Genomic DNA, 55,412 nt, shown 5'->3' on the forward strand with positions numbered 1-55,412 from the left:
AAGATTAAGGGCGGCGCGGGACGGTGCCGCTCACGGTGCGCGTCGCACCCTGCGGGCCGGTGACCGTGCTCGAGTAGCTCGCGGTGCCGTCGCCATTGTTGGTAGCGCTGGTCGTCCGGCCGAAGCTGTTGCCATTGTTCAGCGTGGTGGTGCGGCTGCCGTTGAAGCTGCCGTCGCCCCAGTTCGCGTCGCGCGACGTGGTCGCGCCGCGGCCGTTGTTGAACTGTGTGCTGCGGTCCGCCGAATAATGGCCCGGGCCATAGTCGCGGCTGCGCTCGTGGCGGTAGCCGCGGCCGTCCGACGTCTGCAGGCCGCGGCGGATCGTCGCCGATCCTGGCTGGCGCGATGCCGAGCGCCACTGCGCGAAACCATGGCCGGCCGCGCCGCGGCCTACCACGACATGGCCGCGGCGCACCTGGGCGTCGGCCGGAGCCGCCGCCACCACAAGGCCGGCGGCGAGTGCGGCGAGGCTCAGAACTTGCTTGTACATCTTTTCACTCCTTGCACTGGCGACGGTCCGCCGCCGCTGACCGTGCTTATGCCCGCGAGGTGTAATCCGGATGCGACCGCGCGGTGACGAAGGGTAACAGAGTGTAACGCAAGCCCGCGCCGCGTTCACGCCGGTGCGAAGCGACGCTATCTGTACGGCATGGAGACCAGCTGCATCGCCGTGGTGGAAGACGATCGCGAAATCCGCGCGCTCGTCGTCGACCTGCTCAACCGCGAAGGCTTCGAAGCCATCGGTTGCCGGACCACGGTCGAGTTCGACCAGCTCAACGAGCGCCGGCGCATCGACCTGGCGGTGCTCGACGTGATGCTTCCCGGCGAGGACGGCTTTTCACTCTGCCGGCGCCTGCGCGCGTCGGGGGATATCCCGGTGCTGATGGTCACCGCCAAGGGGGACGATATCGACCGGATCGTCGGGCTCGAGATCGGCGCGGACGATTATCTGCCCAAGCCGTTCAATCCGCGCGAGTTGGTGGCGCGGGTGCGCGCGATCCTGCGCCGGACGCGCGGCCAGCACCGGGTAGGTCCGCCGGTCGCCAATGAGCGTCACGGCTTCGGCGGGTGGACGCTCGACGCCGGCGCGCGCGCGGTCGTGGCGCCGGATGGTGGCGCAGTCGAGCTGACCGCCGGCGAGTTCGACCTGCTGCACTGCTTCGTCACCCATCCGCAGCGCGTGCTGAACCGCGACCAATTGCTCGACTGGACACGCGGCCGCAGCGCCGGGCCGTTCGACCGGGCGATCGACGTCCAGCTCAGTCGACTCCGCCGCAAGCTGGCGCAATCGCCCGATGGCGACACGATCATCAAGACGGTGCGCGGCGGCGGCTATCAGTTCACCCTGCCGGTGGAGCGCGCATGACCATCGGCTCCAACCTCTCGCTGCGCCTCGCGGCAATCCTGCTTGTCGGCTTCATCTTGCTCCAGTTGCTGATCGCAGCAGTCGCGCTGCCGGCGTCCGGCGAGTCGGGCCGGTCCTATGGCCTTCCCAGGCCGGACGAGGCTGCGGCGATCGCCGATGCGCTCGACCGCGCGCCACCCGCCCAGCGCAAGGCACTGGTCGGGGCATTCGACGGCGGGCTCTATTCGCTGAGGCTGGCAAGGGCGCTTCCCGCCCGCTGGCGCTCCTCCGACGAACTCAAGGATCTCGCCCAGCGCTATCGGACCGTTGCGCAAGGGCGCGCAATCAGCGTCGACGGTCAGCGACCCCGGCTGAGCCGATGGATCGGCGACGCCGCGCGCCCGGCGCGCTTCCTTGCCCCGATCCGAGTGGCGATCGGCCTCAGGGACGGCGAGATCCTGCTCCTCACCAGTCAGCCATCGGACGACCTGCGCGCCTATCTCCAGGGGCGCGCGGTGATCGGTGCGCTGGGCGCAATCGCTCTGCTCGGCGTGCTGATGCTGGCGGTTCGGCAGACCACACGCCCGCTCGGCGCGCTTTCGCGCGGCGTCCGCCGCTTTGCCGGCGATCTCGACTCGCCCGACCTGCCGGTGAAGGGGCCGCGGGAGATCCGCGAACTCGCGATGGCATTCAACGACATGAAGGCGCAGATTCGCGCGCTGATCGCCGAGCGCACGCGCGTCCTCGGTGCGATCGCGCACGATCTTCGCACCTATCTGACGCGCCTCAGGCTGCGGGCCGAGTTCATCGACGATGACGGGCACCGCGACCGCGCGGTGCGCGATCTCGACGAGATGACCGCGCTGGTCAACGACACGCTTTTCCTGGCCGATCGCGACAGTGCGCCGCCGGCCCGGCCCGAACGCGTGCTGCTCGGCCCGGCCCTCGGCGATATCGTCGGCGCCCATGTCGAGTTCGGGGATTTGGTGACCTTGGTTCCGGTGCCCGAGGATCTCGCGATCGCGGCGACACCGCTGGCGCTGCGGCGCGTGCTCGACAATCTGATCGCGAACGGGCTGCGCCATGGAACCTGCGTGACCGTCGAGGCACACGCGCAAGGCGCCACCGTCAATATTGTTGTCGAGGACGACGGTCCGGGGGTTCCGGCCGACGCGCTGTCGTGGCTCGGGGTGCCCTTCCAACGCTTCGACCCTTCGCGCAGCCGCGAGACCGGGGGCGCGGGCCTGGGTCTCGCAATCGTGCGTGCGCTTGCCGGGCGCGACCGTGCGGAGGTGATCTTCGAGCAGAGGGCACCGAACGGGCTGCGCGTCATCTTGCGCTATCCGCGCCAAAAGGATGATCCATGACGGGAGGCCAAGGTTCATAAGCACAGGAGTGGTGGCTTACGGTCACCATTTTTGCGCTGCACGCCTCGCGGGCGGCCGCTTTCGGGATCGGCTGTAATAGTCGTGAACGGCTGGATTTAGGGCGCGAAGCAGTCGATAGCCGTTGATCGACCGTATGTCCGCTTTTCGGCTTGCCTTCCGAACGCCGGCCGGCGAGATTCACCAATCTCGGGCGTTCCAATTTTTGGCTTCACGCCCCAGCCCGCGCCTGAAGCTACAGGCTTTCGCCACCACCCAAGCCTGTGTATCGCGCCCACAACAAACGCATCCGAACGATGCATTGCTCCAGGCCGCGATAGCGCGGCCGCTGCTTTTATGAGGGAACGATCAGTTGGAAGAGAATAATTCCGAGTTATTGTCGTCGGTTACGATCCGCCTGGAGGGCAAGGACGACGCCGAGGCGATTTGCAATATGCTGCGTGGCCTGTTGCTCGCCACCCGGGCCGTCGAACTCAAGGGCATCACGAACAGCCGCCTGCTTCGCGGGCACATGGTCTCATTCGGTGACGCCGCCATCGCGCAGAAATTCGTCACCGATGTCGGGGGGCTGTTCAGCAAGAAGGTGCGGGACCGGCTCGAGATCGCCTTGCACGAATAGAGTCGCTCGACTTCCATCGCGGTTTCGTCGAAACTCGGGAGCGACCATTTCGACGCATCTTCGATGGGAGGGACGTATCGAAACGCGAACGACCGAGATCGCGCCGGGCATCCACCGCCTGTCGACGCACCTGACCGAAATCGCGCCGCCCGAGGGCTTTACCTTCAATCAGTTCCTGATCGTCGCCGACGAGCCCCTGCTGTTTCATTGCGGGCCGCGTTCGCTGTTCCCGCTGGTGTCGGCGGCGGTCGCGACCATCATTCCGCTCGATCGTCTCCGCTGGATCAGTTTCGGCCATATCGAGGCCGACGAATGCGGTGCGATGAACCTGTGGCTGGCGGCGGCACCCAATACGCAGATCGTCTATAGTCCGCTCGGCTGCAACATTTCGGTCAACGATCTTGCGGACCGTCCGCCCAGGGCGCTGGCCGAGGATGAAGCGATCGATCTTGGCGGCAAGACCGTCCGGCTGATCGCCACACCGCATGTCCCGCACGGATGGGAAGCGCAGGTGCTCTATGAGGAGACGACGAACACGCTGTTCTGCGGCGACCTGTTCACGCATGTCGGTGACGGCGAGGCGGTGACCGGGGACGACATCATTCCCGCAGCGATCGCCGCGGAGGATATGTTCGGGGCGACCAGCCTGACGCCGCTGACCGCGCCGACGCTGCGCCGACTGGCCGAACTGGCGCCGGACCTGTTGGCGATCATGCATGGATCCTCCTACCGCGGCGACGGCGCGCAAGCGCTGCAACGGCTGGCCGACCAGTATGAGCGGCGTTTGAATGCGGCGGCCGGCTGAAGACCCTATGCCGGCGGATGCCGGACCGGAAACCGCCGATCTTCACCCAGAAGCCCGGGCCTGACGGGGCTCATATGCCCGTTTTTCCGACGCCTTATACGAAGGCGCAGGGATGCTGACGCATCCGCATCTTGAAACGCTCAAGCTCCGCGCAGGCTAGATCAATCTGCGTGATTTGGGAATCACACAGATTGATCCAGGCATTTGTTTTACCGCGATTTTCGAGTCGTTCGATGGTTCCATCGAACTGCAAATCGCTCTAATATCAAGGCTCGATGAGTCATGCTCATCGAGCCTTGATATTGCGGCGCCGGAAAGCCCAAATCGCCGCGCGGGGTTCAGGGTGTGATACGCTTGGCTTCTTGCGGCTGACCGGCCTGGACGAGCGTCACGCCCGTCACCTTCCCGTCCGCACCCGCGGTGAAGCGCAGTTGCACGTCCGCCACGCGCAGGAAGAAGTTGAGCGGTGCCTCTGCAAAGATCGGCAAGGGTGGCTGCCCGGTCAACTGCGCCTTCAGTCCTGCGCCGTCACGCTCGACGTTGAGCGCAATGCCGGGTGCGAATTCGTAGCGGCCGACCACGCGGTCCAGCTCGGCGGGCGGCAGCGTCACCTCCGTACGCGCGACCTGTGGCGGCGGCGCGGGCGGGACAGGAACGAGGGGCTGGATCGGCGTTCCGAGCAGGATGTGCGAGGCGAGATCGTCGCTCGAGGGTTCGACCGACGCATTGGTCAGGACGACGACGGCATTTCCTTTTGCGGGCTCCAGCAGCATCGCCGCGCGGAATCCGCCGGTGCCGCCATTGTGGAACAACGTCTCCCGGCCCTTTTCCGGTTCGCTGATGATCCAACCGAGCCCGATGGCCCTGCCGGGTGCTCCGAGCGGCCGCCGCTCAGCAGTCGCGAGTTTCATCGCCGGCCCGATCGGCGATTTCGGATCCAGCGCGGCGCCCACGAAGATCAGCATATCGCTGATGGTCGACCGGAGCGCGCCGGCGCCCGCCAGCGTGGGCAGGCTCCAGGGACCGGTGGGCCGCATATATTGATCATGCCCCTGGGCAAAGCGCGCCTTCTGGTCGGCAGAAAGCGTGATCGCGGTATCGCGCATGCCGAGCGGGCCGGTGATCCGCCGCGCGATCATGGTCTCATAATCGCTGCGCCCCGCACGGCCGAGCAGATAGCCGAGCAGGCCGACACCCAGATTCGAATATTCGAACTGGCTGCCGATATCGCGCGTCAGCTGATACCCGCCGAGAAAGTCGAGCATCATCTTTTCGGTGTAATCGCTATAGGGATCTTCGGGATTGCCGAAGGGCATGTTGCTCGGCAGCCGCGGCAGGCCCGAATGCTGGTTTGACAGATCGCGCAGCGTGATCTTGCGGCCGTTGCGCTCGGGCATCTTCGCGCCGGCGGGCAGATATTTCTCGGCGGGATCGTCGAGCGACACCTCCCCCTTCACGGCCATGTCGGCCAGCAACAGCGCGGTGAATATCTTGGACATCGAACCGATCTCCAGGACGGTGCGATCATTGAACGGGGCCGCGCCGCCGCCGGGCCCGCGCGCGACGATCCGCCGGCCCGACCGGTCGAGCACGCCGATCACGATCCCCTCGCCGCGCCGCTGGGCGATGCGGGCGTCGATCAGTTCCGCGATCTTCGCATCCGAAGGCAGCGTCCAATTGGCCGGCAATTGCGGCCGCGCCGGTGCGGGCGTCGCCGCCGGCCTGGCGTCGTTCTGCGCATGGGCGGCCCCGGGAAGCGCGATGAAGGTGAGCATCGTCAACACTGGTCCTGCAAGCTTTCTCATCTCTTCCCTCTCATCAATGCGTCGATATCGTCGATCCGCGTCCGGAACGGCGCCGCGGCGCGGCGCGGCACCGGCGCAACCCGATGCCGGTGCGGGCGGCATCGGCGCAGCGTGCATTCCAATGCTGATTGCCATGCCCCCGCGCCATCCGATCCCTCCGTTCGGCTGTGATAGTCGCACGAGGCCGGGAGATCTTACATGCGGCGAGCGGAAAAAATCGAGGTGGCGGGAAGCGCGGGGGCTGCGCCATTTGTGGGGGCATGCCGAGGCGGCCGAAGGTCGGAATTGCGCCGGAGGAAAAGCGAGTCGGCGGGGAAATATACCAGTTATAGTCGTACCCGAGATCGCATTTCGATCCCCATAGCGGTCGTTCTTTCGACCCGTTATGCTTAATACATGAGTATCAATCTCACTGAAATCGAAGAAGCGCGGTCAGCGATCACGGCTTTGGCAAAACAGATGCTGGACGGTGAACTCTCCTATATCGAAGGCAGCCGTGTCGTGCTCGCAAAGCTATCTGCCGCTCGCATAGATAATATGGACGAGTTCATGACGTTCTTCGGGATCAATAGCGAAACTGACCGCTTCCCGATGGGAGCAGATCGCAACCTATGGCAGCCGGACGCCTTGCAGGCGATGCAGCCTGAGCTTGATAAAGCGGAGGCTTGGGCAAAGTCGTATGGTGAGGCAGCTTGCATGAAGGTGATCGACCGGTTCAAGGAACGACCCTCCGGCGATTTTTGAACGCCAGCCATACGGCATCCTTCGCCGAAAACGATCAGACCGCCTTCCACCCACTTACGGACCTTCCGCACAACGGTGACGTGCCCCGAGCACCGAAACTGCCGGTCGGCTGCCAGGAGGGAAAGCGGCCCGCCGGCAAGCGCCCCACTTGCAGACATCCCCGCTGAAAGCCATGGTCGCCGAATGCTCGGCAAATGCGCACTCGCTGTTGGTCTGGCGCTCATCACTGTTGGCGAGTTGGACCCAATGGCGCAAAGAGGAACGGGAAGATTGCAGCCAGAAACCCACGATGTTGAGCGAGCGAGCGAACCTCAACTCATGTTCATCTTTCCTGACGGTGTTCGTGGCGGTCGTGGAAGGATTCAAGGCGTGGGACCATGGCCGCCCCGACCAGGGCCAGGGACGAATGGCATCGTTCCCGACTTTATGGAGACGCTTTTGCAAATAGTCCGGGACTGTGGCGCCGTCGACCCGGTTCGGAATAATAGCCAGCTAAGCCATCAGTTTTTCATCCTCAGCCGCAGCACGCCGCGCGACCGGGAGGTTGTTCGCTGCCTGATGGAGAAGATCGGAATGCATTTCAACGCCGGGATTACTATCGGCGAACCTCGCTGGTTCCCTCGCATTGACAGCAACCCCTTCCTCGAATTTGAGACCATGAGCGATCATTCTTCTCGGCGGCGGCGCCTTGGGCGGACCATCGCGTGAGCGAGCAAATGTCCGCTGACCACCCACTCACGGACATTCCGCACAACGATGACGTGTCCCGAACACCGAAAACTGCCGGTCGGCTGCCAGGAGGGAAAGCGGCCGGCCGGCAAGCGCCCCACTTGCGGCCGTTCCGAACTGGCGGTTACAAGATGCCATGGGCGTTCAGGGAAGCTGTCACTGCGGCAATGTGCGGATAGAATTGCCGGGCAAGCCCACATGGGTTGCGGACTGTAACTGCTCGCTGTGTCGGCGGCTCGCATGGCGTGTGGCTTATTTCCCGCCGGACCAGGTGCATGTTTCAGGCGAGACCAAGGCCTATGTCTGGGGCGATCGAATGATCGGCATTCACCATTGCCCGATCTGCGGCTGCGGGACCCACTGGGAGTCTCTTGGTGAGGACTTCGGCAAGATGGGCGTCAATGCGCGCTTGCTCGATGATTTCGATGAAAGCACGGTCGAGGTCAGAAAATTCGACAATGCGGATCAGGCTTAGCGCCAATGTCTGTTTTCCAGCCGCTTCCAGCCGTTCACGGCCGGCCGCGCATGAAACCGAAGAGCCGAAAGCAGACCGTCTGCATCCGCGGGAAAAGCGCTCGGACGGGAAGCGCTCCCCTTCAAGTCATCCGAGGCGACCGTCGGCGTTCCAGTTAACGATCATGGCGAACCCTGCTACAATTGGGGAATGACGGATCGAGAGGCTTTCCATGCTCTGATGCATGAGGTTTGTGTAGAACGCGGCTGGTGTGGATCGGTCGTTGACGACCGTCCGATGCATGTCACCCATTTCTTGCCTGCGAGTGGGACTGTGACAGCCGACCAGTTCGCCGGCTGGCTATTTGAAGCCGATGGTGTCGATCCGAACGAAGACATCGCGAAATGGCAAAAGCACATCGACGGATTACGCGACGCATTCGTTCGACATATGGGCGGCACCTCCGTCGATGTTGCTCGGCTGGCATGGTTCGACGACGGCTAGCGCCCCAATCGCGGTCGCTCAAATCAGCTGGCAGGCTGCTTAAAAAGATGCCGTTGGGTTCCGAAGCCGAACCGCTCTTCGGGGACCGGGAGCGGGTTACCGACCGTCTGTGGTTAGGTGACCTCTTTCACGCAACCTCGCCGGCAGAATGTAAGCATTCTCCGATGAGACCTGTCGTGCGCACCAGACGATAGCAGCGTGCAGCCCAGCATTGTCGACCTTGTAGCGTGTTTTTTGCCAGCCCGTCGGAAGCTGGTTTTCTACGTTTTTCTTATCGACGACGGCCCAATCTCTCGATTTGAAGCTCCATTCGATCTGCTTTGCGGTGATCAGACGATGGTAGATCAGCTTGAGATTGATCCAAGGCTGGTCATCGGCCCTTCTGACAGCCTGGTGCCCACGCCAGACCGGCAGAAGCATGTCGCTCTCAGGTGGGGGGTACGGAATGTTGGAGAACTCAATCGAACGCGCCGGGATATTTGCGTATTCCCACTTCTCCCCATCGACATAGAGCCAAAGGTGATCCCCAAGAGCGTGATCTCATCTCGCTCGCCATCTTCGTCGGCCTTGCCCAAGAGCCTAGCACGTAGCGAACTGACTTCGCCTGAGCTGTCCATGCTAAAGTGGAATTGCCGGCTTTCGCCGATGCATTCGACGCTGGCAACGGTTGGGTATCTCACGGCCGGAGAATCGCCCCAGTTCACGTGGGTTGTAGCCGTAAGGACCCACGCCGGTGTCCGCATGACGGCAAAATCGAAGCTATCCTCATCATCCGCCTGCATCATAGCTTTCGCAGGTGGAGATATGACGACGATGCTGGTGACCAAGAGAGCGACTATCCTGTTCATCACTCTTGTTCCTGGCGATAGTGGAGGCACAGATATCTCGGTTACCAGTTAACACGTCGCGAACGTCCGCTGTTGTAGCATTCCGGTGACAAACCGCAGGTCCATCGCTAAGATTGATGGACTGACCCCGGCATCCAAGCCGCGCGGACATACAAAGCGAGCGCCGCATGAGCAGCCTATGGTGGATCATCCCGTTTGGCGCCTTCATGCTCTGGTGCCTTGTCCAATTTCTCAGAGGTGGCGGGCCGCCATCCGACAGGGATGAGAGCAGCACATCAATGTATGACTGGAGTGGTCGCGATTATTCGGACTGAGCCGTTTCGAACCACGACAACGTCCGCTAACACCAGTTGCGGCCTTGCGATAAGCCAGTGCCACTTTCCGGACCGGTCGATGATGCGCGGCGAGTTCCATTCAGGACTCCCTTCGCTACGCTAGAGCAGGCCGTGATCCGACGGAAGCGGATCACCTGCTCTAGATGTTTGTTTTAACGCGATTTTCGAGTCATTCGATGATTCCATCGAACTACAAATCGCTCTAAGAGCGACCGCCATATCATTCAGGGGGCAATATGCCGGGGTACGAGATCGTCGACTATGCCGGAGGACGCGATCCCGAGGTTGCGGCGCTCATCCTCACCATTCAACGCGAGGATGTCGGCCTTTATGTCCCGATCGAGGAGCAGCCGGAACTCCTCGATATCGCCGGTGCATATCGCGACGGCGCTTTCTGGGTGGCGATGGCGGGCGATGACATCGTCGGCACGATCGGGATGATGCGCTATGGCAAGAGCGGCGTATTGAAGAAATTGTTCGTTCGGCACGATTATCGCGGTCCGGACGGGGCGTCTCATGGCCTGCACGACAAGGCGCTGGAATGGGCCGTGGCGCGGGGCCTTACCGCCGTCTTTCTTGACACGCCATCAGTCGCGACGCGGTCCCACGCTTTCTATCAGCGCCGGGGCTATCGCATGGTGAGCCGTACCGAACTGCCGGAGAGCTATGACTTTCCCGATCGTGACAGCCTGATCTTCAGGCTGGATATGCCCGCAGCGCGTAGCGCACCGGGTGAAGAACAATCGTCTTAGAACAACGGTCCAAAAGAGCTGAACTACCCTTCATTCGGCAGTTCCCCCGCCTCAACCTTCGAGGCTGATCGCCACCCTGACGGTGCTGCCCTTGCGCACCATCGTCCCCGGCGCGGGCTCTATCCATACCACCTGTTCGTGCGAATAGCCCGGTTCACGCTGGAGGATGACATAATCGACGAGCAGTTCGCGCTCGGCGGCGCTGGGACGTTCCAGCCCCATGTCGTCGCCATTCTCCACCTCCGTCCGCGTCTGCCAATCGGGGATGACCGAGCCGAGCATGGCGGCAATCTGCGCCACCTGCGCGGCGACCGTATCGATGCGCGCCTGCAGCGTATTCATCCTTTGATCGACCTGCACCGCCAGCGCACCGACGCTTTGCCGGATCACGTCCTGGCCTTCGACGAGGCGATCGGCCTTGTCGTCGGCGAAGGCGAGATAGGCGTGTACCGTGTAAAGGTCCTTCAGCGCGCCCTTGACGTGCTCGACGGCAACCCAGGTCCTGAGGTCGCCATCCTCCTCGTGCAGCACGCCCACCGACTGTCCGCTGGCCTTGAAGCCCGCACCGATCGCCTGCATTTTTTGCGTCGTGAAACGCGGATCGACGTCGAGCGGATAATTGGGCGGACGCGGTGGCGGCATGGGCGTTCTCCCCTCTTCAAGGCCGCAAGCCTAGCACGCCGCAAATGCGGTGCAAGAGTGGAGGATTGATGGCTTTCGGGGATTCCAGTGACAGTGAATTCAACCCCTTCGGGCACAATGAACCGCTACCCACTCAGCGGCGATTGAGTGCACTGTCAGCGAAATCTGGCCGGTGCTCTGGCCGATACTCTGGATTGCCTGGCGGTCTGGTCCAAGGCAGGAAAAATCAGACCACCAGGCAATCTGAGTGGACCGGACCTCCGACAGAAGAGGACGCTTTTGCCGGATACGATCCACTGGCCGGTGTCGTCAGTGTCAGCGGAACCACCGCAGCCATGTCCACACCATGCTCCCGATGGATATGGCGATCGCCATCGCATGTTTGTCGTTCACGGGGCCGAGGATTCCGGATTGGCTGAGGATCCCCCAGGGAATCACGACGACGAAAAATGCGAGGAAGGCCATGGCAAAGGCCCATAGATTGACCATCCGGTCATGCTCGTCGGTGCGCGTGAAGTGATAATATGTGATCGCGACAAATCCGATCGTCCCCACGGACGCCATCATTATGCCGAAGACCGGATCATATATTCTCTCACCGGGAACAGTCGACTTGTTTCCGATGCTCGTCAGCGTCTTCATGACAATTATGAGCAGCAAATAGCCCAGCATCGAATGGAGATAGACATGGCGCGCCGATCCCGCCGATAACGACTTAGCTCTCTCCATCATCGAATATCTCCTCGATCTTCATGTCGAATATCCGTGCCAGTTTAAAAGCAAGCGGCAGGGAAGGATCATATTTACCCGTCTCTATGGCGTTCACGGCCTGTCGCGAGACATCCAGCCTCTGCCCCAGATCAGCCTGGGTCCAGTTGCGTTCCGCCCTCAGAACTTTCAATCTGTTTTTCACGGTCGATTCGCAATGCAATTTGTATTGTGACACTGACAATATGTCAGGTTTCCATGACACAGTCAAGCGCGCCCGGGCGCGTTCGATATGTGAGGAGAATGTGGATGAAGCGCGGGCGCGGCGCGGATGGCCGTTCTCGGCCCGCCCGGCGCCGAATGCCGGCAGGCGGCTGGAAGGGTTTTCGATGCGAGCGAACCGGGTCGCCCGTTTCAACCCTTCATTTCAACGCGATTTCTCTTCGCCGGCGAAGACGCCATATTGCTCTCGCCATGCGGCCACTTCGTCGCTGAGATGCGCGGGCGCGGGCTCTCCCGAAATGACGAGGCCGGCGACCTCGTCCGCGGGATGCATCAACATCTTCCTCGATCCGTCGCTGAACCACACGGCCACCAGCCGATCGCAAAGCGCATCGAGGATCGTGCCGGCCATGCCATTCCCGATCGCCTGGCTGCCGGGAAGCAGGCGGACCATGATCGAGACGCCTTCGAAGCAGTTGCGCGGCTCTCGCACGAAATCGAGCGAGACCAGGATGCCGGACCGGTCCGGCCGGGCGTCATCGGGCAGCCCCGCGATCCTGCGCCAGGCGCAGAACCATGTCCGGCAGATATGCGGGCGCACCGCATGGATGCCGCACCCATGCGAGGTCAGGTGGGTACAGGGCGTTCCCGCCGGCTTGCTGAAATCGGGCGTGTCCACGGTGAGCGTGGTGCAGCACGCCGTGCAATCGCCGCAGGCGCGATCGGCGAGGACCGGCCCCAGCAAAGTGGTTTCCAGATCTGTCCCGGTGTGCATCCGCGCAGGGGGTGCCCCGCCCCCGGCGGGAATGCAAGAGTCCGGACGGGGATGATGCCGGGACGCGGGCCATGGCGCCCGGCGCGTTCGCCGATCCGGCTTTCCCATCGCCGCAGCTTTCGGTCTATGATGTGCGCAAGCATGATCGGGTCGGGGTGCCCGGCGCCGATATCGATCGCCAGTTCCGAGCGGCGTGCACGTCGCTTCCTTGAAGATGTCTGCTCAATTCGCATGAGGTGAGTCCATGACCGGGTCAAACGAACGGGCGAGAGGAAATCGCAGCTGTCGGGCCGGCGTTGCCGCCGCCGTCCTGGCATCGATCCTGACGGTGTGGACCACGGTGGTTCGCGACGACGGCAATGGCATCGGCTTTTTCATGCTGATCATGGCCGCGGGCGTCGGCGGCTTTTCCGCCTGGTTTCGGCCCGCGGGCATGGCGCGGACCATGCTCGGCGTCGCGATCATGCAAATACTGCTCGGCCTGCTCATTGCGACCGACCCGTCGACCGCGAGCCTGCCGGACGGCGGGTCCAGGATCCTGCTGTTCAGCGGCCTCTTCACGACGCTGTGGCTGATATCGGCTTCTTTCTTTCGTGCCGCCGCCCGGGCCGAACATGAGGCGATGGCGGCGCGCTGACGCCCTTCCCGTCCACGCACCTCAATCCGGCCGAAGCCATTGCGCGCCGCGCCGACCCCATGGATTGTCGCCGGCGAACGCGGGCAAGGCATAAAGCGCGTCGCAGGACGTCGCGACGAGCGCGCCGACCGACATTTGCAGCGTCACCGCCACGGCCGCGCCGCATGGGCCGTCGGCGAGGACCTGATCGACCGTGCCCGTGATCGTGACGGCGTCGCCGGCGAAAATCGACGAGACCATCCTGAACGTCATGCGCGCGAGCCGGCCGGACGGGCCGGACCAGTCGTTCAGGAAACGCTCGAACAAGGCCGCCTGGAATTGCGTGTTGGCGAAGATATCCCGCTGTCCGACGATGTCGGCGACATAGCGGCCGTCATGATGGAGCGGCGAATAGTCGCGGCTCGCCAGCGCGCCGGCGATCAGCCGCGTCGCGGTGACGTCGAATGCGAGCGCCGGGATGGTGGTGCCGGGCGCGATGTCGCCGATCAGGCGCTGTGTCATGCCTCCCCCCGCTCGAAGCCGAAGAATTCATAGCGTTCGACGCCGATGAGGTTCGCCTCCGCATCGAGATATTGCATGTCGATCGTCCAGAACCGCCCCAGGCCGAGCCTGGTCCGTTTGAGATCGCCGACCTGGCGCAGAACCTGCTGCGTCTTCAGCCGGTCGCCGATCCGGACGGGCGCATAGAATGTTATGGTGTTGGAGACCGCGATCGACGCCGAATAGCCGAGCAGCGCCTTGAGATCGAAATGCGCCTGCAGCGCCTTGAGCGGTTCGCCCTGCCCCGGCTGCCACAAGTCGGGCCGGCCCCAGGCGGCGAGCATCGTCGCCGGGCACCAGGGGGCGCCGAGCAGTTCGATCGCGACAGGCTCGCTCCAATGCGCCGGATTGCCGTTCTCGACCGCCGCGCACATCGCATGGACGTTGATGTGGTTCGCCGCGATGCCCGCGTCGGTCACATATTGGGGCGTGCCGATCAGGCGGAGGACGCGATCGTCCAATGCATCGGGCGCGGCGGTCATGCGAAGACATGATCGGCGATGTGCGCCTTCAGATCGGCGGCGGCGCCGTACATGAGTTCGTGGAATTTCGAGCGGCGGTAGAAGAGCTGGGGGCCGCCCTCGGTCGAATAGCCGATGCCGCCATGCACCTGCACGCTGACGGTGGCGAGGCGCCGGAACAGCGACGTCGCCTGGAGTTTGGCCATCTGTGCGAGATGGCGACAGGGCATCTGCCCGTCGCTGGCCCAGGCGGCCTGGTAGACGAGATGGCGGACGCCCTCCAGCTCGGTCGCGCAATCGGCCAGCGGATGCGACACCGCCTGGAAAGCGGCGATCGGCCGGCCGAACTGATTGCGCTGATTGGCATAGTCGGCGGTCAGCGCCAGCAGCCGGTCCGACGCGCCGACCGCTTCGGCCGCGACCGCGATCAGCACGTCGCAGAATGCCTCCGCGCCGACATCCAGGGGATCCGGGTCGGACAGGATCTGCGCGCGATCGATCGCCACATCGTCGAGGCGGACCGCGAACAGCGCCTGCGACGCATAATTGGGCTGTGCGGCGATCGAGACGCCCTTGGCATCGGCGGGCACCAGCGCCCAGCCGGCGCCGTCCAGGCCACTGCCATGAACAAGGAACAGGTCCGCGACGCTGGCGAAGGGCACGAGCAATTTCTCGCCGTTGACGACCCCGCGCGCAGCATTGATCACCGTCCCCTGCCCGCCGCCGGACAGGTCGTCTTCCTGCCAGGCGGGGATGACCACCGCCTCGCCGCTCGCGATCCGGGGCAGCCAATGGTCCTTCACTGCATCGGAACCGAGCGATGCCAGGATCTTCGCCGAGAGCACGCAGCTCGACAGGAAGGGCGACGATGCCAGCGCGCGGCCGAATTCCTCGAAGACCAAAGCGAGGTCGAGCGCGCCCATGCCGGCACCGCCATGGCCTTCATCGATGCGTAGCGCGCACAGGCCATTGGCGCCAAGCGCATCCCAGAAATCGCGGTTGAGCTTGTCCGGCTCGCCTTCGAGCGCGCGCACCCTTTGCGTGTCGAACAGCGTCTCGCAGATCCGGCGGACAGTGTCGCGCAGCAGCTGCTGTTCTTCGTTGAGGTCGAGATCCATGTCTATGCTCCGACCATCAGGCCAAGCCCGCGCCGGGCGACGATATTCTTCTGCACTTCGGACGATCCGCCGCCGATCGTGTCGACGACCGTCGCCCGGTCCGACATCTCCCATTTGCCGCCGAAGGGCGCGTGCGGCGCCTCGGATCGCAGCAGGCCCAGCGGCCCGAGACAGTCGATCGCATAGTTGGCGATGCGGCGGCCGAGCTGGGTGCTGTAGAATTTGTACATCGCGGCTTCGACGCTCGGCACTTCGTCCTTGATCGCCTTTGCGATCACGCGCCGCTGCAGCATCTTCGCGGTTTCGACCTCGCAGGCGAGTTCGGCGACACGCGCGCGGATCACCGGATCGGCGGCCAGCGGCGCGCCGTCGCGCCTGGTCAATTTCAGCAGCTCGACCAGCGACTGGAATTTCAGCAGCAGCGGCCCGACCGTGTAGAGCGCGAACCGCTCATAATCGAGCGCTTCGCAGACGTAGCGCCAGCCGGCATTCTCCTGCCCCACCAGATAGTCGCCGGGCACCTCGACATCGTCGAAAAACACCTGGTTGGTGCGGTGATCGCCCATCGTCGTGATTTCGGTGATCGTGAGGCCGGGATGATCCATCGGCACGAGGAAGACGCTGATCCCCTTATGCTTGGCCGCGTCCGGATCGGTGCGCGCGGCGACCCAGTACCAGTCGGCGAAATGGGCGGATGTGGTCCACATCTTCTGGCCGTTCAGCACCCAGGCATCGCCCTTGCGCTCGGCGCGCAGCTTCAGCGACGCCAGGTCCGATCCTGCGCCGGGTTCCGAATAGCCCAGCGCGAATTCGATATCGGCCGCCAGGATCCGGGGCAGGAATTCCCGTTTCAGCCGGTCCGATCCGTGGGCGATGATCGTCTTGCCGATACAGCCGACGCCCTTGCCGATGATCGGCGCGCCCTGGCTCGAAAGCTCTTCGTTGAGCAGATAATCGTAGATGCCCGGCATCTCGCGCCCGCCATAGTCGCGCGCCCAGGACATGCCGATATAGCCCGCCTCGGCCAGCCGCTTCATGAAGCCGCGCCGTTCGGGGGAATCGACCAGCCAGGAATCGGTCTCCCGCTGCGGGGCGAAGATGATCGCGGCGTCGGGCCGCTGTTTCTCGCGGTCGAGGAAATCCTGGAAATGCTTCAGGAAATCCATCTCCTCATCGGAAAATGAAAAGTTCACGACGCATTGTCCTCCATCAGCTCGACGGTGTTGCCATCGGCATCCTCGACCAGCGCGACCTGTACGCCGGGGCGCAATGTCCGGATCGGCACGGCGACGGCGAAGCCCGCCGCCGCGACGCGATCGACGGTCTCGGCAAGATTGGCGATCTTCAGCGCGAGATAGCGGATGCCGATCGTGCCGGAGAAACCGCCATCGGCGTGCGACCGCGCCGGCGCCGCGGTCGGCACGAGTATGCGCAGGATGCTGTTGCCGACCTGGAAGCGCGTGACCTGTCCGACGCCCGGAATGTCGACGCTGCCCGCCAGCGGGAAGCCCAGCACGTCATGGTAGAAGCGGGTCGGCCCGGCGATGTCGGCCGAGACCAGCCCGATATCGAGCTGCGGAGCGGTGAGAATTGCGACCATGGCCCTATCCTCTCGGCGCCGAAGCGAGGTTCTTCTCGATCGTCGCCGGATCGAGGCCGCGATGACCCCAGATATCGCCCTCGACGAATTCGTTCGCGGTCCAGCTCTCGTCGATGATCCGCCCGCCGAAGCCGATCTCGACCTCGAAGCCAAAGGGGGAGCGCATGTAGAAGGACAGCATGTCGTCATTGACGTGCCGGCCGATCGTGGAGGTGATGTGGATGCCCGCGTCCTGAACGCGCTGAAGGCATTGCAGCACCATGTCGACCTGCGTCACTTCCAGCATCATGTGGTGGATGCCGACGACGTTGCCGACCTTGAGCAGGCCGATCGAATGGTGCCGGGGATTGCAGCCATAGAAATTGGCCGAATTGCCACCACCGAACCGGATATAGTCGGTCAGGCCGAAGCCCAGGATGCGCGTGTAGAAATGCTGCGCAGCCTCGAGCTTGTCGGAGGTGATCAGGTTGATATGGCCCAGCCCCAGATGGCCGGCGAGGAACTCCATGCCCAGAGGCGACTGGAATTTCCGGTCGATCGTCGGGCCGACGAACAGCTCGATCGCATTGCCGCACGGATCGGTCGTATGGGCGATCGCGGTCACCGCGCGCTGCCGCGCCTGTGCGGTCGTGCCCATTTCGGCGGGGAAGCCCGCGTCCCTCAGCCGATCGACAAACGCCTCCAGATCGGCGTGATCCTCGACCTCCAGGCCGATATACCGGATCCCGCGATTGGTCTCGTCCGGGTGCACGGCAATACGCCACTGCCACTCGTCCATCTTCAGATAGATGCTGCCATCCTCCGCGATGCCGCTGCCCGCGCTTTTCGGGCCGGAGCCCGGGATCGCGGGAATACCCCAATCCTCGCCCGCACAAGCGCGCGCGGGCATCAGCCCCAGGATATTGGTGGCATAGTCCAGCCAGACCGCCGGATCCGGCGCGCCGAACCCGACATAGCCGAGGCTTCGAATTGACATGGTAACGCTCCTGAATTGGTGAGAGGCGGCAGCGCTAGGCGCCAAGCTCGACGGGGACATGATCGAAGCCGGAGAGGAATTCGCTGTAGGCGCGCGTACAGCGATCGGTGTCGACGCGGTAACGGCCGGCGACCTTGAAGAACTCGTCGAGCGCGATCGTGCCCGCCATGGTGGCGAGGTGCATGCCCAGGCATTTATGCCCGCCGATCCCGTAGGTCAGGTCGCGCGGATAGCTGCGATGGATGTCGAAGACGTCGGCGCGCTCGAACTCGGCTTCGTCGCGATTGGCCGATGCATAGACCATCAGCAGATTCTGGCCGGCCCTGATCTGCTTTCCGCCGACCGTGAAGTCCTTCACCGCGCGGCGGCACAATATGTTGGTCGGCTGGTCGTATCGCGCCGCTTCGAAGAATGCCTTGGGCGTCAGCGACAGATCCGCGAGCACCGCATCCTGCTGATCCGGGTGCTGCGCCAGATGATAGACGGCGCCCGCGCAGACATTGGGGGTGGTGCCCGAACCGACGGTCAGGAAGATGATGATGATGCTGACGATGTCCTGATTGTCCAGGCGTCGGCCATCCACCTCGGCCTCGAGATATTTCCGGCAATGGCCGCCGGCGAGTTCGGGATCGTCGCGGATCTTCTGCACATAGGCATGCAGCTGCTCGAACAGCGCCGTGCCGGCCGCCTGGTTGCGCGCCGACGAGGTGCCGACCTGCCCTTTTTCGCGGTGCATGGTCTCGTCGATCAGCCGCCGCCATTCGATCGAATCCTCGCGCGACAGGCCGAGATTATGGCCGGCGTTGATGACGAAAAGCCGGTTCACATAATCGGCGAAGAAGTCGAAGCGCTTCCGCTCGATCAGCGGCGCCAGCAGCTCGCGCGCCAGATCGGTGATCCGTTCGCGATCGCCCTCGACATTGGATTTGGTATAATCGGCATGGACGATGCGGCGCCATTTGCGATGCTCGGCCATGTCCATGCTGGGAAAGGCGTGCGGAACCGGCTCGTTCAGCAGGACATTGGTCAGCGGCTGCCCCGCGGTGAAGGTGATGTCCGCTTCATGCTCGACGCTGACGGTCCAGATATCGTCGAAATGGACCATCGCCCAGGCATTGTATTTTTCGATGAAATACGGGCCCGCTTGTTTTCTCAATTCTCGATAGATTGCGTGCGGATCGCGCATCGCCTCATCGGAAAACGGATCGTAATTCATCATCTACAACCTCTGCCTGGCACCGTCGTTCTGTGTTTTTCACTGTGTGAATCCGCGTCGCGGCGCTCGAACCCGGTCCCTGAACTGGCACTCAGCTTATTCGGCAGGACAACTCACAATAAACTCGTGTTCGCCCCTGCCCGGCCCGGGAATGCGAGTTTCATCTAAGCGGGACCGGCCCCTAGCGTGGCTCCATAGGGTGCAGATGGAGCCGAATATGCAGGACCCCATTGTCGACGGAGACGCGAACGACCTCGTGGTCACGGTCCTGGACCATGTCATGACGATCCGGTTGAACCGCGAAGGCAAGCGGAACTCGATCACCTACGCCATGTACCGTGCGCTGGTGGAGCTGATCGCATCCGCGGAGCGCGACGACGCCGTGCGCTGCCTGATCCTCGCATCGACCGGCTCGATCTTCACCGCCGGCCATGACGTCGGCGGTTTCACGCAAGGCATGGATCTCGCCTATGACGAGAAGCCATCCTTCCTGTTCATGAACGCCCTGTCGAATTTTCCCAAGCCGGTCATCGCCGCGCTCAATGGCGATGCGGTCGGCATCGGCGCCACGATGCTGTTCCATTGCGACCTGGTCTATGCCGTGCAGGATTGCCGCCTGGTCTTCCCCTTTGCGGAGATGGGCCTGATCCCCGAATTCGCATCCAGCTATTTCCTGCCGCAGTTGATGGGGCACAAACGCGCGATGGCCCTGCTGCTGAAGGAACGCCGCTGTGGGATCGACGAGGCGGTGCGGCTGGGGATCGTCAACGAGACGGTGTCACCGGAGGATCTAGTCGACCATGTCGCGGCGGTGGCGGCGGGCATCGCCGCACTGTCGCCGGACGCGGTCGCGATGACCAAAAAGCTGTTGAAAGCCGATGGCCGCCAGGCGGTGCAGGCCGCGATCCGGGAGGAAGCCGAGAGTTTCCACGAACTGCTGCAATCGCCCTTCGTCCGGGAACGGCTCGCGGCGATCCGGCAGAGGATTTCGGGGGGTTAGTACGCGATCCTTCATCGCTCGGATGGCGCAGATTGGACAGCGTCACCTCCCTCGCCCCCTTTAGGGGGAGAGGGTGGCCGAGCGCAGCGAGGTCGGGAGAGGGGGACGTCGGGAGTGGCCTTGGCGCCAACGCTCGATCCTGCCCCGACTGCCCCCTCTCCCCAGCCAGCGAAGCGCGATACCGAGGTGCGAAATGCCCCCGGCATTTCGCAGATCGTGCCGGGGGCACGATCGACCGCGGCACCGCGTTTCGCTCCCCCTAAAGGGGGCGAGGGAGCAGCCCCCCTATTTCGTCAGATAATTGACCGCCATCCGCGTCAACTCGTCGATCAACTGTTCCTCGGTGATGTTCGTCGGATTCTCGGCGAGGAAATATTCGATGTTGTGGATCGTCGCGCGCTCGATGATCAGCAAAGCGGTCCGCAGATCCGACACTTTCAGATCATCCTGATGCTGTTCGAGAAATGCCAGGTTCGTCGAATGGGTATAAGTCTCGATCGCCAGGCTCTTGGTGTATTTCTTCAGCTCGGGCACCTGATCCGATATCCGGAACAGGATGAAGTGATTTTCCTTATAAATGTCGACGAGCAGCGTCATGATCTGGCGGAGCGCGGGCTCGAAGGGCTCGTCCATCAGGTTGCGCAGGGTTTCCCGCACTTTCGCCGCGGTCTTGGACACCGTCTCCTCGATGAGCGCCCTGACGATCGCCTGCTTGTTCGGAAAATACTGATAGAGCGATCCGACGCTCACCCCGGCAACCTCGGCGATCCTGTTCGTCGTCGCGTTCTTGAAGCCCTCGCGGATGATGATCCGCTCGGTCGCCTGGGTGATCGCAGCCGCGGTGATCACCGCGCGCTGCTGCTTGGGATCCTTGCGCCGGCCGATATCGCCGTCCGGGTGACTGTCGCCCGTGTTTTCCGATTGCGAGGGGTGAGGCGGCATCGACAGTCCAGCTCCTGATATTTTTCTTATTCGATCAATAGATTACAGCATCGTTCCGGCGAACCGCCATATGCGAGCCGATGCCGTGATATCTTGTAGCAAGCGGCAACCCCGCCGCAATCGGGGATTGATGCGCGCCCGCGATAGGTGAGTTCATTGTGAGCCGATGCGCCGATATGGTTTGCCCGAAGGAAAGGTGGACCATGCCCGCATATATAACCGGAAAGCTGATCGTCGATGACTGGGACTGGTATCGCGAATACCGGTCGGTGACCGAGCCGCTCGTCGAAAAGCATGGCGGCCGCTACCTGATCAAAGGCGGCCGGAGCGAAAAGCTCGAGGGCAACGAACCGCTCGGCCATGCGCTGGTGCTGATCGAATTTCCCGATCGCGACGCCGCGGAGCGCTGGTATCGCGACCCCGGCTATGCCCGGATGATCCAGCTGCGCAAGGACAGCGGCGTCACCACCGAACTCGTCCTGGTCGACGGCGTCCCTCAGGCGGATTGATCCATCACCCCTGCTGCTTGGGCAAGCGGACGACCAGGCCGTCCATATCCTGCGTGACCGTGATCTGGCAGGACAGGCGCGAATTCCCTTCGGGTTCGAAGACGAATTCGAGCATCGCCTGCTCCATGTCGTCGGGCACACCGGTGCGCGCGATCCAGGCGGGATCGACATAGACATGGCAGGTCGCGCAGGCGCAGGCGCCGCCGCAATCGGCGTCGATGCCCGGCACCATATTGTTGATCGCGACCTTCATGACCGAAAGGCTCGGTTCGGCCTCGACCACATGTTCGGCGCCGTCATGCGCGATGAAGCTGATCTTCGGCATTACCCGCCTGCCCTCACCTTTGATAAAATTTGCATTTCCGTCACTTCTTCAATTTCAGCATGTTGCAGATATTGTTCTTCTGGATCGCCGAAGAGCCGCCAAGAATGGGCATGATCAGGATGTCGCGGACATGGCGCTCCATGTCGAATTCCCTGATATAGCCATAAGCCCCCATGATCTGCTGGCAGGTGAGCACGATCTCCTGCGCGGCCTGGCAGACGAACAGCTTGGCCATCGCGGTTTCCAGCGGCGCCTTGCCCTCGCGATCGAGCGTCTCGGCGGTCTGATATGTGAGCACGCGGCAGGCGTGCAGCTTGGTCTTCACCTCGGCCAGCATGTGCCGGACCGACTGAAAGGCAGAGATCGGCTTTCCGAACTGGCAGCGATCCTGCGCATAGGCCCAGGCCTCGTCGACGGCAGCAGCGGCAATGCCCAGCGCCATCGCGGCGACTTCGATCTTCTCGATATCGAGGCCGGGGCCCACCAGCATCGACCAGGCATTGTTCCAGCCGGCCTCTTCCCCGACGATGTTCCGGAGCGGAACGGAAACGTCGGAGAAAGTGACGTCATAGGTGCCGGTGCCCTTCAGCCCCAAAGCGTCCTGTGCCTCGAAGGTGATGCCTTCGGCGAGCGACGGGATGAGAACGAGGGAGAGGTTCCTGTATTTCTCGTCCTTCGGCCCGGTGCGGACGAGCGTGTAGATATAGTCGGCGATCTTCGCGCCGGAGCAGAAGCGCTTCGATCCGTTGACGATCAGGCGATCGCCGTCGATCCGGCCCGTCGTGCGCACCGCCGCGACATCGGCGCCGACGTCGGGCTCGCTGATGCCATAGGCGAAGATCATGCCTTCATCGACGACCCGGGGAAGCAGCTCGCGCTTCTGCCGCTCGCTGCCGACCTCCGCGATATTGAGCCCGGCATAGCAGGCCGACTGGATATAGGGGCCGCCGACCGCCATGCTGCGTCCGCAAAGCAATTCGATCGCGACGATCGTCGCGCGAACGTCGCGCCCGCCGCCGCCATATTCCTCGGGCACGGTGAGCCCCATCAGCCCGAGTTCGGCCAGCTTGGCGTGAACGTCGTGCGGGAAGACATTGTCGCGATCCCACTGTCTCACCAGATCCAGCGGCATTTCCTTTTCGATGAAACGCAAAAGCGTTTCCCGCAGCATCTGGATGTGATCGGACTCCGGAAAATGATCCATCTTCTTCCCATGAATACGCGCCGACCTTGTGCGTCGGACCGCGCGTATTTCTTTATGAACGAGCTAAATTCAGCCTCGACGTAAGGCCAAAGCCATTCACCTTGAACTCGCATAAATGTGCGCCGGACGGCCGATCAGGCACTACAATCGGCAGAGGAAAACGAGTTTAAGGTGAGCCCTATGCGAGGCTAGTCCGAGCTCCGACACAGGGCGAACCGGCATTCGGACGCTCATCGCGACTCCGGATCATCGGCAAGACAATCAGCGTGAAAAGCCTCGATTCCCCTCTCTCCGAATGGACTGCGCCGCAGGACGCCGGGCAAGCCCGTTCAGGCAGCCTCGCATTGGGCGCCGCCCTGTCCGACGCCGCGCGCAAATGGGGCGACAAGCAGGCCGTCGTCTACCGGCATCAACCCGCGATCGCCGATGCGATATGGTCCTATGCCGCACTGAACGACAATGCGGAGCGCCTGGCGGGGGCATTGCTTGACCTGGGATATCGGCCGGGGGAACGGGTCGCCATCTGGGGCCCCAATCATCCCGAATGGGTGCTGCTCGAATATGCGTTCGCAAAGGCGGGGCTGGTGCTGGTCGCGCTGAACCCGCTGTACAAACTGGGCGAGCTGCAATTCGCGCTGCGGGATTCGAACGCCGCGGGCATTTTCCACGCCGATCTGATCGGCGGCGCATCGCCCGTCGACGTCATCGCCGAAGCGCGCAGGGACACGCCCGGTCTTCGCCACGTCCACTGCTTTTCGAGCATCTGGATCGGGCTGATGCGCGCATCGCCCTATGCGCGCGCGCATATCGACGTCGATCCGGACAGCGTCTTCATGATCCAGTACACGTCGGGGACGACCGGCGTGCCAAAGGCGGTGCGGCTTTCGCACCGGGCGATCAACACCACCGCCCAAAATTCCTATCGGATATGGGGGCTGGACGAGACCAGCCGCGTCTGCCCCGGCTTTCCCCTGTTCCATGTCGGCGGATCGGGCAATTCCATTCCCGGCGCCGCGCTGGTCGGCGCGACCACGCTGCCGCTCCATATCTTCAAGCCCGCGATCACGCTCGACATTCTCGAACGGGAGGAATGCACGGCATTCATCGGCGTGCCGACCATGTTGATCGCGATGCTCGACGATCCCTCGATCGCCGGCCGCCGGTTCGACAGTCTGAAGACGATCATCGTCGGCGGCGCGCCGGTGACCATGGATCTTCTCGAACGCTGCCAGCAGGTTTTCGGCGCCGATGTCATCAATTGCTATGGACAGACCGAAACCTGCGGCGTGACGACGACGACCATCCCGGCCGACAGCGCCGAAAAGAAGACGCGGACGAGCGGCGCAGCGCTTACCGGCGTCAGCGTCGCGATCCGGGACGATCAGGGCCGATCGGTGCCCCGCAACGAAATCGGCGAACTCTTCTACAGCGGCCCCGGCGCCATGCAGGGCTATGGCAGCATGGCGGGCGACCCGGACCGATCCGGGGGCACGGCATGGATCGCGTCGGGCGACCTGGCGCGGATGGACGATGACGGCTTCGTAGCGATCGTCGGCCGCAAGAAGGAGATGATCATCCGCGGCGGCGAGAATCTGTCTCCCGTCGAGATCGAAACCTACATGAAGGCGCATGAGGCGATCGGCGATGTCGCGGTCATCGGCGTGCCCGATACGAAATATGGCGAAGTGGCCTGCGCCGTGGTGCGCCTCCGCGACGGGGCGGACATCACCGGCGAAGAGATCAGGCAATGGTGCTTCGCGCGGATCTCACGCTGGAAAGTGCCGGACTATGTGGAATTCGTCGACGCGTTCCCGCTGACGCCGTCCGGCAAGATCCAGAAATTCATACTCCAAAGACAGATATCCGAGCGGCTGGGCCTCATCGAAGGCCAGCCGTCCGAATCCGTTTCATCAATCGAGGGAAACAGGCATGCGCTATGATCGCTACAAGGAACTTCGCGTCGAACAGGACGGCACTATCCTGACGATCACCGTCAACCGTCCCGAGACCAAAAATGCGATCAACCAGGCCCTGCACGAAGAATTCTCGATGATCTTCGACGAGGTCGATCGCGACAACGGCGTCGATGTCGTCATTCTTGCCGGCTCGGGCGGTTCCTTCTGCGCCGGCGGCGACCTGAAATGGCTGTTGTCGCTGCATGGCGACGCCGCGGCGACCAGCATCGGCATCCGCCGCGACCGCAAGATCCAGAATTCGATGCTCGACCTGGAGAAGCCGATCATCGCCAAGGTCGACGGCCCCGCGATCGGGCTGGGCTGCTCGCTCGCCCTCTATTGCGACTTCGTCTACGCATCGGACCATTCGGTGTTCGCCGATCCGCACGTCTCGGTCGGCCTCGTCGCCGGCGATGGCGGCGCGGTCATGTGGCCGCAGCTGATCGGCTATGCGCGGGCGCGCCGCTATCTGCTGACGGGCGATCCCATCTCCGCCCCCGAAGCCGCCGCCATCGGCCTGATCACCGAATCCGTATCCGCAGATGCGCTCGACGAGACCGTGGCGAAGATGGCGAGACGGCTGGCCCGGGGCGCCACCCATTCGATCAAATGGACCAAGGCATCGATCAATGCGGGCCTGAAAGTGACCGCCAATGCCGTCATCGACCGCGCAGCCGCCTATGAGAATGTGACCCAGCTGCTCGACGATCACCGCATCGCGCTGGAAGCGTTCCAGAACAAGGAAAAGCCGCAATTCACGGGGCGATAACGCCCCGACCTTCCGCGAGACGGATCGGGGGCGGACATGCCCGCCCCTTTCCGTTCATTTTGCGGTCAGGCTTTTTCGGTCCATAAGGCGCAATGACCCAATCGATGCCATCGAACTTCCGTGCCCTCCCGATCGCCCTCGCCCTGGCGGCGGGAACTTGTGGCTGGTCGACGACCGTATTTGCGCAACCGGCAGCGGCGCCGGCGACGGCACAGCCCGCATCGCCCGCCTCCACCGATGCCGATCCGATTCGCCTGACGGACGAGCAGCGGGACGCGATCCTGGACGCGAACACCGAGGAACGCGCCGCTGCGGCGCGCCGCGAGCCGACGGAATCGGAAGGTTTCGGACGGGGCATCCATGGCGAGATGGGCTTCATGATCGGAACGAATGGCACGCGCGGCGCCTATGGCACCGCTGACATTCCGCTCGGCGACAATGCCGGAGCCACGATATCGTTCGAAAGCAGCCGCTTCGGCTATCGGCGTTCGCGTTCGATCCCGCGGTGATTGCGCCATCGCCGGCCGTTCCGGCCATGACGTGGAAAACGGCAGCTTTGTCGGGTTTGTCCTGCACCAACGCATAAGCGGCCATATAATGCGCGCACCATTTGCCTGTCGGGAGAGGTAAGCTGTGCGTGTGTTCGTGACCGGTCCCACGGGCAGCGGCAAATCGACCGGGAAAGGCGCCAGTGTGCAATCAGGTGCCGTCCGATCGTCAATCTACTTCCGGAGCCGGGGCGGAAGCGGCCCCGCAATTCTCCTACCCAACAGTGGACGCTAATGGCGAAGTTTGGGTGGTTAGCTGCCGTTCCGGTTCGTTAGGTATTTTTGCTGCGCGGCCTCTTCCTCGTCGGTGAAAGGTCGCTCGGCCCAATGGGGCTCTGGTCGCCAAATACCCCATCCATTCCAATCGTAGTTTTTCTGAAACGCATCAAAATCGGACGTGGCGGTGAAGGTGTGCGCGAGTCTGGCATTAGGCATCGTCGCTAGACGAAGCTTGTCAGCCTGCTCGCTCGCCTGTGACATGGATTGCTCGCCTCCCGAGACGTCGCACCAGATTTCATGGATCAATTCTGCCATAGGTCCAGCATACCACATCAGACTGGACGGCCGCTATTGGGGCGTGAGCGGCCTGACCGGTCCTAGAGCGGCTTCGTCACTGCTGGACGGCGCATAATGGGTGGAAATCAGCCGTTGTCGCAGGCACATATCTCTCTAAACTCGATGGAATGGACCTGAGCGTGGAGGCTGCCCAACTTATTAGAGCGATGATTCAATCCTCTAGGTTCGCGGATCTGAGGGACATGATCGAAGGAGCTTCGAAGTATACAAATCGCTCACTGGGCGCGCCGGACGATCCGGGCGACCGGAAAGCATGGGTCATGGCTATATATCACATAAGGTTCCTTTCCGAATTTGGACCGGTTTCAGGCGCTGAAAAGGATGGGCGCTATATGACGCCCTATCCAGACGAATTTGAGGGCTGGCTTAAGCTGGGGGCGCCGGGAATAGACGAAGCCGATTTAGCGGACTACCTCGCCCAAAATCCCCTTTAGGAACGCACGGCAGCATCTGGGGCGCTAGCTGACCGGCAGGATCGGGAGCGTCCGCAGCGTGCGCAACGGCCGACTAGGGTGGTTAGTTGCCGTTCACATTATGCAGAATCTAGAAGAGCTTTACCCGCTTCAGTCCACGTGCCGCCCCTGCCAGATGGCACGACCAATCCGTACTTGACGAGCAGGTGCACTGCATCTTCTCCGGCGCCCATGCACATATGGTCGAGCCAATCGGCCTTGCCAGTGCCGATGTACTGCTCGCACATCCACGCTAGCGCGATCAGCAACTCTCGTTCTTCCTCTGCCATAGTCACATGCTGGACCGCTTGGTGGTCAGAGGCAAGGTCCGCTATTGGGGCGTCAACGGACAGTCCAGTTTATGAGCCTGCGCCCTAATCGCCCTCAAGCTCCAGCGACATCTCATAAGGCGGCCTCTTGTGGATCGGGATGTGCTTCCCGTCCGTCGTGGCATGGAACTCCCCCGCCCGCTCGCGCGGGTTGTAGAATTGCCTGTACCAGTTCCGCCCGAGCCGGAAATTGCGTTCGGTCGGCAGGCTCATGATCTGCAACGCGGGCACCTTGTTGCGCCAGATATCGAAATCCTGCTTGAACGCCGACAGCACTTCGTTCTGGAGGAAGGCTGCCTTGGCACGCTCTTCGTCGCCCGGTGCGTCACTCGACGCTTTCAGCAGATTGTTGTGCCAGACCTGGGTCACACCGTCGTCGACGGGGGTGTGGAAGATGAATTCGATCGAGCGGATATCGCCGATCGCCTGTTTCGAGAGAAGCAGGCCTGGCCCGGTATACCAGGTATAGGTCATCAGATAGGCGTCATATTCGCGGCGAAATCCGCCCTGCCGCTGATAATAGAGATGGCCGTCGAACTCATTCTCGAAATATTCGCAGGGCGCACCGTGCGTCGGGCCGAGATGGTTGGAATCCGCCATATTGTCGAGGATCTCCTGCGGGTGGATCTCCAGCCGCCCGAGATGATCATAAGCGCCGTTGATCCAGTCGCGCCGATCCCATTCGGGCAATGATGGGGGATCGAAATCGGGCTCTCCGCCTTCGGGATCGTGCCACATCATGATCGCGCCCATCACCTGCGTGACGCGATAGGATCCCAGCTTCGCCGCCTTGGGGCACGGCCCGTCGAACCCCGGAATGTCGTCGGCATAGCCCTCATGATTGAACCGCCAGCCATGATAGGGGCAGCGGATCGCGTCACCCTCGATCTGTTCGCCATGGATGACGATCGAGGCGCTGGTCGATGCGGCGAGATGCGCGCCCATATGGGCGCAATGCGCATCGAGCAGCACCAGCCGCCCGCTCTCGCCGCGGAACAGCGCGAAATCCTTTCCGAAGAAGCGCAAGGGCAGCGGCGCCTTGCCGAGTTCGGATGCCTCGGCGATCATGAACCACCCGCGCGGAAAGTCGAACTCGCCCAGTTTATAGTCTCTGGATTTGGCCACGACCAACGTCCCCATATTGTCTTGATGTGTACGAAGAATGCGGCCGTATCCGGCCGGATGCTCAGATCTGGTTGGCGCCCATGATTTTCGCCGCGGCGCGATAGGCGATGGTCAGCGCCGGCCCCAAAGTGCAGCCGGCGCCGGGATATTTGTCGCCCATGATCGACGATGTGCTGTTGCCCGCGGCATAGAGCCCTTCGATCGGTGCGCCCGCCTCATCGAGCACGCGGCCATCGTCGTCGATAACGAGGCCGCCCTTGGTGCCGATATCGCCGGCGAACAGCAGCGTGCCGTAGAACGGCCCCTTGTCGATCGGCCCCAGACATGGATTGGGAGAGACGCGTTCGTCGCCATACATGCGGTCGTGTTCGTCGGCGCCACGCCCGAATTTCTCGTCGACGCCGGTCGCGGCGAAGCGGCCCATTTCGGCCGCCGTCGCTTCCAGCCCGGCCGGATCGATGCCGAGCTTCGCGGCCAGCTCGCCCAGGGTCGATGCCCTGGTCAGCATCCCGTTCTTGCCGAACGCACCGGGGTTCATCCAGTCCGGAGACATGCCCGACTGCAACAAGCCGCCGAACATGTATCTCGCGCGATATCGGCTGTCGAAGATCACATAGGCGGGCACCCGATCCTTCAGATCGTAATTCTCGCCATACATGCATTTGCCGTAGGAATTGTAGGTGATCGATTCATTCATGAAGCGCCGGCCGGTGCGATCGACGATCATCAGCCCCGGTTTTGATTTCTCGAAGAACAGGATGATCGTCCGGCCGCCCCAGCGAACCGAGGGCGCCCACCAGGCTTCGTTCATCAGCCCGGTCGCGGCGCCGATCTTGCGGCCGGCCGCGATCAGGTCCCCCGTGTTGCCGGGGCTGCCGGCCGACCAGTCGGGCGAGGTGGGGTTGGCGAGATGCTGCAGCCGCATCGCCTTGCTCTTCTCGAACCCGCCCGCCGCGACGATCACGCCCTTGCGAGCGGTCAGGAGGCGCGTCTTCCCGCCCTTGTCCTGGGTGATGACGCCGCAGACCCGGCCAGCCTCATAGGCAAGCCCGGACACGGGCGTGTTCGTCCTGAATTCGATCTTCCGCGCCTGAACCGCCAGGAACAGCCGGCCGACCAGCGCCTCGCCCATGCACAGGCGACGGTCGCGTCCGCCGCGCAATCGGGCACCGATATCCAGAGCGTAGCGCACCACCGATCCCGCCGCGATCTTCTGCCAGCCCTTGGCGACCGCCTGCAGCTTAGACGCCTCGGTGATCGACAGGTTGATCCTGCCGAATGCCTTCGAGGCCGGCGGCATCTCGCGGAGCTGCTGCAGATGGCCGCCAAGCGCCCGACCGTCGAGCGGCGCGCAATCCATGGTGCGCCCACCCGGCTTCCAGCCGGGCATGCTGGGATAATAGTCGGGATATTTCTCGACCGGGCTATAGGGCACGCCGATCTGGCCGAGATAATCGATCATCGCCGGCGCCGTGCGGATATACATGCGGATCGTATCGTCGCCGATCTGCTCCGCCGGGATGACGGAGCGCAGATAGGCGAAGGCATCCTCCGCGCTGTCCGATATGCCGGCCGATCCGATCTTCGAGTTGTTGGGTACCCAGATGCCCCCGCCGGACATCGCCGAATTCCCGCCGAACTTGCCCTCCTTCTCAAGGACGAGAACGCGCGCACCCAGGTCCGTCGCACGCACCGCGGACAGCAGCGCGGCCGCGCCGGAGCCGACCACGATGACGTCGAAATCCTGCGCTGCCGAACCGTTGACGGCGACTGGCTTCATGTCGCGCGCCTGTTGCGCCGGTGCGTGAACCCGCTGGGCCGTGCCGCCGGATTCCAATCCGCTGGTGCCAATCGCATATATCCCCGCCCGATCATGACTGACTAGAGAAGACCTCGAAGGACACTCAAGTGAAACTCGCTTTAACTCACTAAAGCCGGCGATGCCCAAAGTCCGCCAATGCGAGTTTATCCTGAACGCTATCCATAACATAAATTGACGGAAGGCCGCAGTCCGGAGTGGCCATCCACGGACGCGATCCCAATCGAATGCAGCGCCTTCGCGCATCCGTCGCCGGGTGCGTTCCCCGTGGCATGGCCGCGGACCCGTCACGCGAACATCAAGGAAAACAGCGATTTATGGAAGGGGATCGGAAAATTCAGTTCGAAACTCTCACCTATGACGTCAGCGATGGCGTTGCGCTGATCACGCTCGATCGGCCGCAGCGGCTGAATGCCGTCAACAGTGTGATGAGCCGGGAATTGCCCGAGGCATGGCGACTGTTCGACGCCGATCCTTCGGCGATCGTCGCGATCGTGACCGGCGCGGGCGACAAGGCGTTCTGCACGGGCGCGGACCTGGCCGACCTGCCCGCCATGATCGTCGACGGGAATGGCGTGCCCGACATCGCGTCGATCCGATGGACCCCGCTCCAGAACCATGTCTGGAAACCCGTGATCTGCGCGATCAACGGCGCGGTGATCGGCGGCGGCCTGCATTTCGTCGCCGAGTGCGACATCGTGCTCAGCTGCGACCATGCCGAATTCTCCGATAGCCATGTCAGCGTCGGCCTGGTCTCCGCGCTGGAGACGATCGCGCTCGCCCGGCGCATGCCGATGGGCGCGGTGCTCCAGATGGCACTGGGCGGCCGGGGCGAGACAATCACCGCACAGGACGCCTTCAGGCTGGGCATGGTCAACGAGATCCATGCCGCCGGCGACCTGCTCGATCGCGCACGCACGCTGGCGGCACGTATCGCACGCAATTCGCCGGGCGCCATGGCGCGGACCAAGCGCGCGATCTGGGGTGCGAAGGAAACGGGCCTGCACGACGCGTCGATCAATGGATGGAATGCGATCGTCGCGCACAACCAGTCACATGATTTCGTCGAAGGGATCCGCGCGTTTTCGGAGAAGCGAACACCGCGCTGGGCGCCCTATTCCGGGCAGGACGGCAAATGATCGACGATATCCCCCTGCCCTCGACCGACGATCCGCTCGACCGCGTGTTCTGGGAGAATGCACGGCAGCATCGGCTGGTCGTCCAGGCCTGCGCTTCATGCGGCGAAATGCGCTTTCCGCCGCGTCCGATGTGCCCGCATTGCCAGTCGGAAGACCTGGTCTGGGAGCAGGTCTCGGGCGAAGGCGTGGTCTGGTCCTTTGCCAGTCCTCGCTCGCCCCTGCTGCCCGCGTTCGAGGCACTGGCGCCCTATGTCACGATCATCGGCGCGCTGAAGGAGAATCCGCAGATCAGGATGGCCGGCATGGCGATCAGGGACGAGCGCGGCGAGGTGACGGGCGTGACCGCGGACGATGTGACGATCGGCCAGCCCATCCGCATCCAGTTCCGCCAGGTGTCCGAAGGCTGCACCCTGCCCTTCTGGCGCCTCGGCACGAAGGCGCTGTCGTCATGGACCTGACCATCATGCCCCCGCTGCGCCGCCCGGTACTCGCCGTCGATTGTGCCGACGGACATATGGAGATCTCATCGTGACCGAGCCTGCAACCGCGTCCGGGCAAGGCCTGCAGGACTACGCTCTCGAGGATCGCTATCGCAAGACCGCGGGGCGCGTCTATCTGTCCGGATCGCAGGCGCTGGTGCGGTTGCCGATGATGCAGCGCGATCGCGATCTCGCCAACGGGCTGAACACCGCCGGCTTCATCTCGGGCTATACCGGCTCGCCGCTCGGCGGCTACGACACCGCGCTGAAAGGCGCCCGGCGAGAGCTGGACGCGCATCACATCGTCTTCCAGCCGGGCATCAACGAGGAACTCGGCGCGACAGCGGTCTGGGGATCGCAACAGACCGATCTGTTCGGCGAGGCGCGTTATGACGGCGTGTTCGCGCTCTGGTACGGCAAGGGCCCCGGGTTGGACCGGGCCGGCGACGCACTGAAGCATGGCAGCTATGCCGGATCGTCGAAACATGGCGGCGTGCTGGTCCTCGCCGGCGACGACCATGGCGCCAAATCGTCGACGGTCGCGCATCAGAGCGATCACGCGTTCGTCCATTACGGCATGCCCTATTTCAATCCGTCGTCGGTGCAGGATTATCTGGATTTCGGCATTTACGGTTTCGCGCTCTCCCGCTTTTCGGGATGCTGGGTCGGCATGAAATGCGTGACCGACACCGTCGAAAGCTCGGCATCGGTCAATGTGTCGGACGATCGGGTCTCGATTTCCCTGCCCGACGAGGACGAGCATCAGCCGGGCGCGCTGAACGCGGGCTGGGGCATCCATCCCGTCATGGTCGAACAGCGCCAATATCAGAAGCGCATTCCCGCGGTGAAGGCGTTCGTGAAGGCGAACCGGCTCAACCGTCCGATCATCCACGGCAAGACCGGCCTGCTCGGCATCGTCACCACCGGCAAGGCGCATCCCGATCTGATGCAGGCGATCGAGGAACTCGGCCTCGATCACGACCAATGCCGCGACCATGGCATCGGCGTCTTCAAGGTGGCCATGCCCTGGCCGCTGGAGCCCGAGCTGATTTCCGACTTTGCCCGGTCCTATCGATACGTCCTGGTGGTCGAGGAAAAAAGGCCGATCATCGAGCCGCAACTGGCCAGCCTGTTCGTCAACGACAAGGCCGCGCCGCTGCTGCTGGGCAAGCTCGACGAAAACGGCCTTCCCCTGATCTCGTCGGAAGGCGAATTGAACGCGCCGAACCTGGCTGAGACGATCGGCGCGCTGCTGGCGCGGCTGGGCGGCGAAGCGGCGCTCGCGGCGACAGGATGGCAGCCCAGATCCGCTGCCGCGCCCGTCGGACAGGGCGGCAATCTCGTCAGATTGCCGAGCTTCTGCGCGGGATGCCCGCATAACACGTCAACCAAGGTGCCCAAGGGCAGCGTCGCCTTTGGCGGCATCGGATGCCATGGCATGGCGACGTTCCTGCCGGAACGGAATACGCCGACCCTGTTCCAGATGGGCGGCGAAGGCGCGCCATGGATCGGCCTCTCCCCCTTCACCCACAAGACGCACATCTTCCAGAATCTGGGCGACGGCACCTATTATCATTCGGGCCTGCTCGCGATCCGCGCGGCCGTCGCCGCCGGGGTTAACATCACCTACAAGATCCTGGTCAACGACGCGATCGCGATGACCGGCGGGCAAAGCATCGAAGGCAAGGTCCGCGTCGACGAACTGACCCGGCAGGTCCATGCCGAAGGCATCCGGCGGATCGCGGTCGTCAGCGACGATATCGGAAAATATGACGGCCGGTACGATTTCGCGCCGGGCGTGACGATCCACCACCGCGACACGCTCGACGCGGTGCAGACCGAACTGCGCGAGGTCGAGGGCGTCTCGATCATCGTCTACGAACAATATTGCGCGACCGAATTGCGCCGCCGCCGCAAGCGCGGCACCGCAGAGGAGCCCGACCGGCGCATCTTCATCAACCCGCGCGTGTGCGAGGGCTGCGGCGATTGCGGCGTGCAATCCAATTGCATCGCGATCGAGCCGGTCGAAACCGCATTCGGCCGCAAGCGACGGATCAACCAATCCGCCTGCAACAAGGATTTCTCCTGCACCAAGGGCTATTGCCCTAGCTTCGTGACCGTGCATGGCGGCACGCCGCGCAAGCGCAGTGTCAGTCATGGATCGGCCCTGCCCGCCGAAGCCGCGATGCTCGCCGCGCAATTGGCCGAACCGAATGTCGCACCGCTCGATGCACCGTTCAGCCTGCTGATCACCGGCATCGGCGGCGCCGGCGTCGTGACGATCGGCGCGCTGCTCGGCATGGCCGCGCATCTGGAGGGCAAGGGATGTTCGGTGCTCGACGTCGCCGGCCTTGCCCAGCGCAACGGGCCGGTGACCAGCCATGTGCGGATCGCCGCGCGACCGGAGGAACTGCACGCCACCCGCATCGTCGTCGCGGACCTGATCCTGGGATGCGACATCGTCGTGACCACCGGTCAGGAGGTCGTCTCGAAAATGGCGCCGGACAGGAGCCGCGCGGTCGTCAATACCCGCGTCGCCCCGACATCGGCCTTTGCGAGCAATCCCGATCTCAACCTGACCGCGGACCGGATGGTCGGATCGATCCTCGGCATATTGGGCGACGCCCGCAGCGCTTTCGTCGATGCCGGAAAGCTGGCCTATGCGTTGATGGGCAACGAGGTGGCGGCCAATCTGTTCCTGGTCGGCTATGCCTTCCAGAAGGGATGGATGCCGATCGGCCTGAACGCGCTGCTGAAGGCCGTCGAGCTGAACGGCGTCAGCGTCGAGATGAACAATGTCGCGCTGACCTGGGGCCGGATCGCCGCCACCAATCTGCCTGCGGTCGAAGCCATTGCGTTCGGGGGATCCGAACAGGCGCCCGTTGAAAAGGACAAGACGGTCGCATCGCTCGTCGATCGTTTTGCGGACGAATTGGTCGGCTATCAGAACCGATCCTATGCAGACCGATACCGGGTGCTGGTCGAGCGGGTGCGCGCGGTCGATGCCGGGTTCGGCGACGATCAGGCGCTCACCAGGGCAGTCGCCCGCTATTTCTATAAGTTGATGGCCTTCAAGGACGAATATGAGGTCGCCCGGCTCTATAGCGATGCCGGCTTCATGCAGGCGCTCAGCCAGGAGTTCGAAGGCGATCTGCGCCTCGAATTCCATATGGCGCCGCCACTGTTGCAAAAGCGCGATCTGAAAACCGGGCGTTACCCAAAGCGGACATTCGGTCGCGGCACGATGCGCCTCTATGCCATATTGGCGAAGCTCAAAGTCCTGCGCGGCACGCCCTTCGACATCTTCGGTTATAGCGGCCACCGCCGAATCGAGCGCGAGCTGATCGCCAGTTACGAGACGATGATCGGCGACATTCTCGCGGCGCTCGACGCCGGCAATTACGGCCTCGCGGTCGAGATCGCATCCTATCCGGAGCTGATCCGCGGCTACGACACGGTCAAGGACGAGCATCTCGAAAAGGCGCAGGCCCGGCTTGCCGAACTGCTCGAGCGCTTCTTCCATCCGTCGCCGCAGGCCACGACGCTCGTGGCGGCAGAATAGAACAGACAGGATAGCGGGCGTCACCATCATGCTGAAAGACAAGACCGCGATCGTCGGGATCGGCGAGACGCCCTTTTCGAAAAACCTGGAGGAATCCGAATTCCAGCTGGCGTGCCGGGCGATCAAGGCTGCGCTCGACGATGCCGGCATCCACCCGTCCGAAGTCGATGCGCTGTCCTGCTACACCTATGAACAGACGCCCGAGTTCGAGATTGCGCGCAGCGTCGGCATGGGCGACGTCCATTATCTGTCGCAATCGCCGCATGGCGGCGGCGCGGGTTGCGGCGCGGTCGGGCATCTGGCGCTGGCTATCGCCGCGGGTGTCGCCAATGTCGGCGTCGTCTGGCGATCGCGCAAACGCGGCGCACCATCGAAACGGCTCTGGGCCGGGGTCCAGAGCGTCGTCGAGGATCACTGGAAATGGTCGAGGCCGCAGGGGCTGCTGCGCCCCGTCGACGAGGTCGCGGTGCTGACCAAGCGCTATATGCACGAATATGGCCTGACGCGCGAACAGCTCGCCGAAGTGGCACTGTCGATGCGCAGCTATGCCCGCAACAATCCTAAGGCGCTGATGGGATCGCGCGCGCTGTCGATCGAGGATTATATGGGCGCGCGGATGATCTCCGACCCACTGTGCCTGTATGACAATTGCCTGGAGAGCGACGGTGCGATCGCGCTTGTGCTTGTCCGCAGCGACCGCGCCGCCGATTGCCCGAAACCGCCGGTCCATATCCATGCCTTCTCGCAAGGCATGAAGCCGCAGCACCAGTTGATGACCGATTATCACAGCGCCGATCCGCTGCGCAGTTCGTCATGGAGTTGCGCGGCCAACCTGTGGAGACAGTCGGACATCAAGGCTGCCGACGTGGATGTCGCGCAGTTTTACGACGCCTTCTCGCCTCTGGTCCTGTTCAGCCTGGAAGCCTATGGCTTCTGTGATCGCGGCGAGGCCGGCGACTTCGTCGCGCGCGGCGACACCCGTGCGGACGGCAGGCTGCCCGTCAACACATCGGGCGGCAGCCTGGCCGAAGTCTATCTCCACGGCATGAACCTGATGACCGAGGCGGTGAAGCAGCTTCGCGGTGATGCCTGCACGCAGATCGCGGGTGCGCAGACCTGCCTTGTCACATCCTGCGACACAACGCCCAATGGCGCGCTCATCCTGCGGAATACGAGTTCAAAATGAGCCCGATCGGGACGTAGGATTTCGCCTGTTCAATGTGCGGTCGTCACTCCGATTTCCGTTGAAACAAGCAAAGCGGCCAATGGAATTCAGGGGAAACAACAAGTGAGCGGTGCGCATTTCCTGCCCATAGAGAGAACGATATTCACGGACGAGCATGAGCTGTTTCGGACGAACGTCCGGCGCTTCATGCAGGATTCGGTCATCCCGAATCTCGATAAGTGGAACAAGCAGTGCCACACCGATCGGGAGGTCTGGCTGGAGGCGGGCAAGCATGGCTTCCTCTGCCTGACGACACCCGAAAAATATGGCGGCGCCGGCGCCGACCGGAAATACAGCGCGGTGATGATCGAGGAACAGCAAAGGGCCAATGCAGCCGGCCCCGGTTTCGTCATGCATTCCGAGATCGTCGCCGGATATATCGAACGCTTCGGTGACGAGGCGCAGAAGGAGACGTGGCTGCCAAGGCTCGCCCGCGGCGAAGTCATCGGCTCGCTCGCCATGACCGAACCGCGCGGCGGGTCCGATCTGCGCGCGATCACGACCCGCGCCGTCGCGATCGGCGACGATTACATCCTCAACGGCACCAAGACCTTCATCACCAACGGCTATATCACCGACCTGATCATCGTCGCCGCCAAGACCGAGCAGGAGGATGGCGGCAGCAACCTGTCGCTGTTCCTAGTCGAGGCGGACCGTGACGGCGTCAGCAAGAGCCTGCCGCTCGACAAGGTCGGGCAAAAGGCACAGGACGCCGCCGAACTGTTCTTCGACGATGTCCGGATCCCCCGGGGCAATCTGCTGGGCCGCCAGGGCGAGGGTCTGCGCTACCTGATGCAGGAACTGGCGTGGGAGCGGTTGATGATCGCGATCCGCGCCGTCGCCGGCTGCGAGGTCGCGCTGGAATCGACCATCGATTACACCAAATCGCGCGAGGCGTTCGGCAAGAAGCTGATCGATTTCCAGAACACCAAGTTCAAGCTGGCGGAGTGCAAGACCAAGACGCAGATCGCACGGGTCTATATCGACCGGTGCATCGAGCTGGCCTGCGCCGGAACGCTGAGCGCCGAAGCGTCGGCCATGGCCAAATGGTGGTGCACCGAGCTGCAGAACCGCGTGCTCGACGAGTGCGTCCAGCTCCATGGCGGCTATGGCTATATGCTCGAATATCCGGTCGCGCGGGCATGGACCGATGCGCGCGCGCAGATGATCTACGGCGGCACGAACGAGATCATGAAAGAAATCATCTCGAGGAGTTTTTGATCATGGTCGCGTCCCCGGATTTCCCCGATGACGGCGTCGCGCTCGTCATCGGCGGCAGCGGCGGCATCGGCAGCGCGATCTGCGAGAAGCTCGCCGAGGCGGGCAGCGATGTCGTGCTGACATACCGCACCAACAAGGCAGCCGCCGACCAGGCGATCGCGGCGGTCAACGGACATGGCCGCAGCGCGGCATCCTATGCGCTCGCGATGGAGGATGCGGCGAGCGTCGCCGCCGTCTGCGCGGAGATCGTGGCGAACCATCGCCGCATCCACTCATTGGTCAATGCCAGCGGCTCGCACATCGCGATGAAGTTCATCGGCGATATCGGCACCGACGAGTTCAGACAGGTGATGGATGCCGACACCAACGGCTTCTTCAACCTCGTCCACGCGCTGCTGCCCCATATGCGCGAACGGGGTGGAAGCTTCGTCACGATCAGCACCACCGGCCTGCTGCGCTGGCCGGCAAAGGACGCGCTGTCGGTCGTGCCCAAGGCTGCGATCGACGCGCTGATGACCGGCATCGCGCGCGAAGAGGGCCGCAGCGGTATTCGCGCGAACACCGTTGCATTGGGCCTGATCGACGCGGGCCTGTTCCGCAAGATGATCGGGGTCGCCTATGACGATGCCTATATCGAAGCGGCGAAACGAAACTCCGCGCTAAAGCGGCTGGGGACGGCGGAGGAGGTCGCCGAAGCGGTGCTGTTCTTCGCATCGCACCGCGCGCGTTTCGTCACGGGACAGACGCTGACGCTCGATGGCGGCTACAGCCTTTAGATGGAGACGGATTTCAACGTCGTCATCTGCGGCGCCGGCGCCGGGGGCATGCTCGCCGCGGTCCGCCTGCACGATCTGGGCCTGCGCCCGCTGCTCGTCGAAAAATCATCCCGATATGGCGGGACGTCGGCGACATCGGGCGGCGGGATCTGGATCCCCGATCATGGCATCGGCGTCGAGCCGGACAGCCGCGAACTGGCGCTGACCTATCTCGATGCGGTGTCAAAGGGCGACTTCCGCACCGACAAGCTGGCCGCTTATGTCGACCATGGCCGCGACATGATCCGTTTCCTGTCCGACATCGGCGTGGCGATGATGTCGATCCCCGGATTTCCGGACTATATCGCGGGCGCGCCCGGCGCATCGACCGGGCGCTCGCTGTTCCCGGTGGAAATGAACGGCGCAGATCTCGGTGCGGATTTCTTCCATCTGAGGGAGTCGCCATCCGGCTACAAGCTGTTCGATCGCTATGCGCTCAACCTCCAGCAAAGCTTTGCCTTGTCGGCACGGAAATTCGGCTGGCAATGGACCGCGGCGAAGCTGATCCTCAAATATTGGCTGGACCTGCCCTGGCGCGGAAGGACCCCGCATGATCGCCGGCTGACCATGGGCCGCGCGCTGATCGGCGGATTGCGCAAGGCGATGCTGGAGCGGAACATTCCGCTCATGCTCAACTGCGCGCTCACCGGCCTTGTGACCGAGAGCGGCAAGGTGGTCGGCGTCGAGGCGCTTTCCAGGGGCAGGACAACCACCTTCACGGCGCGTCATGCGGTGATCCTTGCCGCGGGCGGATTCGAACAGAACCAGGCGCTGCGCGACGCATTGCTGCCGGTTCCCACCAGCAGCAGCTGGAGCCTGACGCCGCGGGGCATGAATGTCGGCGACGGGCTGACGGCGGGAATGGCGGTCGGCGCCGATACCGAATCGCTGGACGCGAACTGGTGGGCGCCGAGCATGCAATTGCCGTCGCGCACGGTGCCCAATCTCGACATCGCACAGCCGATGTTCTTCGATCACCGGCATCCCTATAGCCTGTGCGTCAACCGGCTCGGCCGCCGCTTCGTCAACGAGAGCTGCTCCTATGACGAATTCGGCCAGGCGATGATCGCCGACCACCAGAAAACCGGCGCCAACACGCCGTGCTGGATGGTCTTCGACGCCAAATTCCGGAAAGCCTATCCCTGCGGCGCGATCCTGCCGAGTTTCGTCATGCCGGATCGCAGTATTCCGGTCGAATGGTGGGACAGCTATGTCTTCAAGGCCGACAGCCTTGAGGAGTTAGCCGCAAAGATGGCGGTCGATGCCGCCACGCTGACCGAAACCGTCGCAAGGATGAACCAATATGCGGCCACCGGCCGGGACGAGGAATTCGGCCGCGGACAGAACCGGTTCGACATGTTCTTCGGCAAGCAGGATGTCGCGCCCAACCCCTGTATGGGCCCGATCGACCAGGGCCCCTTCTATGCGGTGCAGATCGACCTTGGCGACCTGGGCACCAAGGGCGGCCTCAAAACCAACGCCCATGCCCGCGTGCTAACGAAGCTGGGCGACGAGATCGGCAATCTGTACGCGATCGGAAATTGTGCGGGGTCGCCCTTCGGCAATTGCTATCCCGGTGCCGGCGGCACGCTGGGGCCGGCAACGGTCTTTGCCTATATCGCGGCGAACGATATCGCCGCCCGGTCGCGGAAGGATGACGCATGATCAAGCAGGTGGTGTTCCTGAAGGCCCGGGACGGGATGGAGCCCCGGACCTTCATCGATCGTTACGAAACCGGCCATGTGCCGCTGGTGCAATCGCTGCTCCCCTATTTCTCCGCCTATCACCGAAGCTATGTGCTGCCGGGCGCGATGCTGTCGCGGGATCCTTCGCGCCAGGCCGCGTCGAAGCCGGATTTCGATGTCGTCACCGAGATCTGGTACGAGGATGGCGACAAGCTGACGGCGCTTGCCGCGGCGATCGAGGATGACGGCATCGCGACTGCGATACGGAACAGCGAGGCGGCGCTCTTCGATCAGGCCGGCATGTTCGAGTGCGACGAATTCGTCACGCCGGACGCCATGCTTCAGCCGCGCCCCGCCAGCCATGCCGGTCGGCCGGCAATCAAGCTGATCGGCCTGATCCGCAAAAAGGCGGGGATGTCGCGCGATGCGTTCATCCGGCGATATGAGGACGGCCACTGCCCGCTGGCGCTCAGTGTCCTTACCAAGGACGGCAAACCGGCCTTTGCAAGCTATCGCCGCAGCTTTCCAAAGGCCGATGCGCAGCGCCCGATACCGGCGATACCGTCACCGCGGATCGAGCCGTTCTTCGATGTCATGGTCGAAGTCTGGTTCTGGAACGAGGCGGACTTCCAGCACTTTCAGCTGCACCGTGCCGATCCGAAGGTCGACGCGATCGTCACGGCAGACGAGTCTCAATTGTTCGATCGCGCCTCGATCATCATGCTCGCGGTGGAGGAGCATGTCTCGGGCATCGAGGCTTAGATCTGCTGTCATCCCCGCTTTCGCGGAGATGACGCCGTGGGTGCGTCACAAAATCGTGCAGCCTGCCGGGCCTATGCCCGCATATAGGCCATCGACAGCTTGACCATCTCGTCGATGAATTCCTCATCGGTCATGTCGGCCGGCTCTTCCATGATGTAGCGCCTGATATTCGACAGGACTGCGATCTCGAGGATGTTGAGCGCCTGATCCAGGTTTTTCGGGGTGATCTCGCTCCGATGCCGTTCGAACAGCGCCTTGCTGGTGGCGTGCGTGAACTTCTCCACCGACAGATTTCGCGTCAGCTGGACAAGTTCCGGTGTCTGCTTGGCAAGTGAATAGAGCAGGACCTTATGCTCGCGGAAATTTTCGAGCAGATATGTCAATATCCTGCGGCTGGCTTCATCCAGTGGGAACTCCATCGATTCCCGCAAGATGAGCCGTACGCCATTCGCGAGCCTGGAGACCTTCAGCTCGATCAGCGCCGAGAGGACGGCATCCTTGTTCGGAAAATATTGATATAACGAACCGATACTGACGCCGGCCCTTTCGGCGATATAGTTTGTCGTCGCCTTTTCATATCCGTCTTTGAGGATGATGATCTCGGCCGCCTCCAATATCGCTTCCGAGGTTACCTTTGCCCTGCTTTGAATCGGCGTTTTCCGTCGCAATGTTCAAACCCTAAAATTGGAACTTTTCCGCACGGCTACAGAATATGCCTTCCGACCTGGGGCATGCGGGATCGCATGCCCCAGGCTTTTGTCTTGTCGCGATTTTCGAGCCGTTCGATGATTCCATCGAACTAAAAATCGCTCTAGGGAGGCCTGCATATCGCCCCTGAAAATCCTGCCCGCCAACAGATCGCAGCTTGCCGATCCCGTCGGCAGGTCCATCGCGACTATCAGCCATGAGGCGGTTTCGCCACTGCAATTTGACTGGCGTACACCGCATCATATCCTTGCATTGGCCGGATCAACGCCAATAGCGCTTCATATCCATGAACGCCTCGAATGCGCCTTCCGCCCGGTGCAGCATCCGCTCCCGCTCTCGACGTCCGATCCTGGGGAGTTTGACGTCCAGCCCGTGCTTCCCGATCACTTGGGGGACCGTCACAAGATCGTTCAAGGCGCCCAGTCTGTCCTGAAGATCCTCCAGCGCCTTCAGAAACGCCTTTTGCCGTCGGCGGGACTTTTTGTCGCGGTAGAGCGCGGCGAAGAATTCGGCGGCATAACGAAGTGTCTTGGCCTCGATCCGGACCTCGTGCCGATCCCGGTCCGACAGCGAGGCGAAATTCCTGCCACGGCGTTTCATCCGCTTGCGATGCTTTTCGAGCAGGCCGTCGGCCAGCAGCCGGACCGGCTGGTGAAGCGCGGTCGGATCCTGCGGTCGCATCCGCCAGTCGCCCAGCGCGAGCCATTCGGCGAGATCGATCATGAGGAGTCGGGTTCGCGCGGACTCGAGTTCGGTCCGGACGACATCATGGATGCGCGCGCGTGCATCCATGATCGGTTCGCGCTCGCCTGCCTCGACCCTGTCGATCACTATGTCGAGATTGCGCACCTCGCCCAATTCCGCCGCCAGCCATTTGAGCTCGCCGCGCAGCAATTGCGCCTTCGCATCACCGGCCAGCAAAGGCTTGTAGAGCGTAAAAGCCGATCGCAGCCGGCGCAGGCCGATCCGCGCCTGGTGAAGCGCCTCCGCCCCTCCCCCGGCAAGGAGCAAGGCTTCGTTCAAACGGAACTGGCGAAGGCATGCGTGCGCGATCGTTTCGAAAGCGTGCGCCGCATCGTCGCCGGGATCGAGTATGATGGGCTCGTTCCCGAAAGCCGTGACGGCATCGCCCGCGACCAGGGCATAGCCCCGTTCGGCCTTCGAGCGTACGCCCAGCCGGACCGGAAGGACCTCGTTCATGCGTCGGGCGATGTCGAACAGGACACCGGACGGCCCGCTCTTCAGCTCCAGTTCGATTTCGCAAAGCGGTTCGGAGCGTTCGCCCGCCCGAACGTCGCCCTCGTCGATCGCAATCTCGATCGTCGCCCCCCGCTCGCTATGGAGATGGATCGTCCGCCTGACATCGGTCGCGAAAAGGCGGACAAGCGCGTCGAGCACTTTCCGGCCGACCATCGAAGTCAGGGGGCCGGCGGTTTCGTCGACGATCGGCGTGCTTCCCTTGATGGGGTGTTCCCATTCGGGCCTCACGAACAAGCCCGCTTTTGCCTTCGCATCGGCCTTGATCGTCTGAATCCGCTGCCGCCCCTTCTTGCGGATGCGCAGCGAGAAGCCTGCAGCGCGCAGATCGAGGCCGGGCGTGTCAAAATAGACGGATTCAAGCCGATCGGACGCACGCATCACGCCAAACAGGGCATCCCGATCGACTTTCCCAAGCGCCACCGGATCCAGCTCCAGCTTCAGCTCGACCTCAAGCGAACCCTCCATCACGATCTCCATGAAGTCTATGGATATCCACGCCGATATGGGCCTGCCAATCGCACATGAATATTGTGATTGTTCGAGCCGCTCCGGGCCATCCCTCATTTCGGCCCATGCGCCATTCGACGCGGCTCGCTATCCTATCACTTCCGTCGACGGATGGCGCTATCGCAACCATCGTGCGGAACGCCGATGGCCGCTTCGACCCGGGTCGCGCCTGTCCGCCTGGCCCCCGCAAGTGGATTGATTCCCGCTTCGCCGTCGGTGGAGGATTTGTTACGTCTCCGAATCTTGCTTGAGAAATCGGGGAGTGGGCGGTGGACAGAGTTGCGTTGGGGCAGACGCTGCATTTTCCCATTCGAAGCCGGAATGAGGGGCTCCAGACCACGATCACGCTCGCCCTGACCCCGGAAGTCCGGGGTAACGGCGTTTCGGTCGGACTGAAGATGGTGATAACGCCGGTCACCTTCATCGACCAGAACGGCACCCCCTCCCCCTATAAGGTCGCGTGTCGCGAGGCGAATCTGCAATTTCGGACGATCGGCGGCACGCTCTCCGTGACCGCGGCCACCCCGCCGGATATCGGCATCGAGCGCACGACCGAAAGCAGCAGCGAGCGCACGATCAAGGCCAATCCAAAGATCGGCATCAAGGTCGGATTCAAGGAAGTCGGCCTCGATGCGGAAGTCGGCGAGTTCGCATTCTCGAACAAGAAATCCGACGCCCGAAAGGTGTTGGGTACCGACTACACGCCCGAAATCCGCCAGAAGACGCAGACCGACACCGCCTATTGGACCATCCGCCCCGGCGAGCTGGAAAAGCGGGATGCGGTGCTCGACTGCGAGCAGCATTTCACCGCGGACTGCCAGTGGGACGCTGCGCGTCAGGGGCAGATCCGGCTCTTTTCGACGGCGGAGGTCATCAGCCGCGAGGGCATCGCCAAATCGGGCATGAGAGGCATGCTGCTGCGCTTCATCCACTGGCAAAAGGCACGGCGGGTGTCGAACAACGCGCAGCCGGAATTTTTCGAGATCGACGAGGGCTGACGAATGGCGAGCATTGCTTCCGGACCCGTCATATTGTCGCAGAGCGACATGGCTTTGATCGCCCGGATCGAGGCGGATGGAGATGTACACGATCTCGGCGCGCTGATCGGCGCCTCGATTTCGGATTTCGGCGACTTCCTGGTCGATGAGGAAGCGCTCGGCTGGGCGGAAGCCTTTGAAGCAGGCGCGCAGGTCGAGGCTGTGGGCAACGCCCGTGTCGCGAAGGCATATGTGAGCGCGGTGACGCGGCGCCTGCCGCTCTGGCACGACTTCGACCGTGTCGGCGAAGAGCTCGATCGTCATGCGGGACGCATTCTCGCGCTTCCGTCACGGGAACGCATCGCCATTGGCGCGGAACTCGACCAGCTGATCGCCGATGCGACAACCTATCTTGCCGGCACCGCACCCGATAATTTCCGGCACCTGCGCGATACGGTGGGCGCCTTGCGCAGGGACGGTCGGGTCGAAGTCATGACCGAGCAATCGCAACCGGTCTCACGACGCGTCCCGGTCGCCGTGGCGACAGGCACAGGCGGACTGGCCCCCCGTGTGAACGCCCGCAACTGGCAGAGAATCAAAAGACCGGACGAACTGGCAAGGCACGCGGCCAATGACCGACGCAAGGCGACCTTCATCGCCGAACCGCTGGAACGCGGCTTCGGCCTGACGCTCGGCAACGCATTGCGCCGCGTGCTGCTCTCCTCGCTCCAGGGCGCCGCGATCACGTCGATTCGCATCGACGGCGTGCTGCACGAGTTCACGAGCCTTCCCGGTGCGCGCGAGGACGTGACGGATATCGTGCTCAACGTGAAGCAGATCGCGATCCGCATGGATGGCGACGGCCCCAAGCGGCTCCGGCTTTCGGCAAAGGGGCCAAGGCAGGTGACCGCAAATATGATCGGGGGTGCCGATGGCGTGACGATCATGAACCCCGAGCTTGTGATCTGCACGCTCGACGAAGGCGCTTCGCTCACGATGGAACTGATCGCGAATACCGGAAAGGGCTATGCGCCCGCGGTTGCGAACCGGCCGGTCGATGCGCCGGTCGGCCTGATCCCCATCGACGCGCTCTACTCGCCCGTGCGTCAGGTCACCTATCGGGTCGAGAATACGCGTGTCGGACAGGAACTCGATTACGACAAGCTCACCCTGAGCGTGGAAACCGACGGCACCGTCCACCCCGAGGATGCGCTCGGCTATGCCGCGCGTATCCTTCAGGATCAGTTGCAGGTCTTCGTCCATTTCGACGAGGGGATGGCGCAGACGCCGATGCCGGCCGCCCTCCCCGCGGCGTCGGAAGAGGATAATGACCGGATCAACCGCTATCTGCTCAAGAAGGTGGACGAGCTGGAATTGTCGGTGCGTTCGGCCAACTGCCTCAAGAACGATAACATCATCTATATCGGCGATCTCGTGCAGAAGACCGAAGCGGAGATGCTGCGGACGCCGAATTTCGGCCGCAAGTCGCTCAACGAGATCAAGGAGATCCTCTCCGGCATGGGCCTGCGCCTCGGCATGGAGATCCCCGGATGGCCACCCGAACAAATCGAGGAGGTGGCACGCATGATCGACCAGGAGCTTCTGAGCTAACAGGGTGCGATATCAGGACCATGTAAATGGTAGCGGAGGAGGGACTTGAACCCCCGACACCCGGATTATGATTCCGGTGCTCTAACCAGCTGAGCTACTCCGCCCCAAGGGCGCGCGCCTTAGCGCGGAGGCGGGCTATAGTGGGCGGCGTGGAAGCGGTCAACCGCGGAACGGATGGCGCGATGCAAGTTCCCAAAGGCCATCGCGATAATGCCAGGCGGCAAGCCCGGCGATCATGATCGGTTGCCGTCGAAAGCCCGCGGAAAGGCTGCGTTGCAGCGCGCGCGCAACGGCGGGATCGACCTTGTTCTGGATCGTGACATGCGGCCACCAGGTCGTGCGATCCTGCGGCATCAGCAGCGTATCGAAGGCATCGGCCAGGCGGTCGCGGATCGCCTCCAGCACGGGGCATTCGACGCGGAGGGCCGTGCCTCTGCCGAGATCGAGGATGCCGGCGATGGTCGCCGCCGGCGGTGGGCCCCGCACCGCCTCTGCCAGCCGCGTCCGCAGCTCCGGCTCGATCGAGGGCGGCAGATGATGGAACAGCGTCAGATGCGCGTCGAGCCGGTTGCGATCTGCCGGATAATGCGCGGTCCGGAGCGCGGTCAGCCATGCGTGATCGGCCGGGCCGAACAGCGCCGATACGATGATCGGCGCCGCGGCTATATCTCGACCTGGCTGCCGAGTTCGACCACGCGGTTGGTCGGCAGCTTGAAGAAGTCCATCGCGCTTTCCGAATTGCGCATCATCCAGGCGAACAGCCGTTCACGCCACAGCGCCATGCCCGGCCGTTCGGAAGGCAACAGCGTCTGGCGCGCCAGGAAGAAGCTGGTGTCCATCATCTTGAATTCGGCGCCGCAGCCGGTGACGAGCTTGAGCGCGGCAGGCACGTCGGGTTCCTGCATGAAGCCGAATTTGATGACGAGCCGGTGGAAGCCCTGCCCGAGATCCTCGAGCATGCAGCGATTCTCCTGCACGACGAAGGGCACGTCGGCGATCTTCACCGTCAGCAGGATCACCCGGTCGTGCAGCACCTTGTTGTGCTTCAGATTGTGGAGCAGCGCATGCGGCACGCCGTCGGCGGTCGAGGTCATGAACACGGCAGTGCCCGGCACACGCGTCGCCGAGTTCGCCGCGGAGGTGACGAACACCTTCACCGGCATCGCCGCCTCGCGCATCCGCTCGATCATCAGCTTGCGGCCGCGCGACCAGGTGGTGAGCATGGTGAAGGCGAAGAAGCCGACCGCCAGCGGGAACCAGCCGCCATCGGGCACCTTGGTGAGGTTCGCCGAGAAATAGGCGAGGTCGACGATGAGGAAGATCGCGAGCGCCAGCCCGGCGCCGAGCTTGTTCCACTTCCACAGGCTGAACAGCACCACGGCGAGCAGACAGGTGTCGATGAACATCGCGCCCGTCACCGCGATGCCATAGGCCGCGGCGAGATTGCTCGACGATCCGAAGAACAGCACCAGCACGATCACCGCGACGCACAGCGCCCAGTTGATCACCGGGATATAGATCTGCCCCGCCGCGCTGGCGCTGGTGTGGAGGATCTGCATGCGCGGCATGAAGCCGAGCTGGATCGCCTGCTGGGTCAGCGAGAATGCACCGGAGATCACCGCCTGGCTGGCGATGACCGTCGCCATCAGCGCGACGATGACGAGCGGCAGGCGGAAACCGTCGGGCGCGAGCATGAAGAACGGATTCTTGATCGCTTCCGCGGCGCCCGCCAGATCGAGCGAGAGGATCATCGCCCCCTGCCCCAGATAGTTGAGCATCAGCGCGGGCAACACGAAGAACAGCCAGGACACACGGATCGGATTGCGCCCGAAATGCCCCATATCGGCGTAGAGCGCCTCGGCACCGGTCACCGCGAGAACGACCGATCCCAATGCCAGGAAGGCGAGCATCCGCTCCGCCATGAAGAACTGGACGGCATACCAGGGGTTGAACGCGATCAGCACGGTCGGGTCGCGCACGACCTGGATCAGACCAAGCACCGCGATGGTGAGGAAATAGACCAGCATGATCGGCCCGAAAAGCTGGCCGACACGTGCCGTACCCCGTGCCTGGATCGAAAAGATGAAGATCAGGATCGCAACCGCGATCGGCAGCACCCACGATTCGAAACGCGAATCGACGGTGACGAGACCTTCGGCCGCGGACAGCACCGACATGGCCGGGGTGATCATCGAATCGCCGTAGAACAAGGCGGTCGCGAAGACGCCGAGCATCACGATCGGCGCGGTCCAGCGCTTGGCGCTGCCGGTCTCGCGGTTGATCAGCGCCAGCAATGCCAGGCTGCCGCCTTCACCCTTGTTGTCGGCGCGCATGATGATGGTGACATATTTGATCGTCACCACGATCATCATCGACCAGAAGATCAGGCTCAGCACGCCGTAGATATGGAGCTGATCGGGCACGAGCTTGTGGTGTTCCGACGTGAACGTCTCGCGGAACGCGTAGATCGGGCTGGTACCGATATCGCCAAAGACGATGCCGATAGCCGCCACCGCCAGCTTCACCAGAGGCTGGCTGTCTGGCGCGTGCGAAGACTCGACCGCCTCCACATCCGTTGCCGATGTGCTCATGGAGGCGTCAGCGCGCCTGAACGTCTAGGAAAAAGGTCATAAAAGACCGACTCTCAACTGCCCCACCGCTGGAGCCCGGGGCCATTAGCACCTCGTTCATCGCACAGCAACATTGCGAGCCCGCGTCAATCTCCCGCCGCCAGCGTGCGGATGGTGAATTGCGTCACCAGCCGGTGAACCCCGGGCAGTGCCGAGAGGATCTCACGATGGACTCGCTCATAGCTGTCATCGGCGCGGACAAGCACCTTGATGAGATAATCCGACTCGCCGCTCATCAGATGCGCCTCGCGTACCTGCCGGGTTTTCGCCAGTGCCGCTTCGAACGCCATCATCGTCGCCTGGCGCTGATCGACCAGCGTGACCGAAACGAAAACCGTCGACGGATTGCCCTGCGCACCGGCGGACAGGTGTGCGCGATATCCCAGAATCAGGCCGTCATCCTCAAGCGCCTTGACCCGCCGGTGCGCCGCCGACGGCGACAGACCGACGCGCGCACCGAGCTGTTCGCTGGTCAGCGCCGAGTCGATCACGAACTGATCGAGAATTTTGCGATCTATCGCATCCATGCCAAAGCATTTTGCGCGATTTCGACAAAATGCACAATCTCATCCCATTCGAGGCTGTAGCGGAGGTCCATTTTGCAAGCACTTCCCGGCCGATCGGGATTATTCTCCGCAAAATCCTCGTGCAGGAGAGAATGATGCGCATCGGCGTCCCCAAGGAAATCAAGAATCACGAATATCGCGTCGGCCTGACCCCCGCGTCGGTCGCCGAACTGGTCGCGGCCGGCCATGAGCTGATCGTCGAAAGCAGGGCCGGAAGCGGCATCGATTTCGAGGATCGCGACTATGTCGATGCCGGCGCAGCGATCGCGGCCACCGCGGCTGAGGTCTTCGCAAAGGCCGACATGATCGTGAAGGTGAAGGAACCGCAGCCGCAGGAAATCGCGCTGCTCGAACCCCGCCACCTGCTCTTCACCTATCTTCACCTCGCCGCCGACAAGCCGCAGGCCGAGGGACTGATGAAATCGGGCGCGACCTGCATCGCCTATGAAACGGTGACCTCACCCAACCGGGGCCTGCCGCTGCTCAAGCCGATGTCGGAAGTCGCCGGCCGCATGTCGGTTCAGGTCGGCGCGCATTATCTGGAGAAGGAACAGGGCGGACGCGGCGTCCTGCTCGGCGGCGTCCCCGGCGTCGCCCCCGCGCGCGTCGCGATCCTCGGCGGCGGTGTCGCCGGCGTGAATGCCGCGCAGATGGCGGTCGGCATGCGCGCCGACGTGACGATCTACGACATCAGCAACGACCGGCTGGCCGAGCTCGACATGTTCTTCTCCAGCCAGATCAAGACCGCCTATGCCAGCAAGGCGGCGATCGCGGCGGCGGTGAAGAACGCGCATCTCGTCATCGGCGCGGTGCTGGTGCCCGGTGCCGCAGCCCCCAAGCTGGTGACGCGCGAGATGCTCAAGACGATGAAGCGCGGATCGGTGCTCGTCGACATCGCGATCGACCAGGGCGGCTGTTTCGAGACCAGCCATGCGACCACCCATGACGATCCGGTGTTCGAGGTCGAGGGCGTGATCCATTATTGCGTCGCCAACATGCCCGGCGCGGTCGCGCGGACGTCAGCGTTCGCGTTGAACAACGCGACTCTGCCCTTTGCGCTGCGGCTCGCCAATCTGGGTGCCGAAGCCGCGATGGCGGCCGACCCGCATCTCGCCGCGGGGCTCAACGTGTCGGGCGGCAAGATCCGTCACAAAGCCGTCGCGGAGGCGCTCGACCTGCCGTTCAATTGACCTGTCATCCCCGCGAAAGCGGGGATGACATGGATTGCCGGCCTCAGGAAGCGCGCTGGTCCGGTGCCGGCGCGAGCGGCGCCTGCACCGGCGGCCTGCCGAGCTGGGTCCGCAGTGCACCGAGCCGCGCCTCGAGATCGGCGCGCCAGGGCGCCTGTGCCGGGGTCCGCGCGAGCAATTCGCTCCAGATTGCCTCGGCCCGGTCGAACTGGCCGGACTGGGCAAGCGCCAGCCCCATGAAGAATGGCGGCCCAGGATGTTCGGGGGACAGGTTCGCGCCCGTCTGGAACGCATATTGCGCCGCGGGCGTCATCATGCCGTCGGCATGGTTGACCAGCGCGTTGCCCAGCCCGACCCACATGTCCGCGCTCTTGGGATAGGCCCGGACACCGCCGAGCATCACCGTCACCGCGTCGCGCGCCGAACCCAGGCGACCGAACGTGTCGGCCGTGTCCAGCCATTGCGCCTCGGTGCCGAAACTGCCCATCATCGCCTTGCGCTGCTCGATCAGCTTGGGATCGATTTCCGCGGCGGCCGATCGCGCGACGACGGGCGTACCGGCCTGGCCGGGGCTTCCCTGCCAGGCATAGCCGGCCAGCCCCAGCAACAGACCGGCACCGATCAGTTCCCAGGTCGGGCGCGGCACCCGGCCGATTCGCCAGAGCGCGAGAAAGGCAGCAGCCGCCATCGCGATGACCATCACCCAGCCCATCAGCGTGTCCTTCTGCGGAAACGCCCGCGTGCCAGCCAGATGCCGGCACCGAGCAGCAGCAATGGCGCGATCCAGAGCAGCGCCGTCCGGCCGGAAAGCGGCGGATCATAGCTGATCCACTCGCCATAGCGCTCGATCATCCAGGCGCGGATCTGGTCAGGCGTCTCGCCGCGCTGGATCCGTTCGCGCACCATAGCGCGCATGTCTCCGGCAATCTCCGCATCGCTGTCCGCGATCGACTGGCCCTGGCAGACCACGCAGCGCAGCGTCTCCATCAATTCGGTGGCACGCGCCTCCTGCTTCGGATCGGCGAGCTGCGTATCGGCGAGCGCCGCGGCGGGCATCGCCGAATCCGCCAGCGCCGGAACCGGCGACAGCATCAGCAAAAGGGCGAGCGCCCGCCTCACCGCGCCTTCCGCAACTGATCGAGGATCATCGGCACATGTTCGGGCCGGATGTCGCCGATATGCTGGTAGCGGATCACACCCTTGCCATCGATCACGAAGGTCTCGGGCACGCCCGACGAGCCGAGCGCAAGCTGGACCCGGCTGTCGACGTCCGACCCGATCCTTTTATAGGGATTGCCGTGACGCTGGAGGAATGCGGCGACATCCTCGGGGCGATCGCGAATGGCAATGGCGTCGATCTGCACACCCTGCCCGGCCAGCCCCTCGAGCACCGGCGCCTCGGCGATGCAGGGCAGGCACCAGCTTGCGAAGATGTTCAGCAGGCGCGGCTCACCGCCCTGGGCGAGATCCGCATGCCTCAGCCCCGCTATGCCGGGCGTCGCGGCGGGAAGCGCGAATTGCGGAAGCGGCTTGCCGACCAGCTTGGAATCGATCGTCCGCTCCGCCGGATTGATCAGCCCATAAGCGACGATACCGAAGAACAGTCCGAACAGCCCAAGCGGCAGCCAGAGGAGCCAGGATTTCTTCATCAGGCATAGGCCTTTCGATCTTGCGCGCGCCGCTCGCGCCGGACGCGCCCGATCAGCGACAACAGGCCGCCAAGCGCGATCATGCCGCCACCCAGCCAGATCAGGGTGACCCAGGGCTTCCACCACAGCCGGAGCTGCCAGCGGCCCTGCTCATCCTCCTTGCCCAGCACAGTATAGAGCTGGCCGTCGAGCTGCGTCGAGATTGCGGCCTCGTTGGTTTCGGTGGGGGGCGAGGCGAACATCCGCGCCTGCGGCTTGAGGATGAACGGTTTGCCATTGCCGCGCGTGACGGTGAAGGTGGCTTCCAGCGCGGTCCAGTTCGGTCCCGCGATCGGCTCCACCTTGTCGAAGCGCACGGTGAAGGGGCCGACGGTCTCGCTCTCGCCCAGGCGCGCGGCAACCAGCGTTTCCTTGGTGAAGCTGCTTTCCGCCGCCATGCCCGCCAGGCTGACGGCGATGCCGAGATGCGCGATTACCATGCCCCAGACGAAACCGGGCGTGCGGCGCAGATTGCGCTTCCACAGCGGCGCGACGCTGGCGGCGGCGACACCTGCGGCCGCGACCAGCCCGAGCAAGGGCAGGATGTGCGTGCGCGGCACGAACAGGACGAGCGCCAGCAGCGCGACCGCCGAAAGCAGGATCGGAATGGCAAGACGATTGAGCAGCGGCTTCAGTTCGTCGCGCCGCCATTTGAGCAACGGCCCAGCCCCCATGATCGCGACCAGGATCAGCGCGATCGGCCCGGTGACGAGGTTGAAATAGGGCGGTCCCACCGAAACCTTGAAGCCCATCGCCTCGGTGATCAGCGGGTAGAGCGTGCCGAGAAAGACGAGGCAGAGGATGACCGAGAGCAGCAGGTTATTGGCGACGAGCGCGCCTTCACGGCTGACCGGATCGAATTGCGTCCCTTCCTTCACCGTGCCGACGCGCAGCGCGTACAGCACCATCGCGCCGCCGATATAGATGGCGAGCAGCGCGAGGATGAAGCTGCCCCGGGTCGGATCGACCGCAAAGGCGTGGACCGAGGTCAGAATGCCCGAACGCACCAGGAAGGTGCCGACCATCGACATGGAGAAAGCGACGACCGCCAGCATCACCGTCCAGGCGCGCAGCCCGTCGCGTGTGGCGAGGACGGTGACCGAATGGAGCAATGCGGTGGCGGCGAGCCATGGCATCAGCGATGCGTTCTCGACCGGATCCCAGAACCACCAGCCGCCCCAGCCCAGTTCGTAATAGGCCCAATAGCTGCCGGCGGTGATGCCGATGGTGAGGAAGATCCAGGCGATCAACACCCAAGGCCGCATCGCGCGGGCAAAGGCCGGACCGACGTCACGCGTGACCAGCGCGCCGACCGCGAAGGAAAAGGCGATCGAAAGCCCGACATAGCCGAAATAGAGCGTCGGCGGATGGAAGGCGAGGCCGGGATCCTGGAGCAACGGGTTGAGCCCCTGCCCCTCCGGTGCCGCCGGGTCGAGCCGCGCGAACGGATTGGAGGCGAACAGCAGAAAGGCGTAGAAACCCAGGCCGATGAACGCCTGGGCGCCCAAAGTCGCCATCAGCGTCAGTCGTTCGAGATTGCGCTCGAACAGGGCGACGCCGGCGCCCGCGACCGCGAGCACCGTGACCCAGAGCAGCATCGACCCCTCATGATTGCCCCAGGTGCCCGCGAATTTATAGATGAAGGGCTTGGCCGAATGGCTGTTCATCGCGACCAGCTTCACCGACATGTCGGAGCGCAGGAACAGCCAGATCAGCATGGCGAAGGCGATGCAGACGAAAATCCCCTGCACCACCGCGACCGGCCGCACCGCGCCGAGCAGTTCCCGGCGGTCGCCGGTCATGCCGAGCAGGACCAGGACGAGCTGGAGCGCGCCCAGCGCAAAGGCGAGCCAGAGTGCGGCGAGACCGGCTTCGGCGATCATTCGACCTTGCCCGTCTTGTGCATGTCGCCCGCGATCTGCGGCGGCATGTAGCGCTCATCATGCTTGGCCAGGATATTGTCGGCGACGAAAGTGCCGGACGCATCGAAGCGCCCTTCCGCCACGGCGCCCGAATCCTCCTTGAACAGATCGGGCACGATGCCCTTGAAGCGCACGGGTACGCCGACCAGCCCATCGGTGAGCGCGAAATTGATGGTGACGCCGTCCGGCGCGCGGACGATCGAGCCCTTTTCCACCATGCCGCCCAGGCGGATCGCCTGGCCGACCGGCAAATTGGCCTTTCGTGCGTCGCCCGGCGAATAGAAATAGGCGGCCTGATCCTTCAGCGCGGACATGGCGAGCAGGGTGGCGCCGATCAGCGCCGCCAGCGCCACCAGCGCGAGCGTCAGCCGTTGATGCTTGGCCTTCACGCGTCGCGCCTCAGCGCGTCAGCGGTCCGCTCGGCACGGCGCATCGACGCGAATGCCCAGAGCGCGACCCCCGTGGTCGCGACGATGGTCAAGGCATAGGCGGCGATGACATAGGCCCATTGATTCATTCGCCCGTCATCCTTCTCAGTCGCGCCTCGACGCGGATCTGCGCCAGGCTCGCACGCATGCGCATCAGCACGATCGCACCGAACAGCAGGCTGAAGCCCAAAGTGGTGAAACCGAGCGGCCACAACAGCGATGCGTCGATACTCGAACCCGTCATGGTGATGCTCGCTTTCTGGT

59 protein-coding genes and 1 tRNA gene (1 of these 60 running past the window's edge) are annotated in these 55,412 nt (G+C 63.4%); 27 read left to right on the top strand and 33 right to left on the bottom strand.

The features are described 5' to 3' along the window. Nucleotides 1-4 precede the first annotated feature (4 nt). On the bottom strand, nt 5-490 hold the full coding sequence (locus tag AC3WN8_RS22635; protein WP_492671757.1) for a hypothetical protein: 486 nt from the start codon (nt 488-490) through the stop codon (nt 5-7). Between the two features lie 159 nt (nt 491-649). On the opposite strand from AC3WN8_RS22635, the gene AC3WN8_RS22640 reads away from it, so the two are divergent. The 4 genes from AC3WN8_RS22640 to AC3WN8_RS22655 all read left to right on the top strand — a co-directional run bounded on the left by AC3WN8_RS22640 (nt 650) and on the right by AC3WN8_RS22655 (nt 4,154). After that, nucleotides 650-1,366, top strand: coding sequence for a response regulator (locus tag AC3WN8_RS22640; protein ID WP_492671758.1), 717 nt, complete (start codon nt 650-652; stop codon nt 1,364-1,366). After that, entirely contained in the window at nt 1,363-2,712 is a 1,350-nt protein-coding gene (locus AC3WN8_RS22645) for an ATP-binding protein (RefSeq protein WP_492671759.1), read from the top strand. The genes AC3WN8_RS22640 and AC3WN8_RS22645 overlap by 4 nt, the downstream gene beginning before the upstream one ends. Before the next feature lie 370 nt (nt 2,713-3,082). Beyond that, entirely contained in the window at nt 3,083-3,349 is a 267-nt protein-coding gene (locus AC3WN8_RS22650; RefSeq protein ID WP_492671760.1) for a hypothetical protein, read from the top strand. Further along, nucleotides 3,288-4,154, top strand: a complete 867-nt coding sequence (locus AC3WN8_RS22655) for an oxygen-binding di-iron domain-containing protein (RefSeq protein WP_492671761.1) — start codon at nt 3,288-3,290, stop codon at nt 4,152-4,154. The genes AC3WN8_RS22650 and AC3WN8_RS22655 overlap by 62 nt, the downstream gene beginning before the upstream one ends. A 338-nt stretch (nt 4,155-4,492) precedes the next feature. Here the strand turns inward: AC3WN8_RS22655 and AC3WN8_RS22660 are convergent, their stop codons facing one another. After that, nucleotides 4,493-5,959 carry a serine hydrolase gene (locus AC3WN8_RS22660; RefSeq protein ID WP_492671762.1) on the bottom strand — a complete coding sequence of 489 codons (1,467 nt, stop codon included), beginning with the start codon at nt 5,957-5,959 and terminating at the stop codon, nt 4,493-4,495. A 396-nt stretch (nt 5,960-6,355) separates the two neighbouring features. On the opposite strand from AC3WN8_RS22660, the gene AC3WN8_RS22665 reads away from it, so the two are divergent. The 4 genes from AC3WN8_RS22665 to AC3WN8_RS22680 all read left to right on the top strand — a co-directional run bounded on the left by AC3WN8_RS22665 (nt 6,356) and on the right by AC3WN8_RS22680 (nt 8,390). After that, nucleotides 6,356-6,703: a hypothetical protein gene (locus tag AC3WN8_RS22665; protein ID WP_492671763.1), complete on the top strand. Its 348-nt coding sequence runs from the start codon at nt 6,356-6,358 to the stop codon at nt 6,701-6,703. A 183-nt stretch (nt 6,704-6,886) separates the two neighbouring features. Beyond that, entirely contained in the window at nt 6,887-7,411 is a 525-nt protein-coding gene (locus tag AC3WN8_RS22670; protein ID WP_492671764.1) for a hypothetical protein, read from the top strand. Between the two features lie 157 nt (nt 7,412-7,568). Then, nucleotides 7,569-7,907 carry a GFA family protein gene (locus AC3WN8_RS22675; protein ID WP_492671765.1) on the top strand — a complete coding sequence of 113 codons (339 nt, stop codon included), beginning with the start codon at nt 7,569-7,571 and terminating at the stop codon, nt 7,905-7,907. A 312-nt stretch (nt 7,908-8,219) separates the two neighbouring features. Next, nucleotides 8,220-8,390: a hypothetical protein gene (locus tag AC3WN8_RS22680; RefSeq protein ID WP_492671766.1), complete on the top strand. Its 171-nt coding sequence runs from the start codon at nt 8,220-8,222 to the stop codon at nt 8,388-8,390. Between the two features lie 96 nt (nt 8,391-8,486). Here AC3WN8_RS22680 and AC3WN8_RS22685 read toward each other — a convergent pair whose 3' ends face one another. After that, entirely contained in the window at nt 8,487-8,810 is a 324-nt protein-coding gene (locus tag AC3WN8_RS22685; protein ID WP_492671767.1) for a hypothetical protein, read from the bottom strand. Nucleotides 8,811-9,809: 999 nt separating this feature from the next. Here AC3WN8_RS22685 and AC3WN8_RS22690 point away from each other — a divergent pair. Further along, complete coding sequence (locus tag AC3WN8_RS22690; protein WP_492671768.1) at nt 9,810-10,325, top strand: GNAT family N-acetyltransferase; 516 nt, start codon at nt 9,810-9,812, stop codon at nt 10,323-10,325. Between the two features lie 51 nt (nt 10,326-10,376). Here AC3WN8_RS22690 and AC3WN8_RS22695 read toward each other — a convergent pair whose 3' ends face one another. The 4 genes from AC3WN8_RS22695 to AC3WN8_RS22710 all read right to left on the bottom strand — a co-directional run bounded on the left by AC3WN8_RS22695 (nt 10,377) and on the right by AC3WN8_RS22710 (nt 12,672). Further along, nucleotides 10,377-10,967, bottom strand: a complete 591-nt coding sequence (locus AC3WN8_RS22695) for a hypothetical protein (protein ID WP_492671769.1) — start codon at nt 10,965-10,967, stop codon at nt 10,377-10,379. A gap of 315 nt (nt 10,968-11,282) precedes the next feature. Beyond that, the gene (locus AC3WN8_RS22700) at nt 11,283-11,699 is read right to left on the bottom strand and encodes a hypothetical protein (RefSeq protein ID WP_492671770.1); all 417 of its coding nucleotides are present in this window, start codon (nt 11,697-11,699) and stop codon (nt 11,283-11,285) included. Further along, nucleotides 11,683-11,880 carry a helix-turn-helix transcriptional regulator gene (locus AC3WN8_RS22705; protein ID WP_492671838.1) on the bottom strand — a complete coding sequence of 66 codons (198 nt, stop codon included), beginning with the start codon at nt 11,878-11,880 and terminating at the stop codon, nt 11,683-11,685. The genes AC3WN8_RS22700 and AC3WN8_RS22705 overlap by 17 nt, the downstream gene beginning before the upstream one ends. A 222-nt stretch (nt 11,881-12,102) precedes the next feature. Continuing rightward, nucleotides 12,103-12,672, bottom strand: coding sequence for a YkgJ family cysteine cluster protein (locus AC3WN8_RS22710; RefSeq protein WP_492671771.1), 570 nt, complete (start codon nt 12,670-12,672; stop codon nt 12,103-12,105). Between the two features lie 71 nt (nt 12,673-12,743). On the opposite strand from AC3WN8_RS22710, the gene AC3WN8_RS22715 reads away from it, so the two are divergent. Together AC3WN8_RS22715 and AC3WN8_RS22720 are read left to right on the top strand one after the other, a co-directional pair. Next, entirely contained in the window at nt 12,744-12,884 is a 141-nt protein-coding gene (locus tag AC3WN8_RS22715; RefSeq protein WP_492671772.1) for a hypothetical protein, read from the top strand. A gap of 32 nt (nt 12,885-12,916) precedes the next feature. Next, on the top strand, nt 12,917-13,309 hold the full coding sequence (locus AC3WN8_RS22720) for a hypothetical protein (RefSeq protein WP_492671773.1): 393 nt from the start codon (nt 12,917-12,919) through the stop codon (nt 13,307-13,309). Between the two features lie 21 nt (nt 13,310-13,330). Here AC3WN8_RS22720 and AC3WN8_RS22725 read toward each other — a convergent pair whose 3' ends face one another. From AC3WN8_RS22725 to AC3WN8_RS22755, 7 genes are read right to left on the bottom strand one after another with little or no spacing between them, the layout of a single operon-like run. Then, a complete protein-coding gene (locus AC3WN8_RS22725; protein ID WP_492671774.1) occupies nt 13,331-13,810 on the bottom strand; it encodes a hotdog family protein in 480 nt (159 codons plus the stop codon). After that, nucleotides 13,807-14,331 (bottom strand): FAS1-like dehydratase domain-containing protein, encoded by a 525-nt coding sequence (locus tag AC3WN8_RS22730; RefSeq protein WP_492671775.1) that lies wholly within the window; start codon nt 14,329-14,331, stop codon nt 13,807-13,809. The genes AC3WN8_RS22725 and AC3WN8_RS22730 overlap by 4 nt, the downstream gene beginning before the upstream one ends. Further along, nucleotides 14,328-15,428, bottom strand: coding sequence for an acyl-CoA dehydrogenase family protein (locus tag AC3WN8_RS22735; protein WP_492671776.1), 1,101 nt, complete (start codon nt 15,426-15,428; stop codon nt 14,328-14,330). Before AC3WN8_RS22735 ends, AC3WN8_RS22730 begins: the two co-directional genes overlap by 4 nt. A 2-nt stretch (nt 15,429-15,430) precedes the next feature. Continuing rightward, entirely contained in the window at nt 15,431-16,621 is a 1,191-nt protein-coding gene (locus tag AC3WN8_RS22740) for an acyl-CoA dehydrogenase family protein (protein ID WP_492671777.1), read from the bottom strand. Continuing rightward, nucleotides 16,618-17,028: a VOC family protein gene (locus AC3WN8_RS22745; RefSeq protein WP_492671778.1), complete on the bottom strand. Its 411-nt coding sequence runs from the start codon at nt 17,026-17,028 to the stop codon at nt 16,618-16,620. The genes AC3WN8_RS22740 and AC3WN8_RS22745 overlap by 4 nt, the downstream gene beginning before the upstream one ends. Before the next feature lie 4 nt (nt 17,029-17,032). Continuing rightward, nucleotides 17,033-18,004 carry a VOC family protein gene (locus tag AC3WN8_RS22750; RefSeq protein WP_492671779.1) on the bottom strand — a complete coding sequence of 324 codons (972 nt, stop codon included), beginning with the start codon at nt 18,002-18,004 and terminating at the stop codon, nt 17,033-17,035. 34 nt (nt 18,005-18,038) lie between these two features. Beyond that, on the bottom strand, nt 18,039-19,223 hold the full coding sequence (locus AC3WN8_RS22755) for a cytochrome P450 (RefSeq protein WP_492671780.1): 1,185 nt from the start codon (nt 19,221-19,223) through the stop codon (nt 18,039-18,041). Between the two features lie 214 nt (nt 19,224-19,437). On the opposite strand from AC3WN8_RS22755, the gene AC3WN8_RS22760 reads away from it, so the two are divergent. Continuing rightward, nucleotides 19,438-20,220, top strand: a complete 783-nt coding sequence (locus AC3WN8_RS22760; protein ID WP_492671781.1) for an enoyl-CoA hydratase-related protein — start codon at nt 19,438-19,440, stop codon at nt 20,218-20,220. A 285-nt stretch (nt 20,221-20,505) separates the two neighbouring features. On the opposite strand, the gene AC3WN8_RS22765 is transcribed toward AC3WN8_RS22760, so the two are convergent. Then, entirely contained in the window at nt 20,506-21,162 is a 657-nt protein-coding gene (locus AC3WN8_RS22765; RefSeq protein ID WP_492671782.1) for a TetR/AcrR family transcriptional regulator, read from the bottom strand. 203 nt (nt 21,163-21,365) lie between these two features. Between AC3WN8_RS22765 and AC3WN8_RS22770 the strand changes: the two genes are divergently transcribed. Further along, the gene (locus AC3WN8_RS22770) at nt 21,366-21,671 is read left to right on the top strand and encodes a DUF1330 domain-containing protein (protein ID WP_492671783.1); all 306 of its coding nucleotides are present in this window, start codon (nt 21,366-21,368) and stop codon (nt 21,669-21,671) included. A gap of 4 nt (nt 21,672-21,675) precedes the next feature. Here the strand turns inward: AC3WN8_RS22770 and AC3WN8_RS22775 are convergent, their stop codons facing one another. Both AC3WN8_RS22775 and AC3WN8_RS22780 read right to left on the bottom strand, forming a co-directional pair. Next, nucleotides 21,676-21,996 carry a 2Fe-2S iron-sulfur cluster-binding protein gene (locus tag AC3WN8_RS22775; protein WP_492671784.1) on the bottom strand — a complete coding sequence of 107 codons (321 nt, stop codon included), beginning with the start codon at nt 21,994-21,996 and terminating at the stop codon, nt 21,676-21,678. Nucleotides 21,997-22,036: 40 nt separating this feature from the next. After that, nucleotides 22,037-23,200 (bottom strand): acyl-CoA dehydrogenase family protein, encoded by a 1,164-nt coding sequence (locus AC3WN8_RS22780; RefSeq protein WP_492671785.1) that lies wholly within the window; start codon nt 23,198-23,200, stop codon nt 22,037-22,039. A gap of 266 nt (nt 23,201-23,466) precedes the next feature. On the opposite strand from AC3WN8_RS22780, the gene AC3WN8_RS22785 reads away from it, so the two are divergent. The 3 genes from AC3WN8_RS22785 (at nt 23,467) to AC3WN8_RS22795 (ending at nt 26,433) form a co-directional block, all read left to right on the top strand. After that, entirely contained in the window at nt 23,467-25,140 is a 1,674-nt protein-coding gene (locus tag AC3WN8_RS22785) for a class I adenylate-forming enzyme family protein (protein ID WP_492671786.1), read from the top strand. Then, nucleotides 25,130-25,924 (top strand): enoyl-CoA hydratase/isomerase family protein, encoded by a 795-nt coding sequence (locus AC3WN8_RS22790; RefSeq protein ID WP_492671787.1) that lies wholly within the window; start codon nt 25,130-25,132, stop codon nt 25,922-25,924. Before AC3WN8_RS22785 ends, AC3WN8_RS22790 begins: the two co-directional genes overlap by 11 nt. 104 nt (nt 25,925-26,028) lie before the next feature. Then, nucleotides 26,029-26,433, top strand: a complete 405-nt coding sequence (locus tag AC3WN8_RS22795; protein WP_492671788.1) for a hypothetical protein — start codon at nt 26,029-26,031, stop codon at nt 26,431-26,433. A gap of 291 nt (nt 26,434-26,724) precedes the next feature. On the opposite strand, the gene AC3WN8_RS22800 is transcribed toward AC3WN8_RS22795, so the two are convergent. From AC3WN8_RS22800 to AC3WN8_RS22810, 3 genes are all read right to left on the bottom strand, one after another. Continuing rightward, on the bottom strand, nt 26,725-27,006 hold the full coding sequence (locus AC3WN8_RS22800) for a hypothetical protein (RefSeq protein ID WP_492671789.1): 282 nt from the start codon (nt 27,004-27,006) through the stop codon (nt 26,725-26,727). A gap of 868 nt (nt 27,007-27,874) precedes the next feature. Continuing rightward, on the bottom strand, nt 27,875-28,954 hold the full coding sequence (locus AC3WN8_RS22805; protein ID WP_492671790.1) for an aromatic ring-hydroxylating dioxygenase subunit alpha: 1,080 nt from the start codon (nt 28,952-28,954) through the stop codon (nt 27,875-27,877). 61 nt (nt 28,955-29,015) lie between these two features. Then, on the bottom strand, nt 29,016-30,734 hold the full coding sequence (locus AC3WN8_RS22810) for an FAD-binding protein (protein WP_492671791.1): 1,719 nt from the start codon (nt 30,732-30,734) through the stop codon (nt 29,016-29,018). Nucleotides 30,735-31,090: 356 nt separating this feature from the next. On the opposite strand from AC3WN8_RS22810, the gene AC3WN8_RS22815 reads away from it, so the two are divergent. The 8 genes from AC3WN8_RS22815 (at nt 31,091) to AC3WN8_RS22850 (ending at nt 41,661) form a co-directional block, all read left to right on the top strand. After that, nucleotides 31,091-31,912 (top strand): enoyl-CoA hydratase/isomerase family protein, encoded by an 822-nt coding sequence (locus AC3WN8_RS22815; protein ID WP_492671792.1) that lies wholly within the window; start codon nt 31,091-31,093, stop codon nt 31,910-31,912. Then, entirely contained in the window at nt 31,909-32,370 is a 462-nt protein-coding gene (locus AC3WN8_RS22820) for a Zn-ribbon domain-containing OB-fold protein (RefSeq protein WP_492671793.1), read from the top strand. Before AC3WN8_RS22815 ends, AC3WN8_RS22820 begins: the two co-directional genes overlap by 4 nt. 70 nt (nt 32,371-32,440) lie before the next feature. Further along, nucleotides 32,441-35,953, top strand: coding sequence for an indolepyruvate ferredoxin oxidoreductase family protein (locus AC3WN8_RS22825; RefSeq protein WP_492671794.1), 3,513 nt, complete (start codon nt 32,441-32,443; stop codon nt 35,951-35,953). A gap of 28 nt (nt 35,954-35,981) precedes the next feature. Further along, a complete protein-coding gene (locus AC3WN8_RS22830; RefSeq protein WP_492671795.1) occupies nt 35,982-37,139 on the top strand; it encodes a thiolase C-terminal domain-containing protein in 1,158 nt (385 codons plus the stop codon). A 102-nt stretch (nt 37,140-37,241) separates the two neighbouring features. Then, the gene (locus AC3WN8_RS22835; protein WP_492671796.1) at nt 37,242-38,399 is read left to right on the top strand and encodes an acyl-CoA dehydrogenase family protein; all 1,158 of its coding nucleotides are present in this window, start codon (nt 37,242-37,244) and stop codon (nt 38,397-38,399) included. Between the two features lie 2 nt (nt 38,400-38,401). Continuing rightward, nucleotides 38,402-39,175, top strand: coding sequence for an SDR family NAD(P)-dependent oxidoreductase (locus AC3WN8_RS22840; RefSeq protein WP_492671797.1), 774 nt, complete (start codon nt 38,402-38,404; stop codon nt 39,173-39,175). Further along, nucleotides 39,176-40,879 carry an FAD-binding protein gene (locus AC3WN8_RS22845; RefSeq protein ID WP_492671798.1) on the top strand — a complete coding sequence of 568 codons (1,704 nt, stop codon included), beginning with the start codon at nt 39,176-39,178 and terminating at the stop codon, nt 40,877-40,879. Next, complete coding sequence (locus tag AC3WN8_RS22850) at nt 40,876-41,661, top strand: EthD domain-containing protein (protein ID WP_492671799.1); 786 nt, start codon at nt 40,876-40,878, stop codon at nt 41,659-41,661. The genes AC3WN8_RS22845 and AC3WN8_RS22850 overlap by 4 nt, the downstream gene beginning before the upstream one ends. 71 nt (nt 41,662-41,732) lie before the next feature. Here AC3WN8_RS22850 and AC3WN8_RS22855 read toward each other — a convergent pair whose 3' ends face one another. Both AC3WN8_RS22855 and AC3WN8_RS22860 read right to left on the bottom strand, forming a co-directional pair. After that, on the bottom strand, nt 41,733-42,275 hold the full coding sequence (locus AC3WN8_RS22855) for a TetR/AcrR family transcriptional regulator (RefSeq protein ID WP_492671800.1): 543 nt from the start codon (nt 42,273-42,275) through the stop codon (nt 41,733-41,735). 355 nt (nt 42,276-42,630) lie between these two features. Beyond that, nucleotides 42,631-44,094 carry a CYTH and CHAD domain-containing protein gene (locus tag AC3WN8_RS22860; RefSeq protein WP_492671801.1) on the bottom strand — a complete coding sequence of 488 codons (1,464 nt, stop codon included), beginning with the start codon at nt 44,092-44,094 and terminating at the stop codon, nt 42,631-42,633. Between the two features lie 311 nt (nt 44,095-44,405). On the opposite strand from AC3WN8_RS22860, the gene AC3WN8_RS22865 reads away from it, so the two are divergent. Together AC3WN8_RS22865 and AC3WN8_RS22870 are read left to right on the top strand one after the other, a co-directional pair. After that, entirely contained in the window at nt 44,406-45,134 is a 729-nt protein-coding gene (locus AC3WN8_RS22865) for a hypothetical protein (protein WP_492671802.1), read from the top strand. Nucleotides 45,135-45,671: 537 nt separating this feature from the next. Next, nucleotides 45,672-46,724, top strand: coding sequence for a DNA-directed RNA polymerase subunit alpha (locus tag AC3WN8_RS22870; RefSeq protein WP_492671839.1), 1,053 nt, complete (start codon nt 45,672-45,674; stop codon nt 46,722-46,724). A 27-nt stretch (nt 46,725-46,751) separates the two neighbouring features. Here AC3WN8_RS22870 and AC3WN8_RS22875 read toward each other — a convergent pair. The 4 genes from AC3WN8_RS22875 to AC3WN8_RS22890 form a co-directional block, all read right to left on the bottom strand. Further along, nucleotides 46,752-46,828 (bottom strand) — tRNA-Met (locus AC3WN8_RS22875). A gap of 55 nt (nt 46,829-46,883) precedes the next feature. Continuing rightward, complete coding sequence (locus tag AC3WN8_RS22880) at nt 46,884-47,477, bottom strand: 2'-5' RNA ligase family protein (RefSeq protein ID WP_492671840.1); 594 nt, start codon at nt 47,475-47,477, stop codon at nt 46,884-46,886. Next, nucleotides 47,387-49,315: a potassium transporter Kup gene (locus tag AC3WN8_RS22885; protein WP_492671803.1), complete on the bottom strand. Its 1,929-nt coding sequence runs from the start codon at nt 49,313-49,315 to the stop codon at nt 47,387-47,389. The genes AC3WN8_RS22880 and AC3WN8_RS22885 overlap by 91 nt, the downstream gene beginning before the upstream one ends. A gap of 125 nt (nt 49,316-49,440) precedes the next feature. Beyond that, entirely contained in the window at nt 49,441-49,881 is a 441-nt protein-coding gene (locus tag AC3WN8_RS22890; protein WP_492671804.1) for an Lrp/AsnC family transcriptional regulator, read from the bottom strand. 134 nt (nt 49,882-50,015) lie between these two features. Here AC3WN8_RS22890 and ald point away from each other — a divergent pair, with 134 nt between their 5' ends. Next, nucleotides 50,016-51,110, top strand: a complete 1,095-nt coding sequence (gene ald, locus AC3WN8_RS22895; RefSeq protein ID WP_492671805.1) for an alanine dehydrogenase — start codon at nt 50,016-50,018, stop codon at nt 51,108-51,110. 43 nt (nt 51,111-51,153) lie between these two features. On the opposite strand, the gene AC3WN8_RS22900 is transcribed toward ald, so the two are convergent. The 7 genes in view from AC3WN8_RS22900 to ccmC are tightly spaced (each overlapping or abutting the next) and all read right to left on the bottom strand, a layout consistent with a single transcriptional unit that may run on beyond the window. Continuing rightward, complete coding sequence (locus AC3WN8_RS22900) at nt 51,154-51,822, bottom strand: tetratricopeptide repeat protein (RefSeq protein ID WP_492671806.1); 669 nt, start codon at nt 51,820-51,822, stop codon at nt 51,154-51,156. Further along, entirely contained in the window at nt 51,822-52,229 is a 408-nt protein-coding gene (locus tag AC3WN8_RS22905) for a cytochrome c-type biogenesis protein (protein WP_492671807.1), read from the bottom strand. The genes AC3WN8_RS22900 and AC3WN8_RS22905 overlap by 1 nt, the downstream gene beginning before the upstream one ends. Then, nucleotides 52,226-52,759 (bottom strand): DsbE family thiol:disulfide interchange protein, encoded by a 534-nt coding sequence (locus AC3WN8_RS22910; RefSeq protein WP_492671808.1) that lies wholly within the window; start codon nt 52,757-52,759, stop codon nt 52,226-52,228. The genes AC3WN8_RS22905 and AC3WN8_RS22910 overlap by 4 nt, the downstream gene beginning before the upstream one ends. Beyond that, nucleotides 52,759-54,681, bottom strand: coding sequence for a heme lyase CcmF/NrfE family subunit (locus tag AC3WN8_RS22915; RefSeq protein ID WP_492671809.1), 1,923 nt, complete (start codon nt 54,679-54,681; stop codon nt 52,759-52,761). Before AC3WN8_RS22915 ends, AC3WN8_RS22910 begins: the two co-directional genes overlap by 1 nt. Continuing rightward, the gene (gene ccmE, locus AC3WN8_RS22920; protein ID WP_492671810.1) at nt 54,678-55,109 is read right to left on the bottom strand and encodes a cytochrome c maturation protein CcmE; all 432 of its coding nucleotides are present in this window, start codon (nt 55,107-55,109) and stop codon (nt 54,678-54,680) included. The genes AC3WN8_RS22915 and ccmE overlap by 4 nt, the downstream gene beginning before the upstream one ends. Further along, complete coding sequence (locus AC3WN8_RS22925) at nt 55,106-55,237, bottom strand: hypothetical protein (RefSeq protein WP_492671811.1); 132 nt, start codon at nt 55,235-55,237, stop codon at nt 55,106-55,108. The genes ccmE and AC3WN8_RS22925 overlap by 4 nt, the downstream gene beginning before the upstream one ends. Beyond that, nucleotides 55,234-55,412 carry the 3' portion of a heme ABC transporter permease CcmC gene (gene ccmC / locus AC3WN8_RS22930; protein ID WP_492671841.1) on the bottom strand. Its footprint extends 538 nt past the window's final position, so only the last 179 of its 717 coding nucleotides appear in the window; its start codon lies off the right edge, out of view; it ends in the stop codon at nt 55,234-55,236. Before ccmC ends, AC3WN8_RS22925 begins: the two co-directional genes overlap by 4 nt.

This window comes from Sphingobium sp. FW305-3-2-15-F-TSA7, from assembly GCF_058787155.1.

Coding starts and splice junctions, on each gene's coding strand:
- AC3WN8_RS22655 (WP_492671761.1), top strand. CDS start 3,288: ATGTCGGGGGGCTGTTCAGCAAGAAGGTGCGGGACCGGCTCGAGATCG.
- AC3WN8_RS22915 (WP_492671809.1), bottom strand. CDS start 54,681: ATGATCGCCGAAGCCGGTCTCGCCGCACTCTGGCTCGCCTTTGCGCTG.
- AC3WN8_RS22845 (WP_492671798.1), top strand. CDS start 39,176: ATGGAGACGGATTTCAACGTCGTCATCTGCGGCGCCGGCGCCGGGGGC.
- AC3WN8_RS22750 (WP_492671779.1), bottom strand. CDS start 18,004: ATGTCAATTCGAAGCCTCGGCTATGTCGGGTTCGGCGCGCCGGATCCG.
- AC3WN8_RS22810 (WP_492671791.1), bottom strand. CDS start 30,734: ATGAAGCCAGTCGCCGTCAACGGTTCGGCAGCGCAGGATTTCGACGTC.
- AC3WN8_RS22690 (WP_492671768.1), top strand. CDS start 9,810: ATGCCGGGGTACGAGATCGTCGACTATGCCGGAGGACGCGATCCCGAG.
- AC3WN8_RS22730 (WP_492671775.1), bottom strand. CDS start 14,331: ATGACCGCCGCGCCCGATGCATTGGACGATCGCGTCCTCCGCCTGATC.
- AC3WN8_RS22900 (WP_492671806.1), bottom strand. CDS start 51,822: ATGGGCTGGGTGATGGTCATCGCGATGGCGGCTGCTGCCTTTCTCGCG.
- AC3WN8_RS22840 (WP_492671797.1), top strand. CDS start 38,402: ATGGTCGCGTCCCCGGATTTCCCCGATGACGGCGTCGCGCTCGTCATC.
- AC3WN8_RS22885 (WP_492671803.1), bottom strand. CDS start 49,315: ATGAGCACATCGGCAACGGATGTGGAGGCGGTCGAGTCTTCGCACGCG.
- AC3WN8_RS22780 (WP_492671785.1), bottom strand. CDS start 23,200: ATGGATCATTTTCCGGAGTCCGATCACATCCAGATGCTGCGGGAAACG.
- AC3WN8_RS22685 (WP_492671767.1), bottom strand. CDS start 8,810: ATGCTTCTGCCGGTCTGGCGTGGGCACCAGGCTGTCAGAAGGGCCGAT.
- AC3WN8_RS22850 (WP_492671799.1), top strand. CDS start 40,876: ATGATCAAGCAGGTGGTGTTCCTGAAGGCCCGGGACGGGATGGAGCCC.
- AC3WN8_RS22860 (WP_492671801.1), bottom strand. CDS start 44,094: ATGGAGGGTTCGCTTGAGGTCGAGCTGAAGCTGGAGCTGGATCCGGTG.
- AC3WN8_RS22640 (WP_492671758.1), top strand. CDS start 650: ATGGAGACCAGCTGCATCGCCGTGGTGGAAGACGATCGCGAAATCCGC.
- AC3WN8_RS22735 (WP_492671776.1), bottom strand. CDS start 15,428: ATGGATCTCGACCTCAACGAAGAACAGCAGCTGCTGCGCGACACTGTC.
- AC3WN8_RS22675 (WP_492671765.1), top strand. CDS start 7,569: ATGGGCGTTCAGGGAAGCTGTCACTGCGGCAATGTGCGGATAGAATTG.
- AC3WN8_RS22665 (WP_492671763.1), top strand. CDS start 6,356: ATGAGTATCAATCTCACTGAAATCGAAGAAGCGCGGTCAGCGATCACG.
- AC3WN8_RS22830 (WP_492671795.1), top strand. CDS start 35,982: ATGCTGAAAGACAAGACCGCGATCGTCGGGATCGGCGAGACGCCCTTT.
- AC3WN8_RS22645 (WP_492671759.1), top strand. CDS start 1,363: ATGACCATCGGCTCCAACCTCTCGCTGCGCCTCGCGGCAATCCTGCTT.
- AC3WN8_RS22770 (WP_492671783.1), top strand. CDS start 21,366: ATGCCCGCATATATAACCGGAAAGCTGATCGTCGATGACTGGGACTGG.
- AC3WN8_RS22760 (WP_492671781.1), top strand. CDS start 19,438: ATGCAGGACCCCATTGTCGACGGAGACGCGAACGACCTCGTGGTCACG.
- AC3WN8_RS22790 (WP_492671787.1), top strand. CDS start 25,130: ATGCGCTATGATCGCTACAAGGAACTTCGCGTCGAACAGGACGGCACT.
- AC3WN8_RS22800 (WP_492671789.1), bottom strand. CDS start 27,006: ATGGCAGAATTGATCCATGAAATCTGGTGCGACGTCTCGGGAGGCGAG.
- AC3WN8_RS22635 (WP_492671757.1), bottom strand. CDS start 490: ATGTACAAGCAAGTTCTGAGCCTCGCCGCACTCGCCGCCGGCCTTGTG.
- AC3WN8_RS22710 (WP_492671771.1), bottom strand. CDS start 12,672: ATGCACACCGGGACAGATCTGGAAACCACTTTGCTGGGGCCGGTCCTC.
- AC3WN8_RS22725 (WP_492671774.1), bottom strand. CDS start 13,810: ATGACACAGCGCCTGATCGGCGACATCGCGCCCGGCACCACCATCCCG.
- AC3WN8_RS22815 (WP_492671792.1), top strand. CDS start 31,091: ATGGAAGGGGATCGGAAAATTCAGTTCGAAACTCTCACCTATGACGTC.
- AC3WN8_RS22715 (WP_492671772.1), top strand. CDS start 12,744: ATGGCGCCCGGCGCGTTCGCCGATCCGGCTTTCCCATCGCCGCAGCTT.
- AC3WN8_RS22890 (WP_492671804.1), bottom strand. CDS start 49,881: ATGGATGCGATAGATCGCAAAATTCTCGATCAGTTCGTGATCGACTCG.
- AC3WN8_RS22700 (WP_492671770.1), bottom strand. CDS start 11,699: ATGATGGAGAGAGCTAAGTCGTTATCGGCGGGATCGGCGCGCCATGTC.
- AC3WN8_RS22820 (WP_492671793.1), top strand. CDS start 31,909: ATGATCGACGATATCCCCCTGCCCTCGACCGACGATCCGCTCGACCGC.
- AC3WN8_RS22745 (WP_492671778.1), bottom strand. CDS start 17,028: ATGGTCGCAATTCTCACCGCTCCGCAGCTCGATATCGGGCTGGTCTCG.
- AC3WN8_RS22755 (WP_492671780.1), bottom strand. CDS start 19,223: ATGATGAATTACGATCCGTTTTCCGATGAGGCGATGCGCGATCCGCAC.
- AC3WN8_RS22670 (WP_492671764.1), top strand. CDS start 6,887: ATGCTCGGCAAATGCGCACTCGCTGTTGGTCTGGCGCTCATCACTGTT.
- AC3WN8_RS22775 (WP_492671784.1), bottom strand. CDS start 21,996: ATGCCGAAGATCAGCTTCATCGCGCATGACGGCGCCGAACATGTGGTC.
- AC3WN8_RS22910 (WP_492671808.1), bottom strand. CDS start 52,759: ATGAAGAAATCCTGGCTCCTCTGGCTGCCGCTTGGGCTGTTCGGACTG.
- AC3WN8_RS22720 (WP_492671773.1), top strand. CDS start 12,917: ATGACCGGGTCAAACGAACGGGCGAGAGGAAATCGCAGCTGTCGGGCC.
- AC3WN8_RS22660 (WP_492671762.1), bottom strand. CDS start 5,959: ATGAGAAAGCTTGCAGGACCAGTGTTGACGATGCTCACCTTCATCGCG.
- AC3WN8_RS22795 (WP_492671788.1), top strand. CDS start 26,029: ATGCCATCGAACTTCCGTGCCCTCCCGATCGCCCTCGCCCTGGCGGCG.
- ald (WP_492671805.1), top strand. CDS start 50,016: ATGCGCATCGGCGTCCCCAAGGAAATCAAGAATCACGAATATCGCGTC.
- AC3WN8_RS22765 (WP_492671782.1), bottom strand. CDS start 21,162: ATGCCGCCTCACCCCTCGCAATCGGAAAACACGGGCGACAGTCACCCG.
- AC3WN8_RS22925 (WP_492671811.1), bottom strand. CDS start 55,237: ATGAATCAATGGGCCTATGTCATCGCCGCCTATGCCTTGACCATCGTC.
- AC3WN8_RS22695 (WP_492671769.1), bottom strand. CDS start 10,967: ATGCCGCCACCGCGTCCGCCCAATTATCCGCTCGACGTCGATCCGCGT.